Source organism: Micromonospora sp. NPDC049374 (genome assembly GCF_040677165.1).
Classification (GTDB): domain Bacteria; phylum Actinomycetota; class Actinomycetes; order Mycobacteriales; family Micromonosporaceae; genus Micromonospora.
The window spans coordinates 1-56,687 of the sequence record NZ_JBFAQH010000001.1; the positions used below are offsets into that span (position 1 = coordinate 1).

The following is a 56,687-nucleotide window of genomic DNA, read 5'->3' on the forward strand; positions in this document are numbered from 1 at the left end:
ATCATCTACTGGGCCGCGATCCTCCAGATGACCCGCCGCCACGCTCGTACCCGTACCACGAGCCCAGCCACATAGATCAGAAACAGGCTCTATAGCGTGGGATGCCTAGGCCGTCGGAGAAAGGCGGACCATGACATCCCCATCTGTTTCGTTGTCCCGACGCGGGCTGCTCGCCGGCACCGCGGTCGCCTCGGCCGCAGCCGTCACCGCAACCGTCGTCGCCTCACCCGCCGGGGCGGCCGCCCCGGTCCACCCGGCAGCATCGGTGGTCACCCGCGACGGGATCGCCACCGCACGACTGGCCGTACCGGCGGCCCTGCAACCAGACCTGCACGAGCGGCTGGGCGCCTGGTTGGCGTTCTGGTCGGCGAATTCACCGCGTCGTTGGAGTGTGCCGACCGAGGTGGTCGGCGCGGCCGACGCCGCCGGGGCGGCGTTCACCCTGCGCGCCATCCGGGTGGTGGTGGACGATCGGCCGCTCGACGCGTTCCTCGCCGGCCGAGCCGACCGCGCGCACCTGGGCACCCTGGCCAGCCTGCACCACCACTTCGGCCAGGTGAGCGTCGCCGCCGACGGTGGGCTGCGCGTGGTCGACGCTGCGGCCGGGTTCACCGGCTCAGCCGAGCAGGTCGCGTTCGCGGTCGCGGCGTGCCGCGAGCTGTGGGGCGTGCGTACCGCCGGTGCCACGACGTGGCGCCACCAGGTGGGCCGTCTCGACGCCGCCTCCCGTTCCGGCTGGGCGGCCTTCACCAGGGCGGCACTGCGTCGCGGGCTACGTACCGACACCTACTGAACGAACCGGAGGAAACACCATGGCACGCCACGAGTTCCGCTTCGTGGTCGACGGCGTCGACCTCACATCCGAGCAGCAGAGCCAGATCGCCGGTGAGATCCAGAAGGCCGGCCTGGCCGCGCTCTCGGTCGCCGGTACCAAGCTCAGCAACCCACTCGCCCTCGGCCACGCCAACCTGCGGCTGCGGCCCGAGTGGTACGGCCTGTGGGTGATCGACGGTCCGTTCGCCCAGGATCTCGGCGAGAAGATCAACGACATCGGCTTCTGGTTGCAGAAGTGACCCGACCGCCGCAGGGGCCGGCCCCGTCGGGGGCGGGGGAGCGGATGTGCCCGAGTACGCCCGCGGGCAACGCCACGGTCTTCCTCGGCATGATCACTCCGGCGGGCCGGGTCGCGTACGTCACCCCGGCCCTGCCCGCCGAGGTGGCCGTCGCGGCGGCGGCGGAGGCGGACGTCCCGGTGGAGGCCCGCTACCGGCTCGCCGGTCCCTGCGTCACCAGCCAGTGCGGCTTCTGGACCGGTGACCACTGCGGGCTCGGCGAACGCCTCGTCGCGTCGTACGCGCAGACCGCCGGCGAACCGGAGGTGGAACTACCCCGTTGCGCCATCCGGCGCACCTGCCGCTGGTTCGCCGAACAGGGGCCGGCCGCCTGCGCCGCCTGCGCCCACGTGGTCACCGACGCCCGCTGAGCCGCGACGCCACGAGGTGTCGGCCCGGTCGGCTACCGTCGGTTGCCATGGGCGTGCGGGCGGGCGGATTCATGATCGGGCGGGATCATCCGGCCGGTCTGTTGCGGGCCGAGGTCGACCGGGCCAGCGCCAGCCACGGGGGGCTGGTTCTGGTCGCCGGTGAGCCCGGCATCGGCAAGACGACCCTGGTGACCGCCGCCGCCGACGAGGCCCGTCGACAGGGTGCACTGGTGCTCGGTGGTGCCTGCTGGGATTCGGCGAGCGCCCCCGGCTACTGGCCCTGGACGCAGGTGCTGCGCCGGCTGCGTCGGTCGTCGGAGGACTGGGCGGTGGCCCGGGAGTCGGCCGAGCCGGCGCTCGCCCTGCTGCTCGGTGAGGCGAACTTTCCGGCGCCGGGCGGCGCCCGCGGTGACGCGAGTCCTCTGGTGCCGGGCACCGCCGGCGGTGACGCGAGCTCTCTGGTGCCGGGCACCGCCGGCGGTGACGCGAGCTCTCTGGTGCCGGGCACCGCTCACGGTGAGGCGGGCTTTCTGGTGTCGGGCACCGCCGACGGTGCGGCGGGTCCTCTGCTGCCAGGCGGCGTCCGTGGTCAGGGCAGCGTCCTGCCGCCGGTCCGCGGCGAGGGCGATGCGGCCGAGCAGGAGGCGTTCGCGCTCTACGACGCGGTCACCACCGCGCTGGTCGCGGTCTCGCAGCGCCGGCCGGTCATGGTGATCCTCGACGACCTGCACTGGGCCGACCCGGCGTCGATGCGACTGCTGCGGTTCGCCGCCCAGCACACCTGGTTCGAGCGGCTGCTGCTCGTCGGCACCTACCGCGACGCCGAGGTGGAGGCCGCCGACCATCCGCTACGGCCGCTGCTGATGTCGCTGATGGCCAAGGCCACCACGATCAGCCTCAGCGGCCTGACCCGGGACGAGGTCGGCGAGTTGATGACCCGTACCGCCGGTCGGACGCCCGACGCCAACTGCCTCGACGACGTGCACCGGCGTACCGGCGGCAACCCCTTCTTCGTGGAGCAGACCGCCCGGCTCTGGCACGCCGACGGTGGGCTGGCCACCATCCCTCCCGGCGTACGGGAGGTGGTGCGGCGGCGGCTGGACCACCTGCCCGCCATGGTGGCCGAAGCGCTCACCGTCGCCGCCGTGCTGGGGCGCGAGTTCCACGGCGAGGTTCTCGCGGTCAGTGTCGGCCTGCCCCCGCCCCGGGTCGGTGAGTTGCTGGAGGTCGCGGTCACCGGGCGACTGCTGCTCGGCCTGGGGGACGGCCGGTACGCCTTCGTGCACGACCTGGTCCGCGAGACGCTCTACGACGCGTTGACCGAGGACGACCGCAGAGCGCGGCACGCCGCCGTGGTGCGGGCCGTCGAGGAGTACGACACGCTGGGCCAGCTGCTGATCCCGGCCGATGTGGCCCGCCACGCGTGGCTCGCCGGTGCGCATCTGGACGCGTTCCGCGTCACCGAGCTGCTGCTCGATGCCGCCCGGGACGCCCGGTGCCGGCTGGCGCTGGAGGAGTCCACCGTTCACCTCCGACGGGCGCTGGAGGTGGTCCGGGACGACCTCCAGCGAGTCAAGATCATGACGGCGTTGACCGATCAGCTTTTTCACTGCGGTGCCCGGGATGAGGCGCGTCAGCTGCTGAGCGACGCCACGGCGCTGGCCCTGACGGTCGACGACCAGGCGACGCTGGCCCGGTTCGCGCTCAACGTGCGTCGCCACTGGCAACTCGAGCCGGTACCCGGCATCGACGGCGAGGCGCTGCTGCGGGAGGCGTACCGGCGGCTCATCGGCGAACCCGACGACAGCGCCGGGCCGGCCGTCCTCGAAGCGGACCTGATCACCGCCACCGAGACGCTCGCCCGGTCGACGCGGGACGACGAGGCGCTCACCTTCAGCCTGTGGGTGCGACACGACTCCACCTGGGGGTTGGGCACCGCCCCCGAACGGGCCGCGCTCACCGGCGAGATCCGCGACGTCGCACGCCGCAACGGGGACCGGGAGACAGAGTTGTGGTCCACCTCCCTGCGCTGGGTCGCGTTGCTGGAACTCGGTGACCCGCACTACCTCGACGAACTCACCGCCTTCGTCACCGGTGGACGGCAGACCGGCAAGCCCCGGCACCGGATGGCGGCGGCCATCGACGGCGGCATCATCGGCGCCTTCCGAGGCGACTTCGCCGGTGCGGAGGCGTGCTACGCCGAACTCGGTGAGCTGGACGAATGGGAACACGCCGACCACGCCTTCCTCGGGCACCACCTGCGCTGGGCGTTGCTGCTGCTGCGGGGCCGACTCGACGACGCCGACGCGTTGCTCGACGGGCTCACCGCGGCCGATCATCCGCACCTCGGCCTGCTGCGGGCGATCACCGCCGCCGAACGCGGTGACCACCGCACGGCGGCCGACCTCGCCGCGGAACTCGAAGCCGCGGGTACCCGGTTCGCCGGGTCGATCTCGCCGATGTGGTTGCGGGCGCGTGCCCAGGCAACGGTCGCCGACCCGAGCCGCTGCGCCGAGGTCCGGCAGGCCCTGCTGCCGTACCGGGGCCAGTGGCTCGTCTCGCTGTACGGCTGCGACCTCAGTGGCCCGGTGGATCACTGGCTCGCCGTGGTCGACGCCGCCGAGCAGCGCTGGGACGACGCCGTCGCCGGTTTCTCCGCCGCCCGCGCCGCCGCTGACCGGATGGGTGCCCGCCCCTGGTCGCTGATCGCCCGGGCCGCGCTCGCCGACGCGCTGACCGCTCGTGGCGGCCCGGGTGACGCCACGAGCGCCGCCGCCCTGCGCGCCGATGCCGAGCGTGAGGCCCGCGAACTCGACCTGCCGCAGATCCTGGCCCGACTCGCCGCCGTCGCGCCGGCCCTGCCGGCCACCGAGGCACCCGAGCGGTCCGCCGAGGCAGACCCGGCGGCCGGCTCGGCCACGGCCGACAGGTCGACGACGGGCACAGCGACGGCGGGCTCGGCGGCGGGCACAGCGAGGGTTGGCTCTGCGGCGACCGACGGGACGGCGGGGTTGGTGGCGGCCGGCTCGGCCACGGCCGGCGGAGCGGCGGCGGGCACTGCGGCGGCTGGCTCTGCGATGGCGGGTCGAGCGGCGGGGTTGGCGGCTGGCCCGGCGGGGACGGCCACAGCCGGGTGGGCGTCGGACGGGTCGGCCGTGGGGTCGGTGCCAGCCGGTACGGCCGGCAACGGTGGTGCGGTGGGCCCGGCGTACGAGTTCCGGCGCGAGGGTGCCGTCTGGCGACTCACCTTCGACGGCAGCACGGTTCATCTACCCGACGCCAAGGGGCTGCACGACCTGCGACTGCTGCTCGGCTACCCGGGCGTCGACGTACCCGCGGTCGAACTACTCGACCCGGCCGCCGGGCCGGAACTCGTCGCCGCCCGCCGGATGGGTGGCGATCAGGTGCTCGACGACGAAGCGAAGAACCGCTACCGCCGCCACCTGGAACGGCTCGACGACGAGATCGATCTGGCGGCCGGGCGCGGCGACGAGGGCAGGGTGGCGGCGCTGGAGGCTGAGCGGCAGGCGTTGATCGACCAGTTGCGGGCCGCCGCCGGGCTGGCCGGACGTACCCGTCGGCTCGGTGACGAGGCGGAACGGGCCCGCAAGACAGTCACCGCCCGCATCCGCGACACGTTGCGCCGTCTCGACCAGCGGCACCCACCCCTCGCCACCCACCTGCGCGCCACGGTCTCCACCGGCACCGCCTGCCGCTACCTCCCACCCACCCCCCTCCCCTGGCACCTCTAACCCCACCCCACCCCAACCCCCCCACCCACCAACCCCAACCCCCCACCCACCAACCCCCACCCACCCACCAACCCCCACCCACCCACCCACCCACTTCGATGAGTTGATCATGAGGTTAGCGGCGTATTCGATCTCTATGGGTGCCGCTAACCTCATGATCAACGAGGCCGGGCCGGGTGGGGTGGGGCGAGGTCGGGCGGGGTGGTGGGGCGGGGTGGGAGAGGAGGGGTTAGCGGCGGTTGTAGCGGTACATGGTCAGGGTGCCGAAGACCACGATGAAGGCGGCGCTCCAGAGCACGATCCACATCATCGCCGAGGCGTCCGTGGTGCCGGCCATCGCCGCGCGTACCGACGAGACCAGGTGCGTGATCGGATTTGCCTTGACGAACGCCTGGAGCCAGCCGGGCATGGTGGACGGGTCGACGAAGACGTTGCTCAGGAACGTCAGCGGGAACAGCACCATCATGCTGACCCCCATCACCGACTTCTCGCTGCGCAGGATCAGCCCGAAGAACGTCCACACCCAGGAGAACGCGAAGGAGAAGACCACCAGCAGGCCGATCCCGGCGAGGACGCCGAGCACGCCACCGTCGGGGCGGAAGCCGAGCACCAGCCCGACGGTGAGGATCACCAGCGCGGCGAGGATGTAGCGCAGCACGTCGCCGACGATCATGCCGACCAGCGCGGCGGGTCGCCAGACCGGCAGCGTCCGGAACCGGTCGAAGACGCCCTTCTCGATGTCGGTGTTCAACCCGACACCGGTGTACATGGTGATCATCACGACGCTTGTCACCATGATGCCCGGCAGGAAGAACTGCAGGTAGTCACGGGGACTGTCGGCGAGCGCGCCACCGAACAGGTACGTGAACATCAGCACCATGATGATCGGGAACGCGGTCACGTCGAAGAGTTGCTCCGGGACGTGCTTGATCTTCAGCAGAGCGCGCCAGCTGAAGGTGAGCGACGCCGACAGCGGGCTCGGCCGCGGCGGTCGCGCGCCCGGCGCGAGGACCGTCGCGAGCGCCTCCGACGAGGGTACGAAGACCGTCGGCGCCCGGCCGGTCGAGGTGGCGGTGTCGCTGCTCATCGGGCTGCCTCCAGCTCGTCGTCCCGCTCGTCGGTGGCCGGCACTGCGGGGTGGTCGGTCAGGGCCAGGAAGACCTCGTCGAGGCTCGGCTGGCCGAGGGAGAAGTCGTCGACCACGATCCCCGCCCGGGACAGCTCGCCCAGTGCCCGGGCGGCCTGCGCGCTGGCGTCCAGTTCGCTGCCGTCGCCGCCGACGCGAGCGGTGATCGCCACCGGGTCGGCCTCCAACTGGACCGGCACGCTCAGCGTCGCCTGCAACACCCGTTCGGCCTCGGGTCGCTGGTCGGCGTTGCGCAGCCGCAGGTGGACCGTGCCGGAGCCGACCGATGACTTCAACTCGCCCGGGGTGCCCTCCGCGATCACCCGGCCGTGGTCGACCACCGCGATCCGGCTGGCCAGCTTGTCGGCCTCGTCCAGGTACTGAGTGGTCAGCAGCACGGTCGTGCCGTGCGCGACCACCGCCCGGACGATCTCCCACACCTGGTTACGGCTGCGGGGATCGAGCCCCGTCGTCGGCTCGTCGAGGAAGAGCAGGTCGGGGGTGTTGAGGATGCTCGCCGCGATGTCGATGCGTCGCCGCATGCCGCCCGAGTACTTCTTCACCTGCCGCCCGGCCGCCTCGGTCAAGCCGAACGCGGCGAGCAGCTGCTCCGCCCGTTGCCGGGCGGCGGACTTGGGCAGCCCGAGCAGCCGGCCCAGCAGGATGAGGTTCTCCGTGCCGGTCAGGTCCTCGTCCACCGAGGCGTACTGGCCGGTCAGGCTGACCCGGGCGCGTACCGCGTCGGCCTCGGCGACCACGTCGTGACCGAACACCCGGGCCTGCCCGCCGTCCGGGCGTAGCAGGGTGGCCAGCACGCGTACCGCGGTGGTCTTGCCGGCCCCGTTCGGACCGAGCAGCCCGTACACGGCGCCGGCCGGAACCTGGAGGTCGATGCCGGCGAGCGCGCGGGTCTCGCCGAACGACCGGGTCAGACCCTCGGCCTCGATGGCGAGGCCGGTGGTGCGTCTACTCATGATTGCGAAGTGTCCTTCCATTCGTCACGCCGATGAGCCGGGCCGCCGTGACCCGGCGACCCACCACACCCCACGGGTACGACAGAATGCTCCGTTCCGTGGCCGCCCGCCAGCTACAACGACGCTGCCCGGCGGGAGTGGTCGGCTCACCCCACAGGCGCGAGACGGCGGACGGCCGCCGCTAGATCAGATCTAGCGGCGGCCGTCCCGACACCCGGCACCCGCCCCTACCGGCAGTGCTCCGGTTCCACTGCCGGCCCCCGTTACCAGGCGGTGTCGAGCCGGTGCCGTTGCTCGGGCGTCAGTTCCAGGTCCACGGCGGCGAGGCTCTCGTTCAGCTGGGCCACCGAGGAGGCTCCCACCAGCGGGATGGTGGGGATGTCGCCGTCGATCAGCCAGGCCAGCACCACCTGGTTGGCCGTCGCGCCCGTCTGCTCCGCGACCTCGCGCAGCGCGGCCAGCCGCACCGGCGCGCTCGGCAGGTCGTACTCCGGCCCCAGCGGCTTGTCGTCGCGGACGTAGGCACCCCACAGCAGTGACCCGTACGACACCAGGGTCAGGCCGGGCTCGGCGCGCAGGTAGCTGGTCAGTTCGCCGCCGGCGGCGCCCACGTTGCCGTCGATGTCGATGTCGGCCGGCCCGTCCAGTCGGGCGGGCAGGTAGCTTCGGTGGTACTGGAGCACCTCGTAACCGGGCAGACCGGCCGCGGCGGCCAACGCTCGGGCCCGTTCCACCCGCCAGGTGCGGTGGTTGCTCGCGCCGAGCAGCCCCACGGTGCCCTCGGCGACCAACTCGGCGAAGCCCTCCACGGTCTCCCGCAGCGGCACCCGGTGATCCTCGATGTGGGCGTAGAGCAGGTCCAGCCGCTCCACGCCGAGTTGTTCCCGGCTGCGTTCGGCGGACTCCCGGATCACCTTGGCCGACAGCCCCTCCGGGTTGTCCAGGTAGCTGGTGCCGGGGGCCAGCGGCCGGGCGCCGAGCTTCGTGGCGATGACGATCTCGTCGCCGATGCCCCGGCTGCGCCGCCACCGACCCAGCAACTCCTCGCTCTCGCCTCCCTGCCCGCCGGTCATCCAGAACGCGTAGTTGTCCGACGTGTCGATGAAGGTGCCGCCGGCCTCGACGAACCGGTCGAGGATCGCGTAGGAGGTGGCCCCGTCGGTCTTGGTGCCGAACAGCATCGCCCCGAGGCTGAGCACGCTTACCTCGCGGCGGGTACGCGGGTCGCTGCCGATCGTGCGGTACCGCATGGAAACTCCTCTCGTGCGCCCGAACAGATGGACGCGGCACCAGCCTGCGTCTTCGAGCGCACTCGAGGTCAACCCCTTGACCCTCCCCGCTTGGCCGAAGGTCCATCGACGGTGACACCTGAGCCGGGTGCGGACCGGCAGCCCCACCCATACGGTGTGTTCCTGTCCGATGTCACCGAGTAGAGGAGCCGCCCTGTGCCACAGCTGCCGGACCTGCCATTCGGTTTGGAGTACGCGGCACTCGGCCTCTTCCTGGTGGCCGTGCTCGTCGGGGTGGTCCAGCAGTTCTTCGCCGACTGGATCAGATCCCTGCTGGCCCGGCTGTGGGGGATCGTCGCCGGCCGACGACGCGGCATCCGGGCGGACGAGTGGCACCGCTACCGTGCCTGGGTCGCCCGCACCTACAACCGGATGGAACTCGGCTTCCTCCGGGACGTCTCGGTCACGCTTGACGAGGTGTACGTGCCGTTGGAGTACGAACAGGACGGCCGGCGGGTCGACGTCTACCGCGACGTCCAGGGCCGCCGACGGACGGTGATCCTGGGTGCGGCGGGGGCGGGTAAGTCGATGCTGCTGCGACACTCGATGGTGCGGTGGGCGGCGGAGCCCGAGCGGTTCGAGCGGGTACCGGTGCTGGTGGAGCTGTCCCGGTCCAATCGGGACGGACGCACGATCCGGCAACTGATCGCGGAGGCCCTCGGCCGGCTCGACGACGAACCGGGGAGCCGCCGCCGGCATCGTCGCGCCCGTCCGCTCGTCGCCGACGCGGAGCAGGTCGTCGAGGTGGCGTTGATCAGTGGCCGACTCTGTGTGTTCCTCGACGGGCTCGACGAGGTGGTCACCGAGCGGCGTGGCGCGGTCGCCGAGGACATCAAGGAGTTCGCCGAGCGTCATCCGACGACGCAGGTGGTGGTCACCTGCCGGGACGCGGTCTACGACGGTGACCTGCGGCCGGTCTTCGACCGGGAGGTCCGGGTGGCCGGCTTCGACGACGCCGGGATCCGGCATTTCCTGCGGCTCTGGTTCACCCGACGGCGCGGCGCGGAGCAGCACGCGGCCGGGCGGGAGCGCGACGAGGTGTCGGCCGATCCCCGGCACAGCGTGGAGCAACTCCTGGCGGAACTGCGGTCGAGCCCGACGGTGATGAGGCTGGCCCGCAGCCCGCTCATGCTCACCATGATCAGCACGTTGTACGAGGCGGACGCCGGTGCCGGCCCGATGTTGACCAACTCGCGGGCGGAGTTCTACCAGCAGGCCGTCGAGCACCTGCTCCGTCGGGACCGGGATCTCGGCCGGCACCGCAACCTGGCCCGCTACCAGGCCGGCCACAAGCTCATGGCGTTGCGGGCGATCGCGCTGGCCGCGCAGGGTGGGCGGTCCCAGGGCACCGACCGCCGGGTGATCGGCGAGGCGGAGGTGTACGCCGAACTCGCCCGTATCCTGCCCCGCTTCCGCCTGGCCGAGGAGCACCTGCCGCGCATGGTCGACGAGATCGTGGAGCGCAGCGGGCTGTTGATCCGCATCGACGACAACAACCTGCTCTACGAGTTCGCCCACCTGACGTTGCAGGAGTACCTGGCGGCGGTGGAACTCGCGGACGATCCCGAGCGGCTGCTCGGGCTCTACCGGCAGAACCCGGGCCGGTGGCGGGAGACGGTGAAGCTCTGGTGCGCCGGGGCCAACCGCGACGCCTCCGGCGTGGTCCGGCAGATCTTCGCCGGTGACGACCGGGACAAGCTGCTCGCCCTGGAGTGCGTCGCCGAGGCCCGGCAGATCGACGAGAGACTCGCCTCGACCATCGTGGACAGGCAGGTGCGGCTGCTCGGCAGGCCGGTGGCCGACAGGCATCTGGTGCTGGCGGCGCTCGGTGCGGTGGCCGGCAATCCGGGGCCGTTCGGTCAGCGGCTGTTCGACAGCCTTTCGCAACAGGCGCGGTCTGGCGGCCAGGTGGCCGAGGACGCCGTGGTGGCCCTCGCCGAGTCCCGCCGTCGCGAGGCTATCGAGCTGCTCAGTGAGATGGCGGTACGGGTACCGGCGGCTCGTACGGCGTTGCGGGCCACCGGTGAGCTGGCTATCCCGACGTTGGCCGCCCGGGCCGGTGCCGGCTCGGTGGCGGCCGTCGACGACCTGGCCGCCGTCGGCACTCCCGCCGCCGCGGTGGCCCTGGCGGAACAGTTGTGGGCGCGAGACCCGAAGGTCGCCGTACGCGCGGCGTGGCGGCTGGCCGTCCTGGTCGGCGCGCCGGACGTGGCGAACGAACTGCGCACCTTCGACCCCACGGCGGTGGAGGCCGCGTCCGTCGCCGCCGAGGCGGCGCGGCTGACCGACCGGCGATCGGGACGGGTGCCGGGCGCGGAGTGGTGCGACTGGCTGTGGGCGCCCTTCGAGCCGGGTACCACAATGGCCCGGACGATGGGCCGCCTCGGCTGGCTGATCCTTGAGTCGACGGACGACGCGCCGAGTGATCTCGGCAGGGTCGACGTACGTCTCGCGATCGGCCTCGTCGCGAAGCCCGGCACGTTCGACGGCCGTAAGGTGCCCAAGGAACTGACCGAGGAGCTGAGCCGTGCGGCGCACAGCTACGAACGGCTGCTCTCCGGTGCCTTCGGCACGTACGAGATTCGCGCCATGCTCGACCTGGTGGTCCGGCGGGAGCCCGAGGCGGCACGCGACATCGCGGTGCGGGCGCTGGCGCATCGGATGTCCGGCTGGCGGGCGGCGCTGCTGACCAGCCTCCCCACGCCGGTGCTGGCGGAGTTGGCCGGTCGACTGTGGAACAGCACCGACCTCGACGCCGACCTGCGGGACTGGCGGACGCTCAACGAGCGGCCGGAGGCGCCCACGGTCCTGACCTTCCTACGCAACGTCGCCGTGACACTCGGGGTGCTGGCCGGCGTGGCCCTGGTCGGCATCGCGATCACGCGCTCGGTCGGCACGTGGATCGGCTGGTGGGCGTGGGGGACGAAGGAAATGGCGGCCCTCGTGCTGGTGTGCACGGTAGCTTTCGTCATCTCCTTCCTGGTCGCACTGTTCATGCCGGCCGACCACGACCTGCTTTGGGTACCCTCCGTCGTCCTGATGCTCAGCGGGGTCGGGCTGGCCGGCGTGGGAGCGCCTGCCGCGGTCGCGACCGTGGCCGGTTGGCTGGGCGTCGTTTACACCGTCGTCTCGGGTGTGGCGCTGGTGGGCGCGATCGTCGTGCTGGTGCGCTGGACCAGCCGCCGGGAGCGGGCGTTGCGCAACCCGTACCGGGCCCTGCTCGACCGGGCGCCCACGGCCCGTACCGCCGCACAGACCGTGATCGGTCGTCAGACCGCCAGTGGTAGCGGCCGAGCGCGGCAGGCGGTCAAGACCGGCGGCTGACCGGTACCGTGCTCGGATCAGCGTCGGCGCAGCGCGGTGGAGGTGAGGCGGTAGCCGATGGTCTGCTCGACCAAGCGCTCGACCAGGTCCGCCTTGCGTAGCCCGCCGACGCCGCGCAACCCCAGCTCCGCGGCGAGGTCCCGCAGGTCACGGAGCGGCCAGGGGGAGAGGTACGCGGTGCCGTCGGCGCGGTTGGTCATCGTCGCCAGCCGGTCGACGGCACCGGTCAGGTCGTCCCGGCTACTCATGTCGACCCTCCGCTGCGCTGCGGGCCGCCATGAGGCACCACGCGCAGAGTTGATGATTCGCTCGCTCATGACGGCTGCCGGTCCGGTTGGAGATGGTCGAGGAACTCGGTGGCGAGGCGGCGCAGTTCGTCGCGTACGGCGGGTACCGTGACGCGGTCGCGCAGCACCACGGGCACGCCGCGCGGGGTGTTCGTCGCGTAGAGCGTGACGTTCTCCCGCAGCGCGGTGGGGAAGACCGGCAGGCCCAGGTTGCGGACCTGGTCCATGTAGCTCTGGTGGGTGGCGATGGGTTGCTGCGACAGCAACTGGATCATCGTGAAGACCACGCCGGCCACGCCGGGGGCGACCTTCTGGTGCCGGCGTACGGTGGCGAACCGGCGGGCGTCGGCGTTGTACTGCTCGACCAGCTCCCGCACGTTGCCGTGCAGGTAGTCGATGCCCAGAGTGGACAGGTAGTCGGCTCGGGCCGGGATGACCAGGTGGTCGCTGGCGATGATGGCCGACTGGGTGACCACGTTGAAGTTCGGCGGGCAGTCGATCAGCACCATGTCGTACGGGTCGAGCCCGTCGGCGAGCAACCCTTCGGCGAGCGAGCCACGGACCCGGAACAGTTCGGCGTCGTACTCCTCGCCACCGGCGACGCTGCGAGCCAGGGCCAGGTCGATGTCCACCAGTTGCAGGTGCGACGCGATCAGGTCGAGCCGGCCGGCACCGGTGAGCCGGGCGTTCGCCGGGCCAGGCGACACCACGAGTTCACCGAGGGTGACCGACGGGCTGCCGTCGCGCAGGCCGTCGTACCACCGTTTCACGGTCCGGCTGTCGCGCAGCCGGTCCCGCCAGTCGTCCGGGTCGTAGAAGCCGAAGGTCAGACTTGCCTGCGGGTCGAGGTCGATGAGCAGCACCTTCATGCCTCGGTTGGCCAGTTCGGCACCGAGGTTGGCGGTCACCGTGGTCTTGCCGACCCCACCCTTGTAGTTGATCACGGACACGACGTACATCGACGTACCTCCCCAAGACGACTGACGGTAGCGGGCCGTCCGCCGGAAAGTCGATCATCCTCGGTTTGCACGTAACTACGTAAGTTCGTATTGTCGAACTATGGCGAGCGTGCAGGAGCGGTTGGCGGCACTTGAGGCGCAGGTCGCCGGGCTGGTCGAGCGGCTCGGCGGCACGGGCGGACCGACGCCGCCGCCGGAGGGGGTCTTCTGGGCGCTCGACGGGCTCAAACAGCGAGTGCCCGCCGAGAGCGCCGGTGCCGTGCTCTACACCGGCACGGTCCGCCTCGGCGGGCAGCACTACGACTGGCAGTACGGCCGGGGCGTCGAGGACCTGTTGGCCGACGACTGGGCCGACCTGCCGGCCGTCCTGTCCGCCCTGGCCCATCCGGTACGCCTGCGGCTGTTGCGCGAGATCCTCGGCGGCCGGCAGGGCACCGCCGAGCTGGCCGGGATCGAGGATCTCGGCACCACCGGCCAGCTGCACCACCACCTGCGCCAGCTCACCGCCGCCGGCTGGCTGCGCAGTGCCGGCCGGGGCCGGTACGCCATCCCCGCCGAGCGGGTGGTGCCGTTGCTGGCCATCCTCACCGCCGCCGGTCGTTGACCCCGGTCGCGCCGGGACCACCCCGGGGCCAGCATGTCGGCTGCGCGTCGGGCCGGCAGGAACGGAAGGAGCATCCATGCGTAAGACAATCGTCATCGTCCTCGTCGCCGGGGTGGTCGCCGGCCTGGCCGGGCTCGGCCTGATGCCCCGGCAACCCCGGCTGACCGCACAGACCACCGGCGACGCCGACCTCGCCGCCGCCGCCCGGGCCGTCGTGGACGACCCCGCCGGCTACCGTGGGCTCGCCGTCGCCCTGATCGACGGAGGTCAGGTCCGCACCGCCGGCCTCGGCGACCGCGACCGCGACGGCAACCCGGTCGAGTCGGACACCCCGTTCGAGATCGGATCGGTGCCCAAGGTGCTGACCGGCATGTTGCTGGCCCACCAGGCGGACGCCGGGGCGGTACGCCCCGACGACACCCTCGGCGCGACCTGGCCGGCGGTCACCGGTGCCGCCCGGGAGGTGACCCTGGCCGAACTGGCCAGCCACCGCTCCGGGCTGCCCCGGGTCGTGCTCAGCTCGGTCACCGACTGGGCGCGCCTGCTCTGGGCCAACTACGCGGCCGGCAACCCGTACGCCGGGCAGGACGTCGACCGGGTCCGCGCCGCCGCAAACGACCAGACACCCGGCGACGGCCGGGGCAAGGTCAGTTACTCGAACTTCGGCATGGCGCTGCTCGGCCAGGCCCTCGCGGCCGACGCCGGCACCGGCTATCCCGAGCTGCTCGACCGGGAACTGCTGACCCCGCTGGGCATGACCGCGACCATCCAGGTCACCGGCTCGGACGCGCTGCCGGCCGAGCGGGCCGAGGGTGCGACCGGCAGCGGTCGCACCCCGGACCCGTGGACCGGCACCGGATACGCCCCCGCTGGCATCGGTTACTGGTCCACCGTGGAGGATCTCGCCCGGCTCGTCGCGGCCACCGCCGCCGGCACCGCACCCGGTGCCGACGCCCGCGACCCGCGCTTCGACGACACCGAGCGCACCCGCATCGGGTACGGCTGGTTCACCACCCGCTACGGCGACCGCGAGATCACCTGGCACAACGGTGCCACCAGCGGCTTCCACTCGTACGTCGGCTTCGACCGGGCCACCGGCCGGGGCGTGGCGGTGCTTGGCAACACCGACCGGGGCGTCGAGCCGATCGGGTTGCGGCTGCTCGGCGTGCCCCGCGATCAGGCCGGCACCGCCTCGCCGGGGCGGCCCACCTGGATCGGCGTCGGGATCGCGCTGCTGTTCACCTTCATCGGTGGCCTGTCGCTGCTCGGCACCGCGCTGCGCGCCACGTCGGACCGGCTGACCGTGCTGTCCGGCGCCGTCTGGGCGGTGGTCTATCCGGCCCTGGGTCACCAGCTCGGTGACTGGTCGGCGGTGCCCGGATGGCTCTGGCCACTCGGGGTCGCGGCCTCCGGGGCCGGGCTGGCCCTCGCCGCGTTCCGGTGGCGAACCCTGCCGGTAAACGGTGCACCCCGGCCCTGGCTGCGGGTGGCGGCGACCGCCGGCTCGCTGGCCGCCGCCACGGCACTGACCGTCGCGCTGCTGTCTTGAACGGCGGCACGGGCCGGATGCCGGCGTCCTCGCTTGTCGACATGGGGCATGACGACCGAACGTCGCCCCGTATCGGCTGATCAGGCGCTGTGCGGTGACATCGAGATGTATCAGGATGGCGGGACGTCCGGCGCGCGGGGGTAGGGGAGCCGGACATCCACAGCGGAAGGACGTGGCACATCGTGGTGCCTTTCACCGGCAGGAAAGTGCTCGCTGCCATCGCAGCCGGCACGCTCCTGGGCACGACAGCGCTGGTAAGCCCGGCGTTGGCCAGCCCGAACAACAACTCGGCCAAGAAGCTGACCAAGGCGGTGACGGTCAAGGGGGTGCTCAAGCACCTCGACACCTTCCAGGCCATCGCCGACGCCAACGCCGGCACCCGCGCCTCCGGCACCCCGGGTTACGACGCCAGCGCCGACTACGTGGCCCGGCAGTTGAAGAAGGCCGGCTACCAGGTGACCCGGCAGCAGTTCGACTTCGCGTTCTACGAGGAGTTCGGCTCGTCGTTCGCCCAGGTGTCGCCGAGCCCGACCACGTACACCGAGGGCGTCGACTACGAGCTGATGAGCTACTCCGGCGACGGCACCGCCCAGGGAGCGGTCGTCCCGGTCGACCTCGCCCTCGACCCGCCGCGCGCCTCGTCCTCCGGCTGCGAGGCGAGCGACTTCGCCGGCGTCGACGTGGCCGGCAAGGTCGCGCTGATGCAGCGGGGCACCTGTGCGTTCGGCGACAAGGTGGTCAACGCCGAGGCGGCCGGCGCCGTCGGCGCGATCATCATGAATCAGGGCAACGGTACGCCGGAGGCCAACGCGGATCGCTACGACCTGTACGCCGGCACCCTCGGCGCCCCGGTCGGCATCCCGGCGGTCTCCGTGTCGTACTACAGCGGTGAGCAGTTCGCGGCCACCGACGGCCTGGTGCTGCGGATCGAGGCCGACACCACCTCGGAGATCCGCAGCACCGAGAACGTCTTCGCGCAGACCCGGCACGGCCGCACCGACAACGTGGTCATGGCCGGCGCACACCTCGACTCGGACCCGGCCGGGCCGGGCTACAACGACAACGGCACCGGCAGCGCGGCGCTGCTTGAGGTGGCGTTGCAGATGGCGAAGGTGAAGCCGAAGAACGCCGTCCGGTTCGCCTGGTGGGGCGCGGAGGAGGCGGGCCTGGTCGGCTCGCAGTACTACGTGGACAGCCTGACCGAGCAACAGATCGCGGACATCGCCCTCTACCTCAACTTCGACATGGTCGGCTCGCCGAACTACGTGTTCGGGGTGTACGACGGCGACGACTCCGCCGAGCAGGGCTCCGGCCCGGGTCCGGAGGGTTCGGCGGAGATCGAGAAGGTGTTCGAGAAGTTCTTCGCCTCCCGCAAGCTGCCCACCGTGCCGTCTGACTTCACCGGGCGCTCGGACTACGGCGCGTTCATCGCCGCCGGTGTCGACATTCCGGCCGGTGGCCTGTTCACCGGGGCCGAGGGCGTCAAGACGGAGGACGAGGTCGCGCTCTTCGGTGGGCTGGCCGGGGTCTCCTACGACCCTTGCTACCACCAGGCCTGCGACAGCCGTACGCCGGTCGCCGACGGCGGCGACGCCGACATCTACCAGGCGCTGGGCAAGAAGTACAAGCTGCAGGGCAACGTGAACGTCTTCGCGCTCGACGTCAACGCCGACGCCATCGCCACCGCTGTGATCACGTTCGCGTACGACACCTCGAAGGTGAACGGCGTGACGACGCCCGGCAAGGGCAAGGGTAAGCACGGCCACAAGCACGGTCATGGCCACAAGCACGGCCACCACTGGAGGTAACCGCTCGTCCGCCCGGTGGGCCGGACCCCTGTCGCCGGGGTTCGGCCCGCCGGGTCAGTCGGGCAGTGCGGCGCGGCGGGTCAGCCGGAAGTGCTGTCGTTTGCCGTCGTCGCGGATCACCACGCCGTAGCGGGACAGTTCGGCGCGCAGCTCCTTGGCCTCGCCGCCCCGGTCGTGCTCCAACGCCTCCCGCCGGGCCCGCAGCAGCGCATCGGCGCCGGCCGGCAGGCCGGGCAGGTCGGGCACCCAGAGCCGGTACGCCGCGCGGTGCGGATCCGCCTCCGCCCACGGCCAACCGTGCTCCCGGAAAGCTTCGGCCAGTTGGTTGGCCGGCAGGTCGCTGGACTGCCGGGCCAGCTCGGCGTCGTCCGCGTCGAGCAGCACCAGGTTCTTGCCGTCCAGGTAGACCGCCCGGGTGTCCCGTCGTTCGATCTCCCGTTCGGAGCTGCCCTGACGCAGCCGCACCCCGGTGCCGGAGACGGTCACGCGTACCCGCTCGGCGGTGCCGATGGCGGCGATGACCAGCCCGACCAGGATGCCGACCGCCACCCCACCGGGCAGGGCGTACCGGTCGGGCAGGCCGTCGACGGCGCGGAACAGGCCCTGCGCCGGAGCCCAGGGCAGGTCGGCCACCCAACCCGCCCCGGCCACCAGCAACCCACCCAGCGCGCCGCCGACCAGCGGGATCCCACCCCAGAGCACGACCAGTTCGGCGACGCCACCGCTTACCACTGTCGGCGTCCCGTACGCCCTCACGCCACCTCCCGCCGCATGGTGCGGACCGTACCGGCGACCACCGGCACGACCAACCACAGCAGCAGTGACACCGCCAGTCGCTGCCACTGCCCAACGGTCACCTCGGCCGTGAACAGCGGCTCCATGGTCCGCCCGGTGTCCAGCCACTCGGCCGCGCGGTTCAGCGGCCGGACCAGTTCTCCCACGATCGACCAGATGATCGGCAGTACCAGGTAGGTCACGATGGCCAGCGGGGTGTTCAACAGCAGCAGCCCGAACCCCGCGCCCATCAGCACGCTCGCCACCTGGAACACCACGGCGTGCGCCACCAGGGCCGCCTCGATCCGCCAGGTGCCCGCGCCACCCGTGGCACCGGCGATCGCCGTGCCGACGGCGGCGAACGCCAGGCTGCTCAGCACCGCCCCGAGCGCCGCCAGCACCACCGCGACGAGCTTGGCGGTGATCACCCGTTCCCGGCGGGGCACCAGGGCGAACGTGGTGAGTGCGGTGCGCTGGGACCACTCACTGGTGATCGACAGGATGCCGAGCACCGGAAGGAGCACCCCGACCGGCAGCAGCGCGGTGGTGAAGAAGATTGTGAAGTTCTGTTCCGGTGCTTCGGCGTACACCAGGAGGAGCGCGACGATCACGGCGCTGATCAGGCCGATGGTGATCAGCAACCAGCGACCGGCCCGGGTGTCGACGAGCTTGCGCAGCTCCACGGCGGTCAGCCGGGCCAGCGACGGTCGGTGCTCGCCCGGGCGGTGACCCGGGGTGACCTCTGGTGCGGTGCTGACGGTGGTCATCGGACGACCTCCCCGGTCGGTTCGGTGCTGGTGGTGGAGTGCATGACGGGGCCCGCCGCGGTGGCGGTCAGGGTGAGGAACAGCTGTTCCAGGCCACCGCCGCCGGCCGGACGCAGCTCGGTGAGGACCAGCCCGGCGCTCAGCGCGACCTCACCGACCGCGTCGGTGTCGGCGCCGACCAGCAGGCCCTCGGAGCCCTCGCTGACCGTCAGGCCGGCCCGCTGCAGCGCGGCCCGCAACGCCGCACCGTCGCGGGCCCGCACCACGGTGCCGGCACCGGCCAGCAACTCGTCCTTGCCGCCCTGGGCCACGATCCGGCCACCCCCGATGACCACCAGCCGGTCCGCGACCGCCTCCACCTCGCGTAGCAGGTGGGAGGAGAGCAGCACGGTGCCGCCCCGGTCGGCGAAGTCCCGGAGCAGGCCACGCATCCAGAAGATCCCTTCCGGGTCCAGGCCGTTGGCCGGCTCGTCAAGGATCAGCACCCGGGGGTCACCCAGCAACGCGTGTGCCAGGCCGAGCCGCTGACGCATGCCCAGCGAGTACGCCCGCACCCGCCGCCGGGCCGCCGTCGGGCCCAGCCCCACCCGGTCGAGCACCGCACCGACCCGGTGCCGGTCGACGCCCATCGTCGACGCGGCCACGGTCAGCGCCTCCCGGCCGGTCCGCCCGGCGTGCTGGGCGGAGGCGTCCAGCAGCACCCCGACCGTACGGCCCGGGTTGGGCAGCTGCCGGTACGGCTGACCGTCGACGGTGGCGGTGCCGGCGGTCGGTGGGGTGAGCCCGCAGATCATGCGCATGGTGGTGGACTTGCCGGCCCCGTTGGGGCCCAGGAAACCGGTGACCGTGCCCGGTTCGCAGTGGAACGACACGTCCTCGACGGCGGTGTGCCGCCCGTACCGTTTGGTGAGCTGATGTATGGCGATCATGTCGGTGAGCCTGTCTGAGCCGGCCGGCCACCCGCAGCGGCCATCGGTCTGCCCCGCGCGGACCAAGGTCGATACTCAGGTCTCGACTTTGGTAGCTGGTCCGGTGCCCGACCGGCTGCCTACCATTGCGCCTGTGACCAGCGCCGTCGTACTCGATCACCCGGGTCTGCTGCCCGGGGCGCTGGACCCTGGGGTGGGCCGCCGGTCGCGGCGCACCCCCCGCGACTGGCTGGTCGACAGCCTCGCGTTCCTGGCCTGTCTGGCCTGGGTGGTGCTGGCCACCTTCGACGCCGCCTCACCGAGCCCGGCGCTGGCCGACCGGCTGCCCCACGACTGGATGATCGCGGGCGACGCGCTCCTGGGTCAGCTCTGCACGGCGGCGCTCTGGTTACGGCGTCGCTGGCCGGTGGGAGTGGCGCTGGTGACGCTGCCGCTGGGGCTGTTCTCCATCGCGTCCGCCGCCGCGCTGTTGATCATCTTTTTCACTGTGGTGGTGCACCGTCGGACTGCGGTCGCTCTGGCCGTCACCGGGGCCGGGCTCTTCACCAACTTCTTCTTCGCCCTGCTGCGTCCCGAGCCCGGCAGCCCGTACTGGATATCCACCCTCTGGGGCGTGGTGATCACCCTGCTGGTGCTGGCCTGGGGGATGTTCGTGCGGGCGCGCCGGCAGCTGGTGCTGTCGCTGCGCGAGCGCGCCGAGCGGGCCGAGGCCGAGCAGCAACTACGCGTCGCCCAGGCCCGGCAGTTGGAGCGCACCCGCATCGCCCGGGAGATGCACGACGTGCTCGCCCACCGGATCTCGCTGCTCAGCCTGCACGCCGGGGCGCTGGAGTTCCGACCCGACGCGCCCGCCCAGGAGGTGGCCCGGGCCGCCGGGGTGATCCGGGGCAGCGCGCACGCCGCCCTTCAGGACCTGCGCGAGGTGATCGGCGTGCTGCGGGCCGAGACCTCGCTCCCCGACGACCCGGAACGCCCCCAGCCGACCCTCGACGACCTGCCCGCCCTGATCGCCGAGTCCCGGGCTGCCGGGGTCCGCGTCGACCTGCGGGAGCAGGTGTCGACGCCGGACCGCCTGCCGGTGGCCGTGGGACGCAGCGTCTACCGCATCGTGCAGGAGGGGCTCACAAACGCCCGCAAGCACGCCCACGGCGCCGCCGTCACCGTCGGCCTCAGCGGTGCACCCGGTGACGGGCTGCGCGTGGAGATCCGCAACCGCAGGCCGGTGGGCGAGCTGTTCGGGACGACCATCCCCGGCACCGGCACCGGCCTGGTCGGCATCGCCGAGCGGGTCAGTCTCGCCGGCGGCCGGCTGGAGCACGGCAGTGACGAGCAGGGCGACTTCCGGTTGGCCGCGTGGCTGCCGTGGCCGGCGACGTGACCGGCCCGGTGCCGGCCGCCGCCGAGGGCAGTGGCGCGGTGCCGGCGGCGGCTGGCTCCGACGCTCCCGCTGCCGGCGGCAACCACCAAGTGCGGATCCTGATCGTGGATGACGACGCGCTGGTACGCGCCGGGTTGTCGATGATCCTGGGCGGTACGCCCGACCTGAAGGTGGTCGGCGAGGCGGCCGACGGTAGCGAGGTCGTCCGGGCCGTCGCCGCGTGCCGGCCGGACGTGGTGCTGATGGACATTCGGATGCCCCGGCTGGACGGGCTGGCCGCCACCGAGGCGCTGCGCGCGCTGCCCCGGCCGCCGGAGGTGCTCGTGCTGACCACGTTCGACGCGGACGAGCACGTGCTGCGGGCGCTGCGGGCCGGTGCCGGCGGGTTCCTGCTGAAGGACACCCCGCCGGTGGAGATCGTGCGGGCGGTGCGCCGGGTGGCGGCCGGCGAGGCGACCCTGTCGCCGACGGTCACCCGGACCCTGATCGAGCACGTCACGGCCGGACCGGCGGCCGACCCGCGACGGGACCGGGCCGCCCGGCTGATCGAGGGCCTGACCGAGCGGGAACGTGCCGTCGCCGTGGCGCTGGGCATGGGGCGCACCAACGCCGAGATCGCCGCCGAGCTGTACATGAGCGTGGCCACCGTCAAGGCGTACGTGTCGCGGCTGCTGACCCGTCTCGGGCTCAACAACCGGGTGCAGGTGGCCCTGCTCGTACACGACGCCGGGCTGGTCTGAAACCGGTTTGAACCATCCCGCTCCGGTGGCCGTACCACTGCCCGAGGTGCGGTGCTCAAGCGCACCGCTACCGGAGCTGCGGGAGGTCTGCCGTGCGAGTTGATGAGCAGTCGACGGATCCCATCGATCAGATTCTGGGTGAGTTGCCGGTCCCGACGCCGTTGACCCCTGAGGATGTCCGGCTGGCCGTCCGGGCGGTGGTCGTGCACGCGGCCGAGGAGTGGCCGTCCGGGGCGCTGTGCCGCAACGACGGTGCCCGGTTCCCCTGCCGGCTGCATCGTTGGGGTCGGAAGGTACTGCTGAACCACGGGCTCAACGAGCGTCAGCTCGACGCCCTCATCCGGCACGGGAATCCGTTCGTGCACGTGCCGTTCCCGTTCCTGATCAACGGGCCGTCGGCGGGACGTACCCCCGCCGCACGTCCGGCTGGCACCGACCGGGCCGCCGGTTACCCGCCGCGGGCCGCTGGACATCCGGGGCGGCCCGACCGCGCCGCCGGATACCCGGCGCGTGGCCCGGCACCCCGGGTGGCCGCCCCGGTCGGGCGTACCGGTGTGCGAACGCCCGGCTCCGGCCGGCCGGTGGCACCCCCCGCCACCGCGCCGCGCTGGCCGCGGGCGAGCTGAGCGGGCTCGCCCGTCGGCGGTACGACGCCGGCCCGGAGCGCGGGGTCATTCCCCGCCCGCGCCCGGGCCGGCGTCGCGATGCACCGTGCGATCAGCGGTTCCCGGCGGGGATTCCGCAGTTGGGCGCCGCCCAGTAGGTGTTGTTCGGGTGGCGGTCCTGGTTGTTCTCCCGCCGCGAGTCCACGTGGACGTGGGTGTTGTGGCCGGACACGCCGGGCCCGATGATGCCGCTGAAGCCGTGGTTGCGGGCCTGGCGGGCGATCTGGCACAGCGACTTGTCGTTCGAGATGAGGTCGGCGGCGTTGCCGTAGAGGTGCTGGCTGTCCGACGCCCCGCCCACCCGGTTGTTGCAGGTGCGGCTGCGGAACCCGCTGGTCACGATCAGCGGATCGTCGCCGAGGCTCTTGCGCAGCGCCTCCAGCTTCCACATCGTGCGCAGCGCGTTCTGCCGGGTCTGCGTGGTGCTCAGCGGGCCGCCGTCCCACCCGCTGCCGCCGCAGCCGTCGTCCATCTCGCGGTAGGCGAAGTGCCGGGGCGTGCAGTTGTTGTCCTGGAGCTGGTACAGCTTCCGGAAGGTCTGCGGCCCGGCGATCCCGTCGACCCGGAGGCCGTACGCGGACTGGAAGCGGCGTACCGCGGCGGCGGTCTTCGGGCCGAACCGTCCGTCGAGTTCCACGACGTTGTTGTTGCCGGCCCAGCCGGCTATCCGTAGTTGCAGCTCCCGCACGTCGCTGCCGGAGCGACCCTGGTAGAGGTTGCGGTCCCAGGTGTAGCAGCCGTCCGCATGGGCCGCTGGCGCGGCGACCACCGAGGCGATCGCGGCGCCCGGCAGGGCCAGGGCGAGGGCGACGACTGCCCGTTTCAAGGTGTGTACGCGCACAGAAGTCCTCCCGATAGGAGAGTGAATGGGATGGCATCCGGGACTTCGACCGGGCTGTCCCGTGGATCCACCCTCGCACCGGAGCGAACGATTGGAGGGGATTAACGAGAATTGTCCTCACAATTCGCGATGCCTGAGGATCGGCTGGGAATTAGTCCTGTTTGAGAAACCGGCAATCGGTGGTGAGGGGCCGTAGAGATGCCATTTCGGCGCGGAAGGTCGCAACCGGTGACACGGAGGGTGATGTTCTCCGAGCCTGCCGGCCCGGTAACGTCAGCGCGGGCGACGACGGGGAGGCGGGCGTGGCGCGTGGTGGCATCTTCTGCGTCGAGGGCCAGTGGCACCGGGATCTCAACGAGCGCGGATCCGTGCTGCCCACCCTGGAACTGCTCGAACGGCTGGGCAAGGTCCGCTTCATCCACAAGGACGCGGCCACCCGCGACGAGCTGTTCTACTTCATCGACCGCTGGCTGCTGAAGCAGTACGCCGACCACCGGCTCGGCTTCTTCGCCATGCACGGCGAACCGAACCGGCTGTGCCTCACCGACTGGCATTCGGTCGAACTCACCGAGGTGGCCGAGTTGATGGCCGGGCGCTGCGAGGGACGCCGCCTCTACTTCGGCAGCTGTTCGGTGCTGCGCGCACCCGAGCCGGTGCTGCGGGACTTCCTCGCCGTCACCGGCGCGGCGTTGATCTGCGGCTTCACCCGCGAGGTCGACTGGGTCGAGTCGGCGGCCTTCGAGACCGTCCTGCTCGACGTGCTCGCCAACGGCCGCCGGCACAACGCCGCCGAGCTGCGGATGGGCTCGGCGCACTGGGCACCCCTCGCCTCGTACCTGGGCTTCCGGATCATCTACGCCAACGGTCGGGCCTGGCGACCGTCGCTGCGCCCCCGCGTACCCAGCCAGCCGTCCGCCGGTCAGCACGCCTGAGTGCTGGTAGAAACGAGCGATGGCACGCATGATCGCTCGTAACACCCCGGTCGACCGGGACGAACTTGTCGAGTTTCTCCGACCCCGGCACCGGGTGGTGCTGATGACCACCCGCGCCGACGGCCGACCGCAGTCCTCTCCCGTCGCCGCCGGGGTGGACGCCGCAGGCCGGCTGGTGATCTCCAGCTATCCGGAGCGGGCGAAGGTCGCCAACATCCGCCGCGACCCTCGCGTGTCGGCCTGTGTGCTCTCCGACGACTGGAACGGCCCGTGGGTGCAGATCGACGGGCAGGCCGAGGTGCTCGACCTGCCCGAGGCCCTCGAACCGCTGGTGGAGTACTTCCGCAGCATCTCCGGCGAGCACCCGGACTGGGACGAGTACCGCGAGGCGATGCGGCGGCAGGGCAAGTCGTTGATCAGGATCACCATCACCGGGTGGGGTCCGGTGGCGACCGGAGGATTTCCCGCTCGACTGGCCGACTGACCCGGGCGGGGCACGGCGGATGCCGCGCCCCGCCGGGGGTTCAGCGCCGAGCCGTCGCGTACGTGGCGCAGCCGATCAGTTCCATCGACACCTGGAGCCGTTCCAGGCTGATGTTCTTGGCGATGGTGTCCTCCGGGCTGTGGTACGGCGGCTCCAGCAACGCCGGTGACTCCTCGCCGCGCCAGGAGAAGTTCGCGCTGGCGATGCCGACCTCCTGGAATGACTGGTGGTCGCTGGCGCCGCGCTGGGTGACCGGCGAGATCCGCGGCTCGTAGCCGAGTCGCCGGGCGGCGGCGGAGACCTCGTCGGTGGCCCGGTTGCTCTCGCCGGTGAACGACAACAGCCAGTACCGGGTCGCCGGGTCCCAGCTGGTCGCGACCATGTCGTTCTGATAGACGGCGAGGATCCGGTCCCGTTCGGGCTGCGGCAGCTGGGCCACGTAGTAGCGCGAACCGATCAGCCCCTGTTCCTCCGAGCCCCACAGGGCGAACCGCACCGTGGCATTGATCGGTACCGCCTTCAACACCCGGGCCAGTTCCAGGCAGAGCACGGTGCCCGAGCCGTCGTCGTTGGCGCCCGGAGCGCCGATGACCGAGTCGTAGTGGGCGCTGACCATGACGACCGGCCCGTCGCAACCCGCCCGACCGCGTCGCTCGGCCAACACGTTGTGCGAGGTCAGCCCCCGGTGGGCGGTGGTGGCAATGGTCAGGGTGAGCGGCCCGGCCGCCAGCAGGGCGCGCAGCCGGTGCTTCTGCGCCTGAGCCACCCCGACGACCGGGATCGGCAGCGGCGCGGCGGCGGAGCCGGGCAGCGTGGGGGAGAACGCCGACGCGCGACGGGGCGCCACCAGGTCGGCCGGCAGGAAGACCACGGCTGCCGCACCGGCCGCCACGGCGGTGGCGGCGAGCTGTTCGCGCTGGGCCGCGACATAGTCCACAAGCACGATCCGGCCGCTGACGTCGGCCGGGTAGTCGCCGGGCGTACCCGCGCCGACATCGACCACGGAGGCGGTGACCCTGGTGTCCAACGCGGCCTGCCCGCTCGCCCCGACCTGCCAGTTCAGGTCCCGGGGCAGCCCGGACGGCGAGCTGAGCTGGGCGAGGAACTTGTCGGCGACCGGGAAGGGTTGCAGCGTGGTGTCGTAGCGCAGCCGGTCGAGCTGGCCGGCGATGTAGTGCGCCGCCCGGCGCTCCGAGTCGGTGCCGCCGATCCGCGGGCCGATGTCCTCGGAGAGCACCTTCAGGTGTTGCAGGGCGCGCTGCGCCGACAGTTGGGCCACGACGACCCGGTCCTGCGGGGTGAGGGCCGGGGGCCGGTGCGCGCCCGGGCGCTGGCCGGTGGCCGCCCAGGCGGGGGCGGGCAGCGCCACGGTGGCGGCGCCACCGAGTGCGACGGTCAACATCCGTCGCCGGTCGAGCAAGCCTGATCCGGTGGAGCGGGACGATTCGTGCGGGGTTGTCACGGTGTCGTCGAGCGAGGCCAAGACGGCGCCCTCCTGATTCGAGGTCCGACCCGCGCGTCAGGGGTGTGACGTCCGGGTCACAGAGACTCGAATCTATCCGGCGGGCTGCCGGCGCTCAAGATCAGAGATCAGTACGCGGCGGTGAAGCGCATGTTCGGGAAGCGCTCGTTCTCGATCTCGTCGACCACCGCGACCGCCAGGTCCTCGTAACTGAGCACGCTGCGGCCCCGCGCGTCGGTCACCGGCTGGTCGGTGCCGGTGCGGTACCGGCCGGTGCGCTCGCCCGGGTGGAACTCCAGCGGTGGCGGGCAGACGTACGTCCAGGTCACCCCGTCGGCCGAGGAGCGGTATACATCCAGGGCCTCCGCCTGCCCCAACGCGGCGTCGCGGTACTCGTCGGGAAAGTCCGGGTCGTCGAGCAGCGGGGTACCCGCCGGGCTCAGCAGGGTGGCACCGCCGCCGACGTGGATCACCCGAGGCGCCGCCGGCATCCCGCGCAACGCGTCGAGCACGGCCCGCGCCGCGTCGGGCCACAGCGTGCGGTTGCCGCCGCCGATCGCCACCACCAGCGCATCCGCCTCCGGCGCGAGTTCCCGCACGCTCCGCTCACTTGTCGCGTCCCCGGTGACGACCCGAACCCCGGCCGGCAGGTACGGCGCGTCCGCCTCCGGGCGGCGTACCGCGGCCACCACCCGGTGCCCTCGGTTGAACGCCTCCCTGACGATCCGGGAACCCGCGGTGCCGGCCGCACCGAACACGACGACGTCACTCACGCCGCCGCCCGCTTCGCGGATCGGCGGCGCGAGGCGCCCGCTGCTGTGCCTGATGGTTCGCTCGCAAGCTCGCTCACGCCTTCAGGCTAAGGAGCACGCCCGCCGGTCGTCGGTGGAACGGCGATCCCGGCGCTCAGTCGACCAGCGCCGAGTAGACCAGCTGGCGTAGCTGCGGGCGGAGCGGCCAGGTACTCGACGGCATCAGCTGGGTGAAGAACATGGCGGTGATCTCCTCGACCGGGTCGACCCAGAACGCGGTGCTGGCCACGCCGCCCCAGTAGTACTCGCCGACACTGCTCGGTACCCGGCTCGGCACGGGGTCGTCGACGACCGCGAAGCCGAGACCGAACCCGATGCCGTCGAGGTTGGTCTCGGCGAACCCGCCCGTGGACAGGGTGCCCAGGTCCTGCCCATCAGGCAGGTGGTTGCGAGTCATGAAGCGCACCGTCCGGGGACCGAGCAGACGGGCGCCGTCCAGCTCACCGCCGCGCAGCAGCAGCTGGGTGAAGCGGTGGTAGTCGGCGGCCGACGAGATCAGCCCACCGCCGCCGGAGAGCAGCACCGGCTTCTCGTACGCCAGCGCGCCCAGCGCGTCGTGACGTACCGCGCGACCGGACGCCGGGTCCGGCACGTACAGGGCGGCCAGCCGTTCGGCGTCGGCGCCCTCGACGTGCCAGCGGGTGTCGCCCATGCCCAGCGGACGCAGGATCCGTTCGGTCAGGAAGGTGTCCAGGCTCTGCCCGGAGACCACCTCGATCAGCCGGCCGAGCACGTCGGTGGCGACCGAGTAGCCCCATGCGGTGCCGGGCTGGAACAGCAGCGGCAACTCACCGAAGGCCCGGCAGGCCCCGGCCAGGTCGACCTCGGCCGGCGGGTAGAGGTCGTAGCCGGCGGCCCGGTACAGCCCGTCGACCACCGACGTCTGCATGAAGCCGTAGGTCAGCCCGGCGGTGTGGGTGAGCAGGTGCCAGATCCGGATCGGCTCGATCGCCGGCACGGTGTACGGCTTGAGTGTCGAACCCTTCGAGTAGACCCGCATGTCGGCGAACTCGGGCAGCCAGCGCCCGATCTCGTCGGTCAGCTCGAAGCGGCCCTCCTCCCAGAGCATCATCGCCGCGACCGAGGTGACCGGCTTGGTCATCGAGTAGATCCGCCAGAGGGTGTCCGGCTGCACCGGCGTGCCCGCCTCGCGGTCCCGCAACCCGTACGTCGAACTGTGCGCGATCTCGCCACGCCGGGTGACCACCGCCTGCCAGCCGGCGAGCCGGCCGGAGTCGACGTAGCTGGCGAAGTGTTCGTCGATCCGGGCCAGCCGCGTCGGGTCGAATCCGACCTGCTCCGGCTCGATGCTGGGTGCCATGCTCACCCCAGGGAACCTACCGGCCGGTACGCGGGGCGGGGAAGGCATGTTGTCGGGGTCACTGGTTAGCCTGCGGGACATGCCGGAGCCGACCGAGGACGTCACCTTCCACGACGAGGACTGGTACGCCGAGGATCTCGCGGACCGGCACTTCGTCAACTGCACCTTCCACCGGGTGGATCTCACCGAGGCGACCAGCCGGGGCGCCACCTTCGAAGGCTGCACCTTCGGTGACGTGACGTTGAACGTCTCCCGGCACGCCGACTCGGCCTTCACCCGGTGCGTCTTCACCCGGTGCAACCTGTTCGAGGCGGAGTTCACCGGCTGCAAGCTGCTGGGCAGCACCTTCGACCGTTGTGACCTGCGGCCGTTGACCGTGACCGGAGGCGACTGGTCGTTCCTCACCCTCGCCGGTGGCGACCTGCGAGGCGCGCGGTTCACCGGCGTACGCATGCGGGAGACCGACCTGTCCGGGGCCGACCTGACGGGTGCGTCGCTGACCGGGTGCGACCTGTCCGAGGTGCAGTGGCGCGACGCCCGGCTGTCCGGTGCGGACCTGCGCGGCAGTGATCTGGCCGGGCTGGATCCGGCCACGGTGCACCGGGCCGGGACGGTCATCGACCTGATGCAGGCGGCGACCCTGGCCCGGGCCCTCGGCTTCGACATCCGCGACTGACCGCCCGTTCGGCGGCCCGCTTCGGCAGTAGCCTGGTCGGCGACCGTCCCACACGACGGAGACGACCCGGGGAGGACGAGCAATGCCCGCTTTCGCGTTGGCGCACCTGCGGAACCCGCAGGTCAATGAGGATATTCTGACCTACCTGGAGCGGATCCAGGCCACGCTGGAGCCTTTCGGTGGCCGGTTCGTGGTGCACGGCCCGGAGGTGGACGTACGCGAGGGAGAGTGGCCGGGCAGCGTGGTCATCCTCGAGTTCCCCGACCGGCAGCAGGCACACGCCTGGTACGACTCGCCGGCCTACCAGGAGATCCTGCCGCTGCGTACGCGGCACATCGACGCCTCGGCGATCATCTTCGACGGGGTGGGCCCGGGCTACGACCCCGGCCAGACGGCAACGGCACTGCGGGCGCAGGCGGCGGCCGGCTGAGCCCACGGGACAGTTTGTCCGTCACTCCGGGTCCACCGGGTCGTAACGTCCTGCTGTCCGTGTTCGACCGTCCTGTGTGGAGGCCAGGCCGATGAACAGCAGCAGCAGTACCGTCCGTCCCGCCCCGCCCGACGGCGAGCGGCCCGGGGTGGGGCTGCGGGAGATTCCGCTGCCGCCGTACGTGACCGCCGAGGATGCCCAGTTCGCCGTGCGGGCTGTCGTGGTGCACGCGCCACGGAACTGGTCGGGCGGCACGGTCTGCCGCAACGACGCCAGCCCGCACCCGTGCCGTCTGCATCGGTGGGGCACCCGGGTGCTCGCGCTACGCGGTCTGCACGACGCCGACATCGCCGCGCTGATCGAGCGCGGTGATCCCGCTGCCCCGCTGCCACCCCGGTCCCCGGCCTGACCGACGCCGAGCCGGCCCAGGACGGGGAGAAGCCGCCGAGCCGACGGGATCCGCACGGCCGCGCTGATGGGGCGCGACCGGTTCGGATACCCGCGCAGCGCGCCTTCATGCCTCCTGTCGCGCTGACATCGCTCTATTTGACGGACGCCCCGACAGCGGGCACCGTGGGGGCTGGGAGGGGCCTTGAGCTGCCCCGATGTGGCGGTGGTGGCACCGCCCGGGAGCCCAGAAACCCACGAGGAGTCCCACCATGCTCACGATGACCGACAACGCCGTCCTGGTGATCCGTGATCTCGCCGCGCAGCAGGACGTCTCCGAGGGCGGCGGCGTACGCATCGCCGCGGACACCACCGCTGGCTCGCTCACCGTCGAGTTGGTGCCCGCGCCGATCGAGGGCGACCATGTGGTCGACAACCAGGGTGCCCGGATCTTCCTCGATTCCGACGCGGCCGACCTGCTCGGTGACGCCTCGGTCGACGCGACCGTCGACGACGAGGGTGTCGTGCAGTTCGGGTTCACCGAGCAGGAGTAGCCCGGGCCAACGCGTTCAGTACGTGGGCCAGATGGTGCGAGGTGCTCCACGCCATCCAGTTGGTTGCCGAGCCGACCCCGGCGCCGCGCCGCGCCCGGCGCGAGATCTCCTGATCACCCCAGGAGAAGCTCGCACCCGTGGTCGGCCAGTGCGGGCCCGACACCAGCGTGCGACACAGGTCGGCGACCCGCTGGTCGCCCTGTCCCCGGCGGCGCGACCAGCGGTGGATCAACCAGGCGTCGTCGCCGGTGTAGGGGACCGTCAGGTGCCGGTCGACGGTCGGCTGGCCAGCGGCCGGGGTCACGCCGTAGTCGCCGAAGGTGACACCCAGGTCGGCCAGCCGTTGCCAGAGCAGCCAGTCCCAACGATCCACCCGCACCGGCTCGTCGATGGGCAGTCGGGACAGGGCCGGTGGCATGCCACCGGCCACCACGCTCACCGAACGCCAGGCGTGCCGCCGGGTCCAGTCCAGCATCCGCCGGACCCGGGGCTCGACCAGGCGGACGTCCGCCGGGCAGCACACGTCACCGCAGTCGAGCACCAGATCACACTGCTCAGGGGCCAGCCGCGCGTGCCTTCCGATCCGCTCCACGGCCGTGGTGGTTGCGTCGGGGCCGGCCCGGTCCTGGCGTAGCCGCAGGCGCACCACGCCCCGTTGGGGCTGCGCGCGAGCCGTGGCACCGAGCGCCGCCAACCGCCGCTCACCGTCCGTCAGGCCGATCACCGGCACCAGCGGTACGCCCTGACGGGCCAACGCGGACGCCGTGGTGTCGGGTAGGGCGCCGATGTCGACGGCGGGGAGCAGTCCGGGCGGCAGTCGGGTCAGCTGGTCGATGACGTTCTTGTCGACTTCGGACAGTTGCAGGATCGGGCTGAGCATCGGGGCGAGGGCGTCGTCGAGGTGGCCGAGCGCCTCCAGTTCCCCGCGCCGTGCGGCGAGGATGGGACGGTAGACCGGCTCCTCCGCCCGTCCTCCGAGGGCGGGCATCATAATTCAATGTAGCCAGACGATTACCCACCTCCCAGAGCGGAGCAGCGGGAATTCGCCGGACAGGTGTCAGCTCCCCGACTATCCTCGCGCGGTGGCTGCTACACCGACCCGGTACCGGTCCGCCGACGAGGACAGCGCCCGCTGGCAGGGCTTTCCCTTCCGTCCCGGGGACATCGTGATCAGCACCCGCTCCAAGAGCGGGACGACCTGGATGCAGATGATCTGCGCCCTGCTGGTGTTGCGTACGCCGGAACTGCCGGCGCCGCTGACCGAGCTGTCGCCCTGGCTCGACTGGTTGGTCGAGCCGCAGGAGCGGGTGTACGCGCGGCTGGCCGCCCAGCGGCACCGTCGCTTCATCAAGACCCACACCCCGCTGGACGGGGTGCCGAACGATCCCCGGGTGCACTACGTGGTGGTGGCCCGCCATCCGCTCGACGCGGCCGTCTCGCTGCACCACCAGGGTGCCAACCTGGATCGCGCCCGACTCGCCGAGTTGACCGGTCAGCCGGCCACACCCGGGCCGGACAGCCCTCGTCCGCCGGTCGAGCAGGCGCTCGTACGCTGGATCGACGCGGATCCGGATCCGCGCGCCGAACTGGACTCGCTGCCGGGTGTCATGCAGCACCTGCGCGACGCCTGGGCCCGCCGGCACCAGCCGAACGTGCACCTCGTCCACTACGATGACCTCCGGGTCGACCTGGCCGGGCAGATGCGGCGCCTGGCCGAGCGCCTGGACCTCGAACCTCCCGGACCTGATCTGGTGGAGGCGGCAACCTTCGACCGGATGCGGGCCCGCGCCGACCGGCTCGCGCCCGACCCCGCCGGAGTCCTGAAGGACCGCAACGCCTTCTTCCGCAGCGGCCGGTCCGGTCAGGGCAACGCGCTGCTCGCCGCGGCGGCGCGGGCCCGCTACCGGTCCCGGGTCGCCGCCCTGGCGCCGCCGGACCTGCTGGCCTGGCTGCACCGGGCCGAGGCGTGAACGTCGGCGCCCCGGGCGGCGGATGCCGTCCCGGGGCGCCGGTGAGCCGAATCGGGCTCGGTGATGGCCAGGTCAGTCGTCGTTCCGGTCGTCGTCGTCCCGGTCGTCGTCATCGTCATCGTCGTCCCGGTCGTCATCGTCGTCGTCCACCGGCTCCTGCTCGGCCTTGACGACCTCACCGGACTGCCGGTCGACGTCGATCTCGTGTTCGGTGCCGCCGTTGACGATCTCGACCTCCCAGACGGCCCGGCCGTTCTCCTCATCCCGGTCGGTCTCGGTGATCCGCCCACCACCGGCCTGCGCCAGCGCGATCTCACCGGCTCGCTCCCGACTCACCGCGTCGCCCTCCGTGGCCTGCTGGTTCTGCCCGGGAGTACTCGGTGCAGCACCGGTCGGCTCGGCCGTGGTGGTGGCGCTCGGGCCGGTCGTGGTGGTGCCCGTCGGGTCGATCGTGGTGGTGCTGGCCGGGCCGCCGGTCGGGGCGCCGGTCGCGGCGGTCAGGGTCGTCTGCCGTGCCCGACTGTCGTCCGCCGCCGCGACGCCGAGGAACACCCCGGCCACCGTGAGCACCGCCGCCGCGCCGCCGACCGACGCCATAATCAGGGGGTTGCGCTTCATCGTCTGCACCTCTCCTCGGTTGTTGCATCGAGGATCGGCCGCGCGGCGATAGCAGCGCGCTGTCCGAACCCTAAGCCCCGGTTAAGACCGGCCTGCTCACGGAAAGCGACCGTGCTGGGAGCACAAGGAACCTCGCCCGGTGGCCGTCTCCGGCCGAGCCGGAGTGCCTCGCCGGGCGAAGCGGAACGCCAGCCGGGCCGGGACGGGGACGGGACGGAGGGTTACGCCCGGCCGAGCCAGAGCGTCACCTCGGCACCGCCGCCGGGCCGCTCGCCGAGTGACAGCCGGCCGCCGCTGGCCTGGGCCGCCCGGCGGGCGATGTCCAGCCCGAGTCCGGTCGAGCCGGCCTGGCTCGCTCCCCGACGTACCGAGGCGGCGGTGATGCCGGGGCCCTCGTCGGCAACCGTCAGGATCACCTGGTCGCCGACGGCACGGAGCCGGACGGCGAAGGCAGTGCCGTCCGGGGTGTGCGCGAAGACGTTGCCGAGCAGGGCGTCCAGCGCGGCAGCCAACTCGTCGGCCGCGACGGCGACCGGAACCGGGCCGGGTGCCAGGTCGAGGTCGACCGCGCGGCCGGTCTCCTCCGCCAGCACCGACCAGAAGGCGACCCGGTCCGCCACGGTGGTCGCGGCGTCGGCGACCACCGCGCCATCGGCGGGGGTACGCCAGCGGGCCTGCCGGATCAGGCCGGTGACGGCCCGCTCAAGTCCGTCCACCGCGTCGATCACCCGGGCGGCGTCCTGCGGGTCGCGCAGTGACTCGGCCTCCAGACGCAGGGCGGTCAGCGGCGTACGTAGCCGGTGCGACAGGTCGGCCACCTGTTCCCGCTCCTGCACCAGCAGCTCCTGGATCCGGCCGGCGAGATGGTTGAGGGCGCCACCCACCTCGCGCAACTCGACCGGTCCCGCCGGGCTCACCCGCGCGCCCAGTTCGGCGTTGGCCAGCCGGTGCGAGACCTCCGACAACTCACTGATCGGGCGGACCAGCGTGCGGGCCAGCCGGTCGGCGACGGCCAGGGCGATCAGCACCAGCAACGCTCCGAGCAGGGCCAGCACCAGCCAGGCACGACCCACCCCGGCGGTCATCTCCGCCCGCGGCACCACGGTGCGGATCACGGTGGTGCCGTCCGCGCGGCCCTGCACCGCGATGACCACCTCCCGGCCGTCGGCCGTCTCGGCGGTGAGGCTCTGCCCGCGCCCGGCCAACTCCACCGCCGGGGTACGCGCGGCGTTCGAGCCGAGCACCGTGCCGTCCGGCAGGAACACGCTGACCGGCCGGGCCGATTCGGCGGCGAGCTGTTCGACGGTCAGCCGTACGGTCTCCGCGTCGGCGGTGCCGACCACCGGAGCGAGGCTCTGCGCGTCGGCGGTGGCCCGCACCGTCGCCCGGTCCTCCGCGGCGGTGTGCAGCAACAACGCCAGCGGCACCAGGAAGGCGATCACGATGAGGACGCTGACCGCGGCCACCAGCAGCGCCAGGCGCGCCCTCACCCGCCGACCTCCGGAGTGACCAGCCGGACCCCGACCCCGCGTACCGTGTGCAGGTAGCGCGGATGCTGGGCGCTCTCGCCGAGCTTGCGGCGCAACCAGGACAGGTGCACGTCGACGGTCTTGTCCGCTCCGCCGTACGGGATCTGCCACACCTCGGTCAGCAACTCCCGCTTGGTCACCACCTCGCCGACCCGGGTGGCCAGATGCCGCAACAGGTCGAACTCGCGTGGGGTCAGCTCGACCGGCTCGCCGTCGAGGCTGACCTGCCGGGAGCGGGGGTCGATGCGCAGCCCACCGACCACCACCGTCGGATCCTCCGTCGGTCCGCCGGGTCCGCGGCGGAGCACCGCGCGGACCCGCGCGTCGAGCTGGGCGGCGGTGAACGGTTTGACGACGTAGTCGTCGGCCCCCGCGTCGAGTACCCGGACGATCTCCCGCTCGTCGTCGCGGGCGGTGGCCACGATGACCGGGACGGCGCTGACGGCCCGCAGCATCCGCAGCAGCTCGCGGCCGTCCAGGTCGGGCAGCCCGAGGTCGAGTACGACCAGATCGGGGCGGTCGTCGAGGGCGTCGCGCAGCCCGGTCATCGCGGTGGAGGCGGCGGCCACGGCGTGCCCCCGCTCGCGTAGCGCCCGCACCAGCGGGGCACGGATGGTCAGGTCGTCCTCGATCAGCAGCAGGCGGGCCACAGCAGGCAGAGTATCCCCGGCGATCGGTGCCGGCCGGTTTCGTTAACCGTCCCTTAGCGTTGCCCGAAGGTCGCCCCAACCGGTGATCGGGGATAGTCGGGTGATGGGCCGTCGAACCTTCCTCGCCGTGGCCGGATGGCTGGCCACCGCGGTCGTCGCCACCCTGATCGGGCTCGCCGCGATCCGGTTGGTGGGTGAGAGTCTCACCGGGACGCCCGGTGGGGTCCGCAGCCAGGAGGAGATCGCCCGCGCGCTTGCCGAGACGGCACCGGTCGGCACCGGATCGCCCGGCAGCGCCCCGACCGGCACCCCGGCACCCGGCAGCGGGCCGACCGGTACCGGCCTGAGCGGGTCACCGTCGAGCCCGTTGTCGCCGGCCGGCCCGAGCGCGGAGCCGGGCAACCGCCGCGGCTTCTCCACGGCCGGCGGCAGCGCGGTGGCCGAGTGCGTGCCGGGCGGGGTCTACCTGGTTTCCTGGAGCGCGCGACCGGGTTACCGGGTCGACGACGTCGATCGCGGCCCGGACGACGACGCGGACGTGACGTTCGTCGGCCCGAGCGGCGAGTACGAGCTGTCGGTGCGGTGCGTGGGCGGGGTACCCACCGTCGACCTCGACGACGACTGAGCCGCGTACAGCTTCCAGACGTCACCGCAGGTCAATGGCATGATCAATTAAGTGAATGTCCCTTATCGGACAGCCGATCGTCTGGCTGTCGACAGGCAACGCAACATACGTTCGAGGCACAAAGCGGGCCGATCGGCGCTGATCCCCCTTTGGTCGCCGCAACAACTCAACACGCCAGGGCCGCTCGGCCGGGTCGGGGAAGGAGTCCGATGTCCAGCGCGAGAGCCAGGAGCGGAGGGGCACCGCAGCCGGTGCCGGGGGATGAGGCCACGGCCCACGCCGAGGCCGAACACACCACCTGCGCCGGCGCCGGCATGCCACTGACCGCGAGAGTTCTGTTCGCGGTGGTCAGCGCCGACGGCCTCCTGGTCCGCGGACTGGGCGCGGCGGCGGCCAACCGGTTACAGACCGGGATGTACCAGGTGGTCTTCGACCAGGACGTGACCGGTGCCGGCGTGGTCGGCACCGTCGGCCTCACGGGAAGCTCCGGACTGGCACCCGCCGGTCAGCTCACGGTGGCCGGTCGTACCGGCATTCCGAACGCCGTCTTCGTGACCACGTTCGACGGTGCCGGGTCGGCCGCCGACCGTCCCTTCCACCTGGCCGTGCTCTCCTGAGCACCCGTGGAGGGTGTCGTCGCACACGAGCGCGCGGCGCCGTTGACCCGAGGGTCGAAACCGCGCCGCGCTCGGCCGTCTCCCACCGCCGCAGCCGTACGGCGGTACGTCAGCGGGGACCTGGCATGACCGGTCGTACCGGTCGCTGGTGTCGATCCCCGATCGGCGTGGGTCCAAACCCCGGGCGGTGGCCGATTTCCACCATGTGCGAAGCGCGGCGTGGACCGGCCCGCGACGGGGTATGTGTCGGGGCATGGAGCACTTCACTATTGCGACTGTCGCCGAGAAGAGCCCGGACTTCCGGCGGGTGCTGTGGACCGGGGAGCACACCCAGTTGGTGATCATGACGATCCCGCCGGGCGGCGAGATCGGTGAGGAGGTCCATGAGGACATCGACCAGATCCTGACCTTCGTCAGCGGCACCGGTGAGGCACGGGTGGCCGGCGAGAAGCGCGAGGTGGTGCAGGGCGACCTGGTGGTCGTACCGGCCGGCACCCGGCACAACTTCGTCAACACCGGGCCGAACCCGCTGGTGCTCTACACCGTCTACGGGCCGCCGGAGCACGCCGACCAGGCCGTCCACCGCACCAAGGAGGAGGCCGACGCCGCCGAGGCCGCCGGCGAGGACGAACCACCCACCTCCTGAGACCTCCGCCCTGGCCGGTGTCCGCCCAGACCGGCGGAGACCGGCGGGGCGGCGTGATGAGGCCCGAAATCCTGGGTACGCCGACCGCATGGAGCAGCCGGCGATCTCCGACTACGGGTACCTCTCCGACTGCCGTTCGGGCGCGTTGGTCAGCCGGGCCGGCTCGATCGACTGGTGGTGCCCGCACCGGTTCGACTCGCCCGCCGTCTTCGGTCGGCTGCTCGACCCGAACGGCGGTCACTGGCAACTGGCACCGGTGGCCGTGGGACAGCCCGGGCACCGGGTGCAGCGCTCGTACCAGCCGGACACCCTGGTGCTGCGTACCGTGCACCACACCGCGGAGGGCAGCGTCGCGGTCACCGACGCCCTCGCCGCCGAGGTGGGCGCCCGCGCCCACAAGTTCGGCATGCGCTCCCCGGCCGTGCTGCTACGCGTCGTCGAGGGACTGTCCGGCCGGGTGCCGATGGCCCTGGACTACCGTCCGCGACCCGAGTACGGCCTGCTCACTCCGTACCTGCGGGAGCTCCCCGACGGTGCGGTGGCGGCCATGGCCGGCCCGGTGGCGTTGGTGCTGCGCTGCGCCGGACTGCCGCTGCGCGCCGAACAGGACCGGGTGCGGCAGACCTTCACCGTGGACGCGGGGCAGGTGCTCGGCTTCGACCTGGCCTACGCGCCGGCGTACCGCGAACCACCGGCCCGGCTGGACCCGATCGACACGCTGGCGGACACGGTGCTGGCCTGGGAGGCGTTCCGCGAGAGCCACCGGTACGAGGGGCGTTATCCCGAGGTGGTGCGGCACAGCGCCACGGTCCTCACCGGCCTCACCTACGCCCGCAGCGGCGCGGTCGCCGCCGCGCCGACCACCTCGCTGCCGGAGAAGATCGGCGGCGACCGCAACTACGACTACCGCTTCTGCTGGCTGCGGGACTTCGCCATGACCGTGCGGGCGCTGTGGGTGGCGGCCTGCCCGACCGAGTCGTCCCGCCTGTTCGAATGGGCGGCCCGCTCGATCGGCCGGGTCGGCTCCGATCCGGTGCCCGTGCTGTTCGGCCTGGAAGGGGAACGGGACGTCTCCGAGCACGTCTGTCCCCACCTCCTCGGGTACGCCGGAACCGGACCGGTACGCGTCGGGAACGACGCCTGGCTGCAGCGGCAGCTCGACGTGCCGGGCGAGGTCATCTCGGCGGTGTGGCGGTTGCACGAGTACCTCGGCGACCAGCTTCCCGCAGAACTGCGCGACATGGTGCTGGGCCTCACCGAGCAGGTGGCGGCCACCTGGCGACTGCCCGACCGGGGGATCTGGGAACCGCGCGACCGTGAGCGGCACTACCTGTCGTCCAAGGTGCTCTGCTGGGTGGCGATGGACCGGGCGGTGCGGCTGGCCCCGCAGCTGGGAGAGCAGGCGGACGTGCGGCGCTGGGCCGGCATCCGGGACGAGATCCGGGCGACCGTCCTACGGGACGGCTTCGACGCGCGCCGGGGCGTCTTCACCGGCGCCTTCGGGGCACCGGAACTGGACGCGGCGGCCCTGTACCTGCCGGTGGTGGGTTTCCTGCCGGCCACCGACCCACGGATGCGGGCGACGATCGAGGCGGTCGAGCGGGAACTCGGCAGTGACGACGGACTGATCCACCGCTGGGACGACGACGCGGCGGGCTTCGTGCTCTGCTCGTTCTGGCTGGTGGAGTGTTTGGTGCTGGCCGGTGAACGGGAGCGGGCCGCCCGGCTGTTCGAGCGGGTCACCGGGCACGCCAACGACGTCGGGTTGTTCAGCGAACAGATCGACCCGGTCACCGGGGCACACCTGGGCAACATGCCGCAGGCGCTGTCCCACATCGGCCAGGTCAACGCCGCCTGGCGGCTGACCGACCCCACCGGCGAGTGATGCCTGCGCCGCATCGACGGCGGGTGCACCACTCGTCAGCGTGGTAGCACCGGTACGCCGGAGACGTCGATCGTCTCCGGATACTTCACCCCGGCACCGGTGTTGAGCACGACGACCCGTTCGCCCGCCCGGATCCACCCACCGGCACGCAGCCGGCGCGCGGCGGTCAGGCAGGCGGCCCCCTCGGGGCAGAGCAGCAGGCCCTCCCGGGCGGCGAAGTCCCGCAGGTCGGCCAGGATCTCGGCGTCGTCCACCGCGATCGCGGTGCCGGCGGTGGCCCGCAGCGCGGCGAGGATCAACTCGTCGCCCAGCGGTGCCGGAACGGTGATGCCGAACGCCACCGTGTGCGCGTCCTCCCACGGCCGTGCCCGGTCGTCCCCGGCGGCGAACGCCCGCACGATCGGCGCGCAGCCGGTGGCCTGCACCGCCACCAGTCGGGGCAGCTTGTCCTCGACCCAGCCCAGCTCCCGCAGCTCGCCGAGAGCCTTGTGGATGCCGATCAACCCCACCCCACCGCCGGTCGGGTAGATGATGACGTCGGGCACCTGCCAGCCCAACTGCTCGACGATCTCGTACCCCATCGTCTTCTTGCCTTCGAGGCGGTACGGCTCGCGCAGCGTACCGGCGTCGAAGACGGTGCCCTCGGAGGCCGCGACCAGCGCGGCCACCTGTCGCCCGGCGTCGCCGATCAGCCCGTCGACCAGGCGCAGGTCGGCACCGGCGGCCACGCATTCCCGACGGCAGATCGCCGGTGCGGACAGCGGCATCACGATGGTGGCGCCCAGCGCCGCCCGGGTCGCGTAGGTGGCCCACGCCGCGCCCGCGTTGCCGTTGGTGGGCATGGCGATCCGTCGTACGCCCAGCTCCCGGGCGCGGCTCACGCCCACGGCCGCCCCACGCGCCTTGAACGAGCCGGTCGGGGTCAGCCCCTCGTCCTTGACCAGCAGCTCGTCGATGCCGATGTCCGCACCGTACGCCGGCGCGCGCAGCATCGGCGTCCATCCCTCGCCGAGCGTGGTGACATTCCGCGGGTCGGCCACCGGTAGCAGCTCCCGGTAACGCCACAGATCGGCCGGGCGTAACCCGAACCGCTCCGGCTCGATCACCCGGGACGCCGCCGCGAGGTCGTAGCGCGCCAGCAGCGGCGAGCCACATTCGCAGAGGTTCTGCGGTACGTGGGCGTCGTGTTCCCGGCCGCAGCGCGGGCACTCGAGGTGGGTCAGATACACGCCGCTCCTCGCCGTCTCAGCTCGCGTCCACACTGCGCCACGCGCGGCTGCGGCTACCCGGCTCGTAACCGGAGTCCAACCGCTTCGCCACCACCCCGGGCAGGCCCTGTTCGCGCGCCGCACGCATGGTCTCGGCACCGGCGCCGGGAAACCACGGCGGAGTCTGCCAGTGCGGCCCGGTCAACGCCAGCGAGTCGAGCAACTCGCGGCGCTGCGGGTACGGCAACTCCAGGCTGCTCACCCCCTCCAACCACAGCAGGTCGATCAGCAGGTACTGGGCATCGACGGTGCTGCGCCCGCCCCGCGCCGGCCGGACCTTCCCGGCGCGGTCGATGCGGACCAGGACGCCGTCCAGCACGACCTCCGTCGGCGCCAGGGCCTCGGCCATCGGCCGCAGCCACGGGTACCCGCCGGTGATCTCCTCACCAGCGTCGGAGAGCAGCCGCAGCCGCCCGCCGGAGACGTACGCCACCGCGCGTGTCCCGTCCCAGCGCAGCTCGTACCCCCAGGCGGCCTGATCGGTGGGGAGCCGACCGGCCGGCGTGGGACGCATCGGCTCGACCAGATCGGGCATAGCGGTCCAGCCCGGCGGTGGCGGGTCGGTGCGTCGCACCATCCAGTCCCGGCCGTCGCGTCCACCGGTGGCGAAGAGCACGTACCGTCCGGTGGTCCGCTTTCCCCGCAGCTCGACCACCACCTCGCGGTCCTGCCACTTCTCGCAGCGGTAGGTGCCCCGGTCGTGGATGAGCATCCGGCCGCCGCCGTACTCGCCGGCCGGGATCTCGCCGGAGAAGTCGAGATACTCCATGGGGTGGTCCTCGGTGTGCACGGCGAGGTGGTTGCGCCCCGGATCGCGGGGCAGCCCGCGCGGCACCGCCCAGGAGACGAGCACTCCGTCGCGCTCCAGCCGCAGATCCCAGTGCAGGCTGCGGGCGTGGTGCTGTTGGATGACGAACCGGGCGCGGTCGCCGGCCCGGGACCGGCGGGGACGCTCGGCCGGCACCGGTTCGGGGGTACGCGCGGCGTCCCGCTTGCGCCGGTACTCCTCAAGCCGGTCAGCCACGTCCCGCATTCTCCGGCAAATCGCGCCGACGCGCCCGGCGGCGGGATCCGACGCGCCCGATCTCGGGCATGCCGAGGGTCATCGGGGGTAGAACGGTCGACATGAACCACAGTGACCACCCCACCGCAGTTCTCCCCGGTGACGTCCGGATCCCACTGCTCGGCTTCGGCACCTGGCAGGCGACCGGTGAAGAGGGCTACAAGGCCGTCCTCGCCGCGCTCGACGCCGGCTACCGGCACATCGACACCGCCACCATGTACGGCAACGAGGAGGAGGTCGGCCGGGCGATCCGGGAGAGCGGGCTGCGCCGGGAGGACGTCTTCATCACCACCAAGCTCCCACCCGAGCGGGTCGGCCGGGAACGGGAGACGATCGAGGAGAGCCTGCGTGCCCTCGGCGTCGACTACGTCGACCTGTGGCTGGTGCACTGGCCACCGAACAATCCCGCTGACCTGATCCCGGTCTGGCGGGAGATGCTCGCTGCCCGCGACGCGAACCTGGCCCGGGCGGTCGGGGTCAGCAACTTCAGCACCGCCCAGATCGACGAGCTGATCCAGGCGACCGAGGAGAACCCGGCGGTCAACCAGATCAAGTGGGGACCCCGGCTCTACGACCGGCAGCGGCACGCCGAGCACCGGGACCGTGGGGTGGTGCTGGAGGGCTACAGCCCGTTCAAGACCACCGACCTGTCCGACCCGGTGCTGACCCGGATCGCCGGCGCGCACAACGTCTCGCCCGCCCAGGTGGTGCTGCGTTGGCACCTCGACCACGAGATCGTGGCGATCCCCAAGTCGGTGACGCCGGAGCGGATCCGCGCCAACGCGGACGTCTTCGGCTTCTCGCTGACCGCCGAGGAGATGCGCGACATCGACGCCCTCGGCTCCTGACCCGGGGCCGGGCGACGCCCGCCGCGACGCCACCGCGAGGCGGCGCCCGCCGTGGGGCAGTGCCCGCCGTGGGGCAGTGCCCGCCGTGGGGCAGTGCCCGCCGCGAGGCGGAGCCGTCGCGACATGCGGCAACTCGGGCTCTCCCGGAGCGCTGAGAGCCCGAGTTGCCGCAATCCGCCTACGGCGCCGGTTGCCGGTCGCCGGCGTCGCCGGTCGCCGTCGTCAGGTGACGGCCGGCGGTGCCGGTTCGGTGTGCGACCAGCGATGCAATGCGTAGCGGCGGCCCTTGTCCTCGACGAAAACCGGTTCGTCGCCGGTCGGCCGGTAACCGCCGGACCGGGCCACGGCCATGCTGCCGGCGTTGTCCGGCTCGATCTCCAGGTAAACAGTCGGCAGGCCGATCACCCGGTGGGCGTACTCGGTCATCAGCCGAAGGGCGCGGCTGGCCAGGCGTTGACCGCGGTAGGCCGGGCCGATCGCGTAGCCGATGGTGCCGGTGGCCAGGTTGAGCATCACCTCGCCACGGGGCAGGTCATCGCCGTCGGTGACGGCGAGGTAGATCCGGGCACCGGCCTGTTCGGCGCGCCGAGCGGCGTTCAGGTACGCCTCGGCGGCGGCCAGGTCGAACGGGGTCGCCACCGGCAGACGGTACGCCATCTCGGCATCGTCGAAGAGGGTGACCAGTTGGTCGAGATCCTGCTCGGACCACTGGCGCAGGACCACCCCGTCATCTTCCAGGCGTACGTCCACGTCAGCTCGGCCCCCCGTCGTAGTGGCTGCCAAGTCTGCGATCTCCCGACACCACTGGGCAACCCCCGGGTGAGGCCACCGGTCGGTGGACGTCAGTCGGCCTGATCGGTGCCGGGGCGCGGCGGACACCGGACCCCGGCACCCGCTCGTCAGGAGCGCGAACAGGCGGTGCCGTTGAGGGTGAAGCTGGACGGGTTGGAGTAGGACCCGTTGAGCGTGCCCTGGTAGCCGAAGCTGGCCGTGCCGCCGGGTGAGATGGTGCCGTTGTGGCCGACGTTGCGGGCGGTCACCGACGAGCCGCTCTGGCTCACCGTGGCGTTCCACGAGTTGGTCACCTGCTGCCCGGACGGCAGCGAGTAGGCAAGCGTCCAGCCGTTGATCGTGCTGGAACCGGTGTTGGTGATCTGCACGTCGGCGGTGAAGCCGTTGTTCCACGAGTTGGCCGTGTACTTCACCGCACACGAGCCGCTCCCCGAGGGCGGGGGCGTGGTGGGCGGCGGGTTGCTCGGCGGCGGGTTGTTGCCGCCACCGTTGACCGCGGCCGAGAAGTTCGTCACGGCCAGCCCGACGCCGCCCTGCCAGGGCTCGAAACCGGCCTGGATGCTGGTCAGGTACCAGGAGTTGGTGATCGCGCCCCGGTTACGGGTGTCGTTGATGAACGCCAACAGGTTCAGGTTCGCGCTGCTGATGGCCGACGGGGCGAGGTACGAGATGACGTTGTTGGAGCCGTTGCTGCCCCGCCAGACCTCCCAGTTGCGCCCGTCGATGTTGGCGTTGCCGACCGGGGAACCGATGGGCTGGATCGAGCCCTGCCGGTTGAACCAGATCATGATCTCCATCTGGTTCACGCCGTCACGCTTGGGAGACGGGTCGAGCCAGATGTCGTACGAGGCGTTGTAGATGCCGTTGCTCACGTACCGGTAGTTGATGCTGCTTGTCGCACTGCTGATCTGACTGACCTGGATGGGCAGGTTGGTGCCGGGGGAGCAGTTGGTGTAGTGGCAGCCGAGGAAGACCGACGGGTACGCGGTCGGCGCGCCGTTGGTGGGGCTGCTGCCGTTCTGGGTGGTGATCTCGAAGCCGTTGTTGGTGACGTTGATGCACTGCTGGGCGGTGGTGCCCCAGCGGTTGTTCTGCACCACGTACCGGTTCTGAATGACGGTCGAGCCGTACTGCTCACAGATCTGGGTGTCGGCGGAGGCGGTGCCGCCGAGGGCCACGGCGACGATCGAGCCGGCGGCAACCAGCCCGACGGCCATGATGGCCCGCAAGGTACGTCTCATGATGCTCCTAGCGCTGCGGCGTCGCTTGGACGCCGGGACGGATGCGGACGGAGCGGTCGGAACGCGCCGTCGATAGTTTCGGGAGCGCTCCCATGCTCATCGTCACATTTACATCCTTGAAACAATGGGCGCAACTGGTGCGGGTGATTGGTGTCAATTGCGACGTGTGTCACGGACACCACGATCGGGCATCCGCCGACTCCGGGCGGCTGGTGACCGGCGCCGACGGGCGGATCCGGCGGTGCCGAGGGGTGTCGGAGGTGGGCCGGTTGCCTCTGGTGTGTGCCGATTGCGCCGAGTAGTCTCTTGCCTTCAACGCGTGCCGAACCCCTCCGGAGGCGTACACCCCCATGCGTGGCTCCCCCCTGCGCATCCTCGTCGTCGGCGCGGGCATCGCCGGGCTGGCCGTAGCCCGGGCGCTGCGCCTGGCGGGCTTTCGGCCGGACCTCACCGACAAGGCGCCGCCGCACGACCTTACCGACGCCGGCCTCTACCTCCCCGGCAACGCGGCCCGCGCGCTGCGCCGACTGGACCTCGACGACCCCGTCCGCCCGTACGGGAAGGTCATCCACCGGCAGCGGTTCCTCGAATCGACCGGTGCGCCGCTGTGCGAGGTCGACCTCGACGCACTCTGGGCCGGGGTCGGCGAGTGCCGTGCGCTGGCCCGCTCCGACCTGCACCGGGTGCTGCTCAGCGGTGCCGGCGGCGCGGTCCGGCACGGCGCGGAGGTACGCACCATCGACCTGCTGCCGTCCGCCGTCGGCGTCACCTTCGTCGACGGCACCCAGTCCGAGTACGACCTGGTGATCGGTGCGGACGGGCCGCGTTCCTCGATCCGGGCGCTGGCCGCGCTCGGCGGTCCACCCCGCCCCGCCGGGCAGGTGGTCTACCGCGGCGTCGTACGCGACGGCCCGCCGGTCGACGAGTGGACCGCCCTGCTCGGGCAGCGCTGCGGCTTCCTCGTGGTGCCGATCGGCGCCGGCCGGTTGCACTGCTACGCCGACGAGGCCGGCACCGACCTGCCAGCCGACCCGCTGACCCGGCTACGCGAACTGTTCGGCGAGTACGGCGGACCGGTGCCGGAGGTGCTCGACGCGCTCGACGGGGTCCACGCCACGACCACCGACGAGGTCGAACTCGGGCGCTGGTACCGGGGTCGGGTGGTGCTGGTCGGCGATGCCGCCCACGCCACCGCGCCGACCCTGTCCCAGGGGGCCGCGATGGCCCTGGAGGACGCGGTGGTGCTCGCCGAGTCGCTGCACGCCGCGGGCAGCGTCGAGGCGGCGCTCACCGCGTACGAGAGCCGCCGCCGGCCGCGTACCCGATGGGTGCAGGACCGGACCCGGGACCGCAACCGCACCCGCGACGTGCCGCCGGCGCTACGCGACCCGCTGCTGCGCGGACGCGGCGACCGCATCTTCGGGGAGCACTACCGGCTACTTCTCGGCCCGCTGTGATCCACCCCCGGCGACCCCACGCGGTGCTGTCACCTGCCGGGGACTATCCTCCTTGCGGATGACGGCCCGCCGAGTCAGCGCGTGCCGAGCGGGACAACCCAGAACCGGAGGCCACTCGTGACCACCGTCGCACCCAAGCCGGTCGTGACCCGGCCCTGGCCGGTCCGGGAGCCGGTCAAGGGGTCGGCCATCGCGCGGCTGCTGCGGACCACGGACGCGAAGCAGATCGGGATCATGTACATGGTCACCGCGTTCGTGTTCTTCATGATCGGTGGCCTGATGGCCCTGATCATGCGGGCCGAGCTGGCCCGGCCCGGGCTGCAGTTCCTGTCGCCTGAGCAGTACAACCAGCTGTTCACGATGCACGGCACGATCATGCTGCTGTTCTTCGCGACGCCCATCGTGTTCGCGTTCGGCAACTACGTCGTGCCCATCCAGATCGGTGCTCCCGACGTCTCCTTCCCGCGGCTGAACAGCTTCGCCTACTGGCTGTACCTGTTCGGCGGCACCATGGCCACCGCCGGCTTCCTCACCCCGGGTGGAGCGGCGGACTTCGGCTGGACCGCCTACACCCCGTTGAGCACCAGCGAGCACGCTCCGGGTGTCGGCGCCAACATGTGGGTGGTCGGTCTGGCCATCTCCGGTCTGGGCACCATCCTCGGTGCGGTCAACCTGATCACCACGATCCTGACCCTGCGCGCGCCGGGCATGACCATGTTCCGGATGCCGATCTTCACCTGGAACATGCTGGTCACCAGCCTCCTGGTGATCCTGGTCTTCCCGCTGCTGGCCGCCGCGCTGTTCGCGCTGGCCGCCGACCGGTTGCTCGGTGCGCACGTCTACAGCCCGGAGACCGGCGGGCCGATGCTGTGGCAGCACCTGTTCTGGTTCTTCGGTCACCCCGAGGTCTACATCATCGCGCTGCCGTTCTTCGGCATCATCAGCGAGATCATCCCGGTCTTCTCCCGCAAGCCGATCTTCGGCTACAAGGGCCTGGTCGCCGCCACCATCGCCATCGCCGGTCTGTCGATGAGCGTCTGGGCGCACCACATGTTCGCCACCGGTCAGGTGCTGCTGCCGTTCTTCAGCTTCCTGAGCTACCTGATCGCCGTGCCCACCGGCATGAAGTTCTTCAACTGGATCGGCACCATGTGGCGGGGGCAGATCAGCTTCGAGTCACCGATGCTGTTCTCCATCGGCTTCCTGGTCACCTTCCTCTTCGGTGGCCTGACCGGGGTGCTGCTGGCCGCCCCGCCGCTGGACTTCCACCTGCACGACTCGTACTTCGTGGTGGCGCACTTCCACTACGTGCTCTTCGGCACGATCGTCTTCGCGGTCTTCGCCGGCATCTACTTCTGGTTCCCGAAGATGTTCGGTCGGATGCTCGACGAGCGGCTCGGCAAGATTCACTTCTGGCTCACCATGATCGGTTTCCACACCACGTTCCTCATCCAGCACTGGTTGGGCAACGAGGGCATGCCGCGGCGGTACGCCGACTACCTGCCCGGTGACGGATTCACCACGCTGAACATGATCTCGACGATCGGCGCGTTCATCACCGGTATCTCGACGCTGCCGTTCCTCTACAACTGCTGGAAGTCGTACAAGGCCGGCCCGGTGGTCGAGGTCGACGACCCGTGGGGTCACGGCAACTCGCTCGAATGGGCGACCAGTTCGCCGCCGCCGCTGCGTAACTTCGACCGGATGCCGCGGATCCGCTCCGAGCGGCCGGCCTTCGACCACAAGTTCCCCGAGCTGGCTGCCGGACAGACCCTGGCCGGTCCGCCCGAGGGTGGTTCCAAGCCGCTGACCAGTGAATCCGACGGTGGTGCCAGCTACACCGAGGATGTCGCCAGCGACACCGACCGCCGCTGACCCACCGCGTCGCACGACGGGCGCCGATCCCCATGCCGGGGGTCGGCGCCCGCCCGGCTGTCGCGGCCGGTGTCAGGCCCGTGACCCCATCCGCACCGACACTGCACCAGTTGTCGCTCTCTGTGATGATCGACCCTCGGCGCAGGGTTCCACTCTGCGTGATGGTCTTGGCTGAGACCCCACCTGTCACCTTTCATCCTTTGCTCTGCTTCAACCCACGCAATAGCAGTTGAGCTGCTGGGATTCGGCGGCCCGACGAAGGCGTGTCGGCCGGTGCGACACGGTGCGTAATCCGTTGCGTGGGTTGAAGCAGAGCAAAGGGAGTGGATGGGGAAGGGCGGGGTGGCGTGGGTGGCTACGTAACGTAAGGGTCGAGGTTGGCGACGTGGCCCCAGCCGCAGTCGAGGTTGGCGACGTGGTCCCGGCCCCGGTGATCCGACTCGGGTGGGGGCGGGGTGGGAAGCGTAGGGGAATGGGAGCGCCTGGCGTCGGAGGGTGGGTCAGGAGGCGGCCGGGGTGAGGGCGGTCGCGGTGGGCTCGTCGCTTGCCTGGGTGGTGGCCGCGACGTCCGCGCGGCGGTGGCGAAGCTCGATCGGCAGCACCGCGAGGGCCACCAGGGCACCTATCGCGCCCGTGACCGCGAACCCCCACAGCGGGGCCGAGGCGTCGATGACCGCGCCGGCCAGCGGGGCACCGACGGCGATGCCGACGGTGACCGCCGAGCCGTGCAGGCCCATCGCCTCACCGCGGACGCCGGCCGGGGCGAGCCGGCTGACGGTGTCGGAGGTGGCCGCGATTGTCGGCGCGCAGAGCGCACCCGCCGGGATCAACGCCAGGCAGAGCAGCCACCAGTGGGAACCGCCCAGCCCGACGGGGATGGTGCAGAGGCTCAGCAGGCCCATCAGCGCCACCGGCGAGAACGAGCGGCGAACCGCGCCGTAGGCGAATCCTCCCAGCAGCGACGCCACCGCCCAGACGGAGAGCACCACGCCGGTGAAACCGACGTCGCCGTTCTCCCGCAGCACCGCGATGACCGCCACGTCGGTGCCACCGAGCACCAGGGTCGCCGCCGCGCTGACCGCGAACACGGCCACCAGCCGCGAGGTGAGCCACTGCCGTCGGGCGACGCGCGGCTGCGGCCCGGTCGACACCTCGGCGGCGCTGCGCACCGGCGGGTTGAGCAGCCACAGCACCACCCCGGAGACGACGATGCCGGCGCCGACGAGGTAGAGCGTGAGGCGGGCCGAGATGGTGGTGACACCCACCGTGGCCAGGGCAGGACCGATCATGAACGACAGCTCGACCGACATGGAGTCCAGCGCGTACGCCGGCCGACGCTTCTCCGCCGGTACCAGCGCGGCGATGGACTGCCGGATCACCGAGAAGATCGGCAGCGCCAGCAGGCCGGCCAGGAACGCGGCCGGCAGCAACAGGAAGTACGACAACATCGGTGCGGTCGACCAGAAGACGGCCTCGGCCACCGCGGTGAGAACCAGCACGGGCCGCAGACCGCGACGGTCCACCAGGCGGCCCAGCAGCGGACCGCCGACCGCCGCGCCGACGGTGATCGCGGCGCCGACCAGACCGGCCGCACCGTAGCCGCGGCCGAGGTCCTGCACGACGTAGAACGTCAGCGTGACGCCGGTGGCGGTCAGCGGGACCCGCGCCAGCACCGCGACGAGCAGCAGTGACCGCAGACCGGGCAGGGCGAGCGCCTCCCGGTAAGGCTTCATGTTCACGTCGGTCCGTACCTCCGCCGGACATCCTCGACCGGCGGAGCTACGCCTGCCAACGAATTAACGACTCATGCGGCTTTGATCACAGGGGCGCCGAATGTGGTGATCCCGGCCCCCTCGAAGGCGCGCAGCGCGACGTCGGTGGTGTCCGGCGCGACGGCCGCCGTCAGGTCCAGCAGCACGGTGGTGGCGAAACCCTCCCGGGCGGCATCCAGCGCGGTGGCCCGCACGCAGTGGTCGGTGGCGATCCCGACCACGTCCACCCGCTCCACGCCACGCTGCCGCAGCCAGTCGGCCAGACCCTCGCCGTCGTCGGCGTGCCCCTCGAACCCGGAGTACGCGGCGGCGTACTCGCCCTTGTGAAAGATCGCCTCGATCCGGTCGGTGGCCAGTTCCGGGTGGAACTCGGAGCCGGGGGTGCCAACCACGCAGTGCCGGGGCCAGGTGCTCACGTAGTCCGGCGACTCGGCGAAGTGCGTGCCCGGGTCGACGTGGTAGTCCTTCGTCGCCACGATGTGATCCCAGCGGTCCGGCTCGGCGGCCAGCAGCCGGGAGATCCCGGCCGCTACCCCCGCCCCGCCGGCAACGGCCAGCGAGCCGCCCTCGCAGAAGTCCTTCTGCACGTCCACGATGATCAGCGCGTTGCTCACCGACTCCACTCCTCTCACTCGGCGGGTACCACGGTGACCGGGATGGCCGGATCGCCCGCGGAGAGCTTGAGACCCTCCCACGGGATCGAGATCAGGCACTGCCGCAGGTGCTCCCGCGACTCGTCGAGCGTCGGCAGGGCCACCGGCTCGCCGTCCACGACGTACGAGCGTTGCAGCAGCCGGTCGTTGGGGCGGTGATCCGGCACTCCCTGCGGTACGACGATCTCCTCGATGGCCGTGCCGGTCGGCTTGTGCCGGCGGACGGCGACCTTGCGTCCGCCGATGGTGGCCTTCTGCTCGGACCGCTTGACCACCGGGCGGCCCTCGACCTCGACCAACTTGTAGACCAGCCCGGCCGTGGGTGCGCCGGAGCCGGTCACCACGGCGGTGCCGGCGCCGTACATGTCCACCGGCTCGGCGGCCAGCGCCGCGATGGCGTACTCGTCGAGGTCGCCCGAGACGATGATCTTTGTCTCGGTGGCGCCGAGCGAATCCAGCAGCTGCCGGGACTGCTGGGCGATCACGGCCAGGTCGCCGGAGTCGATGCGGACCGCCCGCAGCTCCGGCCCGGCCACCTCGATCGCGTTACGGATGCCCTGGCTGATGTCGTACGTGTCGACAAGCAGCGTGGTGTCCTTGCCCAGCGTGGCGACCTGTGAGGCGAACGCGGCCCGCTCGTCGTCGTGCAGCAGGGTGAAGGCGTGCGCGGCGGTGCCGGCGGTGGGTATGCCGTACCGCTGGCCAGCGGCCAGGTTGGAGGTGAACCGGAAGCCGGCCAGGTAGGCCGCCCGCGCCGCGGCGACCGCCGCCTCCTCGTGCGCCCGCCGCGACCCCATCTCGATAAGCGCCCGGCCACGGGCGGCGGTGACCATCCGCGCCGCGGCGGCAGCTACCGCGCAGTCGTGGTTGAGCACCGACAGCACCAGCGTCTCCAGCACCACGCACTCGGCGAAGCTGCCGGAGACGGTCAGGATCGGCGAGCCGGGGAAGAAGAGCTCCCCCTCGGCGTACCCGTCGATCTCGCCGGTGAACCGGTACCGGGACAGCCATTCGGCGCCCGGCTCGTCCACCACCCCGGTTCGACGCAGGAACTCGATGTCGGCCGGGTCGAAGCGGAACTCGCGGATCAGCTCGATCAGGCGTGCGGTGCCGGCGACCACGCCGTACCGACGGCCGGCGGGGAGCCGACGGCTGAACACCTCGAACACGCAGCGCCGGTCAGCCGTGCCGTCCCGCAGGGCGGCGCTGACCATGGTCAGCTCGTAGTGGTCGGTCAGCAGCGCGGGACGAAGGGTGTGCACCCCCTCAGACTAGGGTTCACAGTGCCGTCGTGCCGTCGTGCCCCGGGATCGTGCCGAGGGCCACCCTCAGCTCCGCCCGGCTGGTCACGCCGAGCTTGGTGTACACGCGCTGCAGGTGGTTCTCCACCGTGCGGGCGGAGAGAAAGAGCTGCTCGGCGATGGCGCGGCTGGTGCCGCCGACTGCCGCGAGCCGGGCCACCTGCCACTCCCGGTCGGTAAGCGTCGGGGTGGCCGCCTGTAGCGCCGGAGTGTGCACCATGTCACACCCGGCGAGCAGCGCGCCGAGCCGTTGCCGGGCGTGCCCGACCTCGGGCGCGCGGCGCTGCCGCAGCAGGTGCACGGCCTCCGCCGCGGCCTCGGCGGCCAGCAGGTCGAGCCCGCGCTCCGCGAAGTCGTCGGCCGCGCCGAGCAATCCCTCCGGCAGACCGTCGGCCGACGCCCGGGCATGCCGGGCCAGCAACGGCGGCAACTCCCCGTCGACCTGCTCGGACAGCTCGGTCAATCGCTGGGCGACGGTACGGCGGCCGCCGTCGGAACACCTCGGCCCGGTCTGCGCCCCGGCCTGACCCAGCCGCACCAGATCATGCAGCACCAGGGCCTCGTGACCGGCGAAGCCGTCAGCACGCAGCCGGTCCACCAGGCCGTGCAGCCGGCTCACCGCTGCGGACAGGTCACCACCGGCCGCCAGCGTCGCCACCCGGGCCTGTTCAAGCCACGGGTACAGCACACCCATGCTCGGCGAGTGGAGCCGATCGGCCTCGGCCATCGCCTCGGCGGCCTGTCGGGCGTCGCCACGCAGCGCGGCGGCCTGGGCCCGCTCCGACTGAGCCAGCCCCGCGTAGACCCGGCTGGTCGCCAGGACCGCACAGGCACTGAGCGCGGCCTGCAACGCGGTGTCGCTGCGTCCGCGCAGCCGCGCCGCGTACGCCCGCAGGATCGCCAGGTAGCCGGTGCCGAGCCGGAAGTCACCCGCGTCGGCGAGGTCGGCGAACTCGTCGGCGACCAGCGCGTCGATGCCGGCGAGATCGCCGGAGAGGGCCAGCCGGGTACCCCGGGCCAACTCCACCGCCAGTTGCAGGTACGGCATGTCGGCCCGCCAACTGGCCACCTTCGCCTGCACCAGGTCCACCGCGGTGGCGCTGCGGCACAGTTGCCCCTGCACGGCCTGAAGGTGTGCGATCGTGCAGCGGGCCAGCTCGCGGGCGGCGACACTGGCCGCCGGCCGGTCCAGCACGCTCTGTGCGAGCCGCAGCGCGGCCGGCGCGTCCAGCCGGTGCAACCGCATGATCGCCTCGAAGGCTCGGACCCGGGCCTGAGCGGCGGCGTCGGTCAGCTTCGTGCCCTCGGCGGCGATCTCCTCCACGGTGGACGACTGGCTCAGCCCCCAGTAGCTGACCATGCCGCGTACCGTCAGCCACCGGCTCAGCCGCTCCTCCTGACCGGCGTCGGTGGCGACGGCGTCGAGCACGCCGAGCGCCTCGGCGGGCCGGTCGGCGAACATCAGAATGGTCGCCAGCAGTTCGGCCGCGTCGAACCCACCACCGGCGTCGAGCGCTGCGCGGGCCAGCCGGGTCGCCAGGGGTACGTCGTACCGTGCGAACGCCTCACCGGCCGCGGCGATGAGCATCGCCGGGTCCTGTGCGGTGCCGGAGGCCAGGCGCCATCTCGCCACCCGCAGCAGATCCTCCCGCCGCCGCTTGCCGACCTTCTCCAGCAGGTCCGCCAGGTGCGCCTGCAAGCGGCGGGTGCGGCTGACCGGGCACTGCCGGCGTACCACCTCGCCGTAGAGCGGGTGGGCCAGGCGGACGTCGAGCCGCCGGTCAGACTCCACCATGGTGATGAGCCCGCGTTCCTCGGCGTACTCCACGTCGTGCTGTTCCACGGCCTGGTGCAGCAGCCGCAGGCCGAGCGGCTCGCCGAACGCGACCAACTCGACCACCGCCCGCACCCCGGGGGTGAGCTGGCCGATCCGGATGTCGATCAGCTCGGTCAGGCTGGGTGCCAGTTCCAGCCGGCCCGTCCAGGTCCAGACGCCGTACCTTTCGACGAGTTCACCGCTGTTGGTGGCCGCGTGCACCAGCTCGCGCAGCAGGAGCGGGTTGCCGGCACTGAGTCGACCCAGGCGGTCGGTGGAGCCGCTGTCGACCTGACCGCCGACGATGGCGGTGAGCATGGCGGCCGTCTCGTCCGACGTCATCGGGCCCAGCTCGGCCCGCTCCACCAGCCCGTCCGTCCACAGTGCCCGGATCGGCAGGGGGATCTGCTCCCCGTCGCGCAGGGTGCCGACCACCGAGGCGTTGTCGGCGCGGGCCACCAGGTGCACCAGCGCGGCCGACGGTGGATCGAGCAGGTGCGCGTCATCGACCGCGAGGACGATCCGTCGGCCGGCGGCCTGCTGCTGCAACACGTCGACGGCCCAGCGCAGGATGCCGGCCGGGGACAGGCCCTGCGGCTGCTCCGGAAGCACCTGGACCAGTCCGCCGAAGGCCATCGCGGAGGTGGTGGCGCTGGCCGCGATCCGCCAGACCGCGTACTTCTCACCGGGCAGCGTGTCGACACCCTCGTGCAACAGCCGGCTCTTGCCGATGCCGGCGCTGCCGGTGAAGAGGATTCCCCGACCACGTACGCCGGCCACCGCCATCCGGAGACGGTCGAGTTGCTCAGCCCGGCCCACGAAGCTCCACCGACTCATTCGCGCAGCATATCGACGGAACTGTGGCCCGCACGGCAGCGCGCGAGGGCGAACTTGAGTAGTTGTAGAGTTACCGCTGAGTATCGCAATTGTCCCGATCCCGACGCTCGCGCCTTTACTCTTCCGGAATCCGAGTGTCGACACCGGATGCTCACTGCGGCCGGGTCACCGGTCGCCCTGCCTCGGAGGCCGCCGCCTGATGAAGCCGGGCCCGCTCCACCATCTCGGCACGCCCGACGACGCGGCCGGGCCGCATGGTCGCCGGCCCTTTCCGGAGCGGCTCGGCGTGTCCAGCACCGATGCCCGTGAACCGGTCGCGGTGGTCGCGGCCGGTCCCGCCGCCGCCGGCCGCACCGGTGTGCTCGCCACGCTGCTGGAACTCGACTCCGGACTCCTCGCCGTCCCGGGCGGTAGCTGGCTGGTGGTACGGCACAGCGCCGAACCCACCCGGGCCGCCTATGTGCCCGGCTACCGTACGCCGCACTCGTACCGGCCCGACCTGCCGGCTGCCGGACCGGCGCTGGCCAGGCCGCCACGCCGGGTCGAGCTGAGCCTGCCCCAGCCGTTGATGAGACGCTTCGTGCTTGTCGACACGCCGGACATCGCCACGCTGGGTCCGGCCGGGTGTGGTGTCCTGCTCGACGCGGTGGGCCGGGCCGGCGCACTCCTGTTCGTGATCGCGGCGGACCAGTCGTTCGGCGCCGCCGAGCTGAATCTGCTGTCCGACCTCGCCGGGACACCGGTCCGGGTCTTCTTCGCGGTCACGCCGGGCGCCGACGGCTGGGCGGCCGGCGAGGGCACGGCGGCGGTGCGGTGGTCGGGGGAGTCCGGCGGCTCGGCGGTCGATCCGGTCACGGTCACCGTCGAGGCACACCGGGCAGCGCTGCTCGCCGCCGTGCCCGGGCTGGCCGATGCCCGCTGGTTCCCCATGGTCACCGGTGGCGAGGCCGACCTGCGACGGGCCCTGGTGGACTGGGCCTCCGACGAGGAACTGCGGCGGGGCAGCCTGGAGCCGCCCGAGTTGCCGGGTGAGCGCGGCCGGGTGCCGGTGCTTACCGAACCGGGCGAATGGTCGGAACAGCTCGACCGGCAGGCCCGCACCGCCGCCCGGCGGATCCGCCAGCATCTCGCCCTGGAGCTGGCAAACATGCACATGCGCCTGGTGCAGGAGATCGTCTTCGGCGTCGGCTGCGCCGGCCTGCCCCAACTGCTCGACCGGGAGATGGCGGCGCTGTCGCTGCTGGCCACCGCCCAGTGCGACCACCATGCCGGCGAACTCGTCGAGGACGCCGCCGGTCGGCTCTTCGGTGCGCCGTTGCCCCAGGGGATCCGCCGGCGCATCGACACAGCGCTCCGCTGGAGCCTGGTCGACGATCCCACCGGGCAGGAGTTGGAGCGGGCGTTCCTCGTCACCAGTACGGCGGGCGTGGCGTCGCTGACCGGTGCGGCGGCGATCGACATGCTGTCCGCCTACCCCGCACCGCCCCGTACGGCGGTGCTCCCGCCGGTGGCCGTGGCGTTGTCGGGAGGCTGCTGGCAGCACTGGCGTTCGCCCGGCAACAACGACCCGAGCGCGGCACGGGCCTGGGCGCAGCGGGCGTTGCGGGAGATCGAGTTGGAGTTGTCGCGAGAGGTCGCCCGCCGGTTCGAGGCGGTCCGTCTCTCGCTCGGCACGGTGCTGTCCGATGCTGCCGAACACGGCATCCTGCTCGCCTGACCGGGCTGCCGCTCACCCTGCTGGCGGTGCCGGTGGGGGATCTGCGCACGTCCGGGACGGGACCGGCCGAGGCGCGGGAGCGGCCGTGGCTGGTGATCCGGGCTGGTCCGGCGTTCCGGTTCCTCGATTCCCCGGATCCGGTGGCACGATGGGGGGCATGGCGGCTCCGCAGGTTGCACCGGTCGAGACCCCGGACACCGATGAGGTGCCGGCAGCTGACCGGCCGTGGGTGACGATCGTGTGGGACGACCCGGTCAACCTGATGACCTACGTGACCTGGGTGTTCCAGAAGCTTTTCGGGTACAGCCGGGAGAAGGCCGAGCAGCTGATGCTGGACGTGCACCACAAGGGCAAGGCGGTGGTCTCCAGCGGGGCCCGCGAACGCATGGAGCACGACGCCTCGCAGCTGCACGCGTACGGTCTCTGGGCGACGGTGGACCGGTCGTGAGCATGTTCCGCCGCCGCGCCGACCGTTACGTCGCCACCTTCGCGGTGGACGAGGTGCGAGTGCTCCGTAAGGTCGCCTCCGAGGTGGTCGGCCTGCTCACCGACGGTTTCGACCATTCCGACCCGGTTGTCTGCCGGCTCTTCCCGGAGGCCTACCCGGAGGACGCGGCGGGCACTGCGGAGTTCCGCCGGTACACCGAAGGTGACCTGAAGACCGCCAAGATCGACCAGGCCGGCGCGATCCTGGCCGCCCTGCCCGGCGACAGCGGCGGGGAGGTGCGCCTGGACGCCGAGGCGGCCGAGGCGTGGTTGCGCGCGCTCAACGACGCCCGGTTGGCGATGGGCGTACGGCTGGAGATCAAGGACGGGACGGACCTGGGCGCGGAACTCGACGACGCGGTCGCCGACGATCCGAGTTCCAGCCGGGTGTTCCAGCTTTCGGTCTACGCATATCTCGGCTATCTCCAGGAGTCCCTGCTCAACGCCTTGATCGACTGACTGTGACCGGCACCGCCTCGCGGTTGACCGCAGTCGGGGCTACCCTTGGCGACGTGCTGAGCATCGACCGGTCGATCGTCGACGCGATCGTCGCCCACGCCCGTCGGGATCACCCCGACGAGGCCTGCGGCGTGGTCGCCGGTCCCGTCGGCAGTGACACGCCGACCCGGCACATCCCGATGGAGAACGCCGCCCGTTCGATGACCTTCTACGAGTTCGACTCGATGGAGCACCTGCGGGTGTGGCGCGAGATGG

52 protein-coding genes and 1 pseudogene (1 of these 53 running past the window's edge) are annotated in these 56,687 nt (G+C 71.8%); 29 read left to right on the forward strand and 24 right to left on the reverse strand.

What is annotated here, in order from left to right:
• Nucleotides 1-130 precede the first annotated feature (130 nt).
• The 4 genes from AB0J93_RS00005 to AB0J93_RS00020 are packed head-to-tail and all read left to right on the forward strand — an operon-like array spanning nt 131 to nt 5,235.
• Entirely contained in the window at nt 131-793 is a 663-nt protein-coding gene (locus AB0J93_RS00005; protein ID WP_363916515.1) for a hypothetical protein, read from the forward strand.
• Nucleotides 794-812: 19 nt separating this feature from the next.
• Complete coding sequence (locus AB0J93_RS00010) at nt 813-1,073, forward strand: hypothetical protein (RefSeq protein ID WP_093401959.1); 261 nt, start codon at nt 813-815, stop codon at nt 1,071-1,073.
• The gene (locus tag AB0J93_RS00015) at nt 1,070-1,483 is read left to right on the forward strand and encodes a hypothetical protein (RefSeq protein WP_363916517.1); all 414 of its coding nucleotides are present in this window, start codon (nt 1,070-1,072) and stop codon (nt 1,481-1,483) included. The genes AB0J93_RS00010 and AB0J93_RS00015 overlap by 4 nt, the downstream gene beginning before the upstream one ends.
• A 47-nt stretch (nt 1,484-1,530) precedes the next feature.
• Nucleotides 1,531-5,235, forward strand: coding sequence for an AAA family ATPase (locus tag AB0J93_RS00020; protein ID WP_363916519.1), 3,705 nt, complete (start codon nt 1,531-1,533; stop codon nt 5,233-5,235).
• Between the two features lie 229 nt (nt 5,236-5,464).
• Here AB0J93_RS00020 and AB0J93_RS00025 read toward each other — a convergent pair whose 3' ends face one another.
• The 3 genes from AB0J93_RS00025 to AB0J93_RS00035 form a co-directional block, all read right to left on the reverse strand.
• On the reverse strand, nt 5,465-6,322 hold the full coding sequence (locus AB0J93_RS00025) for an ABC transporter permease (protein WP_203997644.1): 858 nt from the start codon (nt 6,320-6,322) through the stop codon (nt 5,465-5,467).
• Nucleotides 6,319-7,335 (reverse strand): ATP-binding cassette domain-containing protein, encoded by a 1,017-nt coding sequence (locus AB0J93_RS00030; protein WP_164449989.1) that lies wholly within the window; start codon nt 7,333-7,335, stop codon nt 6,319-6,321. Before AB0J93_RS00030 ends, AB0J93_RS00025 begins: the two co-directional genes overlap by 4 nt.
• Nucleotides 7,336-7,598: 263 nt before the next feature.
• On the reverse strand, nt 7,599-8,585 hold the full coding sequence (locus AB0J93_RS00035; RefSeq protein WP_363916522.1) for an aldo/keto reductase: 987 nt from the start codon (nt 8,583-8,585) through the stop codon (nt 7,599-7,601).
• Nucleotides 8,586-8,780: 195 nt separating this feature from the next.
• Between AB0J93_RS00035 and AB0J93_RS00040 the strand changes: the two genes are divergently transcribed.
• On the forward strand, nt 8,781-11,948 hold the full coding sequence (locus AB0J93_RS00040) for an NACHT domain-containing protein (RefSeq protein WP_363916524.1): 3,168 nt from the start codon (nt 8,781-8,783) through the stop codon (nt 11,946-11,948).
• 17 nt (nt 11,949-11,965) lie between these two features.
• Here the strand turns inward: AB0J93_RS00040 and AB0J93_RS00045 are convergent, their stop codons facing one another.
• Together AB0J93_RS00045 and AB0J93_RS00050 are read right to left on the reverse strand one after the other, a co-directional pair.
• Nucleotides 11,966-12,196 (reverse strand): Rho termination factor N-terminal domain-containing protein, encoded by a 231-nt coding sequence (locus AB0J93_RS00045; protein ID WP_363916526.1) that lies wholly within the window; start codon nt 12,194-12,196, stop codon nt 11,966-11,968.
• Between the two features lie 65 nt (nt 12,197-12,261).
• Complete coding sequence (locus tag AB0J93_RS00050; RefSeq protein ID WP_363916528.1) at nt 12,262-13,194, reverse strand: AAA family ATPase; 933 nt, start codon at nt 13,192-13,194, stop codon at nt 12,262-12,264.
• Nucleotides 13,195-13,294: 100 nt separating this feature from the next.
• Here AB0J93_RS00050 and AB0J93_RS00055 point away from each other — a divergent pair, with 100 nt between their 5' ends.
• From AB0J93_RS00055 to AB0J93_RS00065, 3 genes and pseudogenes are all read left to right on the forward strand, one after another.
• Nucleotides 13,295-13,798: a helix-turn-helix domain-containing protein gene (locus AB0J93_RS00055; protein WP_363916530.1), complete on the forward strand. Its 504-nt coding sequence runs from the start codon at nt 13,295-13,297 to the stop codon at nt 13,796-13,798.
• Nucleotides 13,799-13,874: 76 nt separating this feature from the next.
• A complete protein-coding gene (locus AB0J93_RS00060; protein ID WP_363916533.1) occupies nt 13,875-15,347 on the forward strand; it encodes a serine hydrolase domain-containing protein in 1,473 nt (490 codons plus the stop codon).
• A 356-nt stretch (nt 15,348-15,703) separates the two neighbouring features.
• A pseudogene (locus tag AB0J93_RS00065) lies at nt 15,704-17,029 on the forward strand (M28 family peptidase); the annotation flags it as partial.
• Nucleotides 17,030-17,209: 180 nt separating this feature from the next.
• Here AB0J93_RS00065 and AB0J93_RS00070 read toward each other — a convergent pair.
• From AB0J93_RS00070 to AB0J93_RS00080, 3 genes are read right to left on the reverse strand one after another with little or no spacing between them, the layout of a single operon-like run.
• The gene (locus tag AB0J93_RS00070; protein WP_363916535.1) at nt 17,210-17,911 is read right to left on the reverse strand and encodes a hypothetical protein; all 702 of its coding nucleotides are present in this window, start codon (nt 17,909-17,911) and stop codon (nt 17,210-17,212) included.
• Nucleotides 17,908-18,696: an ABC transporter permease gene (locus AB0J93_RS00075; RefSeq protein ID WP_363916537.1), complete on the reverse strand. Its 789-nt coding sequence runs from the start codon at nt 18,694-18,696 to the stop codon at nt 17,908-17,910. The genes AB0J93_RS00070 and AB0J93_RS00075 overlap by 4 nt, the downstream gene beginning before the upstream one ends.
• Nucleotides 18,693-19,625, reverse strand: coding sequence for an ATP-binding cassette domain-containing protein (locus AB0J93_RS00080; protein WP_363916539.1), 933 nt, complete (start codon nt 19,623-19,625; stop codon nt 18,693-18,695). Before AB0J93_RS00080 ends, AB0J93_RS00075 begins: the two co-directional genes overlap by 4 nt.
• 133 nt (nt 19,626-19,758) lie before the next feature.
• Between AB0J93_RS00080 and AB0J93_RS00085 the strand changes: the two genes are divergently transcribed.
• From AB0J93_RS00085 to AB0J93_RS00095, 3 genes are all read left to right on the forward strand, one after another.
• Complete coding sequence (locus tag AB0J93_RS00085; RefSeq protein ID WP_363916541.1) at nt 19,759-21,003, forward strand: histidine kinase; 1,245 nt, start codon at nt 19,759-19,761, stop codon at nt 21,001-21,003.
• A gap of 38 nt (nt 21,004-21,041) precedes the next feature.
• The gene (locus AB0J93_RS00090) at nt 21,042-21,743 is read left to right on the forward strand and encodes a response regulator transcription factor (protein ID WP_363917630.1); all 702 of its coding nucleotides are present in this window, start codon (nt 21,042-21,044) and stop codon (nt 21,741-21,743) included.
• Between the two features lie 92 nt (nt 21,744-21,835).
• The gene (locus AB0J93_RS00095; protein WP_363916543.1) at nt 21,836-22,369 is read left to right on the forward strand and encodes a hypothetical protein; all 534 of its coding nucleotides are present in this window, start codon (nt 21,836-21,838) and stop codon (nt 22,367-22,369) included.
• 91 nt (nt 22,370-22,460) lie between these two features.
• Here the strand turns inward: AB0J93_RS00095 and AB0J93_RS00100 are convergent, their stop codons facing one another.
• Nucleotides 22,461-23,249, reverse strand: coding sequence for a D-Ala-D-Ala carboxypeptidase family metallohydrolase (locus AB0J93_RS00100; RefSeq protein ID WP_363916545.1), 789 nt, complete (start codon nt 23,247-23,249; stop codon nt 22,461-22,463).
• Between the two features lie 302 nt (nt 23,250-23,551).
• Here AB0J93_RS00100 and AB0J93_RS00105 point away from each other — a divergent pair, with 302 nt between their 5' ends.
• Nucleotides 23,552-24,181 carry a hypothetical protein gene (locus tag AB0J93_RS00105; RefSeq protein WP_269739628.1) on the forward strand — a complete coding sequence of 210 codons (630 nt, stop codon included), beginning with the start codon at nt 23,552-23,554 and terminating at the stop codon, nt 24,179-24,181.
• Between the two features lie 19 nt (nt 24,182-24,200).
• A complete protein-coding gene (locus AB0J93_RS00110) occupies nt 24,201-24,665 on the forward strand; it encodes a PPOX class F420-dependent oxidoreductase (RefSeq protein ID WP_363916547.1) in 465 nt (154 codons plus the stop codon).
• Between the two features lie 40 nt (nt 24,666-24,705).
• Here AB0J93_RS00110 and AB0J93_RS00115 read toward each other — a convergent pair whose 3' ends face one another.
• The 3 genes from AB0J93_RS00115 to AB0J93_RS00125 form a co-directional block, all read right to left on the reverse strand.
• Nucleotides 24,706-26,067 carry a M20/M25/M40 family metallo-hydrolase gene (locus AB0J93_RS00115; protein WP_363916549.1) on the reverse strand — a complete coding sequence of 454 codons (1,362 nt, stop codon included), beginning with the start codon at nt 26,065-26,067 and terminating at the stop codon, nt 24,706-24,708.
• Nucleotides 26,068-26,255: 188 nt separating this feature from the next.
• The gene (locus tag AB0J93_RS00120; protein ID WP_363916551.1) at nt 26,256-26,900 is read right to left on the reverse strand and encodes an NAD(P)H-binding protein; all 645 of its coding nucleotides are present in this window, start codon (nt 26,898-26,900) and stop codon (nt 26,256-26,258) included.
• Between the two features lie 133 nt (nt 26,901-27,033).
• Nucleotides 27,034-28,266 carry a serine hydrolase domain-containing protein gene (locus tag AB0J93_RS00125; RefSeq protein WP_363916553.1) on the reverse strand — a complete coding sequence of 411 codons (1,233 nt, stop codon included), beginning with the start codon at nt 28,264-28,266 and terminating at the stop codon, nt 27,034-27,036.
• A 73-nt stretch (nt 28,267-28,339) separates the two neighbouring features.
• Between AB0J93_RS00125 and AB0J93_RS00130 the strand changes: the two genes are divergently transcribed.
• From AB0J93_RS00130 to AB0J93_RS00145, 4 genes are all read left to right on the forward strand, one after another.
• Nucleotides 28,340-28,936, forward strand: a complete 597-nt coding sequence (locus AB0J93_RS00130; RefSeq protein ID WP_363916555.1) for a pentapeptide repeat-containing protein — start codon at nt 28,340-28,342, stop codon at nt 28,934-28,936.
• An 82-nt stretch (nt 28,937-29,018) separates the two neighbouring features.
• Entirely contained in the window at nt 29,019-29,366 is a 348-nt protein-coding gene (locus AB0J93_RS00135; protein WP_363916557.1) for a DUF1330 domain-containing protein, read from the forward strand.
• Nucleotides 29,367-29,457: 91 nt separating this feature from the next.
• Nucleotides 29,458-29,775, forward strand: coding sequence for a hypothetical protein (locus AB0J93_RS00140; RefSeq protein ID WP_363916560.1), 318 nt, complete (start codon nt 29,458-29,460; stop codon nt 29,773-29,775).
• Between the two features lie 250 nt (nt 29,776-30,025).
• Complete coding sequence (locus AB0J93_RS00145) at nt 30,026-30,307, forward strand: adhesin (protein ID WP_363916562.1); 282 nt, start codon at nt 30,026-30,028, stop codon at nt 30,305-30,307.
• On the opposite strand, the gene AB0J93_RS00150 is transcribed toward AB0J93_RS00145, so the two are convergent.
• A complete protein-coding gene (locus tag AB0J93_RS00150) occupies nt 30,291-31,295 on the reverse strand; it encodes a beta family protein (protein WP_363916565.1) in 1,005 nt (334 codons plus the stop codon). The genes AB0J93_RS00145 and AB0J93_RS00150 overlap by 17 nt on opposite strands.
• A 94-nt stretch (nt 31,296-31,389) precedes the next feature.
• Here AB0J93_RS00150 and AB0J93_RS00155 point away from each other — a divergent pair, with 94 nt between their 5' ends.
• The gene (locus AB0J93_RS00155; protein WP_363916567.1) at nt 31,390-32,277 is read left to right on the forward strand and encodes a sulfotransferase domain-containing protein; all 888 of its coding nucleotides are present in this window, start codon (nt 31,390-31,392) and stop codon (nt 32,275-32,277) included.
• A gap of 72 nt (nt 32,278-32,349) precedes the next feature.
• Here AB0J93_RS00155 and AB0J93_RS00160 read toward each other — a convergent pair whose 3' ends face one another.
• The 3 genes from AB0J93_RS00160 to AB0J93_RS00170 form a co-directional block, all read right to left on the reverse strand.
• Complete coding sequence (locus tag AB0J93_RS00160; RefSeq protein ID WP_363916569.1) at nt 32,350-32,895, reverse strand: PepSY domain-containing protein; 546 nt, start codon at nt 32,893-32,895, stop codon at nt 32,350-32,352.
• A 221-nt stretch (nt 32,896-33,116) separates the two neighbouring features.
• Nucleotides 33,117-34,385: a HAMP domain-containing sensor histidine kinase gene (locus tag AB0J93_RS00165; RefSeq protein ID WP_363916571.1), complete on the reverse strand. Its 1,269-nt coding sequence runs from the start codon at nt 34,383-34,385 to the stop codon at nt 33,117-33,119.
• On the reverse strand, nt 34,382-35,074 hold the full coding sequence (locus AB0J93_RS00170; protein WP_363916573.1) for a response regulator transcription factor: 693 nt from the start codon (nt 35,072-35,074) through the stop codon (nt 34,382-34,384). The genes AB0J93_RS00165 and AB0J93_RS00170 overlap by 4 nt, the downstream gene beginning before the upstream one ends.
• A 103-nt stretch (nt 35,075-35,177) precedes the next feature.
• Here AB0J93_RS00170 and AB0J93_RS00175 point away from each other — a divergent pair, with 103 nt between their 5' ends.
• The 4 genes from AB0J93_RS00175 to AB0J93_RS00190 all read left to right on the forward strand — a co-directional run bounded on the left by AB0J93_RS00175 (nt 35,178) and on the right by AB0J93_RS00190 (nt 38,847).
• Entirely contained in the window at nt 35,178-35,699 is a 522-nt protein-coding gene (locus AB0J93_RS00175) for a septum formation initiator (protein WP_363916575.1), read from the forward strand.
• Between the two features lie 209 nt (nt 35,700-35,908).
• The gene (locus AB0J93_RS00180) at nt 35,909-36,316 is read left to right on the forward strand and encodes a hypothetical protein (RefSeq protein WP_363916577.1); all 408 of its coding nucleotides are present in this window, start codon (nt 35,909-35,911) and stop codon (nt 36,314-36,316) included.
• Nucleotides 36,317-36,557: 241 nt separating this feature from the next.
• Nucleotides 36,558-36,962, forward strand: a complete 405-nt coding sequence (locus AB0J93_RS00185; protein WP_363916579.1) for a cupin domain-containing protein — start codon at nt 36,558-36,560, stop codon at nt 36,960-36,962.
• An 88-nt stretch (nt 36,963-37,050) separates the two neighbouring features.
• A complete protein-coding gene (locus tag AB0J93_RS00190; RefSeq protein WP_363916581.1) occupies nt 37,051-38,847 on the forward strand; it encodes a glycoside hydrolase family 15 protein in 1,797 nt (598 codons plus the stop codon).
• A 35-nt stretch (nt 38,848-38,882) separates the two neighbouring features.
• Here AB0J93_RS00190 and AB0J93_RS00195 read toward each other — a convergent pair whose 3' ends face one another.
• Both AB0J93_RS00195 and AB0J93_RS00200 read right to left on the reverse strand, forming a co-directional pair.
• Nucleotides 38,883-40,076 (reverse strand): threonine synthase, encoded by a 1,194-nt coding sequence (locus tag AB0J93_RS00195; protein ID WP_363916583.1) that lies wholly within the window; start codon nt 40,074-40,076, stop codon nt 38,883-38,885.
• Nucleotides 40,077-40,092: 16 nt separating this feature from the next.
• Entirely contained in the window at nt 40,093-41,139 is a 1,047-nt protein-coding gene (locus AB0J93_RS00200) for a DNA polymerase ligase N-terminal domain-containing protein (protein ID WP_363916585.1), read from the reverse strand.
• Between the two features lie 101 nt (nt 41,140-41,240).
• Between AB0J93_RS00200 and AB0J93_RS00205 the strand changes: the two genes are divergently transcribed.
• A complete protein-coding gene (locus AB0J93_RS00205) occupies nt 41,241-42,026 on the forward strand; it encodes an aldo/keto reductase (RefSeq protein ID WP_363916587.1) in 786 nt (261 codons plus the stop codon).
• 222 nt (nt 42,027-42,248) lie between these two features.
• Here AB0J93_RS00205 and AB0J93_RS00210 read toward each other — a convergent pair whose 3' ends face one another.
• Together AB0J93_RS00210 and AB0J93_RS00215 are read right to left on the reverse strand one after the other, a co-directional pair.
• Nucleotides 42,249-42,776 carry a GNAT family protein gene (locus AB0J93_RS00210; RefSeq protein WP_363916589.1) on the reverse strand — a complete coding sequence of 176 codons (528 nt, stop codon included), beginning with the start codon at nt 42,774-42,776 and terminating at the stop codon, nt 42,249-42,251.
• Nucleotides 42,777-42,925: 149 nt separating this feature from the next.
• A complete protein-coding gene (locus AB0J93_RS00215; RefSeq protein ID WP_363916591.1) occupies nt 42,926-44,059 on the reverse strand; it encodes a cellulose binding domain-containing protein in 1,134 nt (377 codons plus the stop codon).
• 350 nt (nt 44,060-44,409) lie between these two features.
• Here AB0J93_RS00215 and AB0J93_RS00220 point away from each other — a divergent pair, with 350 nt between their 5' ends.
• Both AB0J93_RS00220 and ctaD read left to right on the forward strand, forming a co-directional pair.
• Nucleotides 44,410-45,516: an FAD-dependent monooxygenase gene (locus tag AB0J93_RS00220; protein ID WP_363916593.1), complete on the forward strand. Its 1,107-nt coding sequence runs from the start codon at nt 44,410-44,412 to the stop codon at nt 45,514-45,516.
• 117 nt (nt 45,517-45,633) lie between these two features.
• Nucleotides 45,634-47,391 carry a cytochrome c oxidase subunit I gene (gene ctaD / locus AB0J93_RS00225; RefSeq protein ID WP_363916595.1) on the forward strand — a complete coding sequence of 586 codons (1,758 nt, stop codon included), beginning with the start codon at nt 45,634-45,636 and terminating at the stop codon, nt 47,389-47,391.
• 500 nt (nt 47,392-47,891) lie between these two features.
• Here the strand turns inward: ctaD and AB0J93_RS00230 are convergent, their stop codons facing one another.
• From AB0J93_RS00230 to AB0J93_RS00245, 4 genes are all read right to left on the reverse strand, one after another.
• Entirely contained in the window at nt 47,892-49,124 is a 1,233-nt protein-coding gene (locus AB0J93_RS00230) for an MFS transporter (protein ID WP_363917633.1), read from the reverse strand.
• A gap of 71 nt (nt 49,125-49,195) precedes the next feature.
• Entirely contained in the window at nt 49,196-49,777 is a 582-nt protein-coding gene (locus AB0J93_RS00235) for an isochorismatase family protein (protein WP_363916597.1), read from the reverse strand.
• A 14-nt stretch (nt 49,778-49,791) separates the two neighbouring features.
• Nucleotides 49,792-51,078: a nicotinate phosphoribosyltransferase gene (locus AB0J93_RS00240; RefSeq protein WP_363916600.1), complete on the reverse strand. Its 1,287-nt coding sequence runs from the start codon at nt 51,076-51,078 to the stop codon at nt 49,792-49,794.
• A gap of 16 nt (nt 51,079-51,094) precedes the next feature.
• Complete coding sequence (locus AB0J93_RS00245) at nt 51,095-53,770, reverse strand: LuxR C-terminal-related transcriptional regulator (RefSeq protein WP_363916602.1); 2,676 nt, start codon at nt 53,768-53,770, stop codon at nt 51,095-51,097.
• A 286-nt stretch (nt 53,771-54,056) separates the two neighbouring features.
• Here AB0J93_RS00245 and AB0J93_RS00250 point away from each other — a divergent pair, with 286 nt between their 5' ends.
• The 4 genes from AB0J93_RS00250 to AB0J93_RS00265 form a co-directional block, all read left to right on the forward strand.
• Nucleotides 54,057-55,487, forward strand: coding sequence for a hypothetical protein (locus AB0J93_RS00250; protein WP_363916604.1), 1,431 nt, complete (start codon nt 54,057-54,059; stop codon nt 55,485-55,487).
• A gap of 157 nt (nt 55,488-55,644) precedes the next feature.
• Nucleotides 55,645-55,935 (forward strand): ATP-dependent Clp protease adapter ClpS, encoded by a 291-nt coding sequence (gene clpS / locus AB0J93_RS00255; protein ID WP_093401920.1) that lies wholly within the window; start codon nt 55,645-55,647, stop codon nt 55,933-55,935.
• A gap of 2 nt (nt 55,936-55,937) precedes the next feature.
• Nucleotides 55,938-56,432 (forward strand): DUF2017 domain-containing protein, encoded by a 495-nt coding sequence (locus AB0J93_RS00260; protein WP_363917635.1) that lies wholly within the window; start codon nt 55,938-55,940, stop codon nt 56,430-56,432.
• A 53-nt stretch (nt 56,433-56,485) separates the two neighbouring features.
• On the forward strand, nt 56,486-56,687 hold the beginning of the coding sequence (locus AB0J93_RS00265) for a M67 family metallopeptidase (RefSeq protein ID WP_093401918.1). The gene runs 287 nt beyond the window's last position; the window shows 202 of its 489 coding nt (coding positions 1-202); the start codon lies at nt 56,486-56,488; its stop codon lies beyond the right edge, outside the window.

Coding starts and splice junctions, on each gene's coding strand:
- AB0J93_RS00005 (WP_363916515.1), top strand. CDS start 131: ATGACATCCCCATCTGTTTCGTTGTCCCGACGCGGGCTGCTCGCCGGC.
- AB0J93_RS00010 (WP_093401959.1), top strand. CDS start 813: ATGGCACGCCACGAGTTCCGCTTCGTGGTCGACGGCGTCGACCTCACA.
- AB0J93_RS00020 (WP_363916519.1), top strand. CDS start 1,531: ATGGGCGTGCGGGCGGGCGGATTCATGATCGGGCGGGATCATCCGGCC.
- AB0J93_RS00025 (WP_203997644.1), bottom strand. CDS start 6,322: ATGAGCAGCGACACCGCCACCTCGACCGGCCGGGCGCCGACGGTCTTC.
- AB0J93_RS00030 (WP_164449989.1), bottom strand. CDS start 7,335: ATGAGTAGACGCACCACCGGCCTCGCCATCGAGGCCGAGGGTCTGACC.
- AB0J93_RS00035 (WP_363916522.1), bottom strand. CDS start 8,585: ATGCGGTACCGCACGATCGGCAGCGACCCGCGTACCCGCCGCGAGGTA.
- AB0J93_RS00045 (WP_363916526.1), bottom strand. CDS start 12,196: ATGAGTAGCCGGGACGACCTGACCGGTGCCGTCGACCGGCTGGCGACG.
- AB0J93_RS00050 (WP_363916528.1), bottom strand. CDS start 13,194: ATGTACGTCGTGTCCGTGATCAACTACAAGGGTGGGGTCGGCAAGACC.
- AB0J93_RS00055 (WP_363916530.1), top strand. CDS start 13,295: ATGGCGAGCGTGCAGGAGCGGTTGGCGGCACTTGAGGCGCAGGTCGCC.
- AB0J93_RS00060 (WP_363916533.1), top strand. CDS start 13,875: ATGCGTAAGACAATCGTCATCGTCCTCGTCGCCGGGGTGGTCGCCGGC.
- AB0J93_RS00075 (WP_363916537.1), bottom strand. CDS start 18,696: ATGACCACCGTCAGCACCGCACCAGAGGTCACCCCGGGTCACCGCCCG.
- AB0J93_RS00080 (WP_363916539.1), bottom strand. CDS start 19,625: ATGATCGCCATACATCAGCTCACCAAACGGTACGGGCGGCACACCGCC.
- AB0J93_RS00110 (WP_363916547.1), top strand. CDS start 24,201: ATGGCACGCATGATCGCTCGTAACACCCCGGTCGACCGGGACGAACTT.
- AB0J93_RS00115 (WP_363916549.1), bottom strand. CDS start 26,067: ATGTTGACCGTCGCACTCGGTGGCGCCGCCACCGTGGCGCTGCCCGCC.
- AB0J93_RS00130 (WP_363916555.1), top strand. CDS start 28,340: ATGCCGGAGCCGACCGAGGACGTCACCTTCCACGACGAGGACTGGTAC.
- AB0J93_RS00135 (WP_363916557.1), top strand. CDS start 29,019: ATGCCCGCTTTCGCGTTGGCGCACCTGCGGAACCCGCAGGTCAATGAG.
- AB0J93_RS00140 (WP_363916560.1), top strand. CDS start 29,458: ATGAACAGCAGCAGCAGTACCGTCCGTCCCGCCCCGCCCGACGGCGAG.
- AB0J93_RS00145 (WP_363916562.1), top strand. CDS start 30,026: ATGCTCACGATGACCGACAACGCCGTCCTGGTGATCCGTGATCTCGCC.
- AB0J93_RS00150 (WP_363916565.1), bottom strand. CDS start 31,295: ATGCCCGCCCTCGGAGGACGGGCGGAGGAGCCGGTCTACCGTCCCATC.
- AB0J93_RS00160 (WP_363916569.1), bottom strand. CDS start 32,895: ATGAAGCGCAACCCCCTGATTATGGCGTCGGTCGGCGGCGCGGCGGCG.
- AB0J93_RS00175 (WP_363916575.1), top strand. CDS start 35,178: ATGGGCCGTCGAACCTTCCTCGCCGTGGCCGGATGGCTGGCCACCGCG.
- AB0J93_RS00180 (WP_363916577.1), top strand. CDS start 35,909: ATGTCCAGCGCGAGAGCCAGGAGCGGAGGGGCACCGCAGCCGGTGCCG.
- AB0J93_RS00185 (WP_363916579.1), top strand. CDS start 36,558: ATGTGTCGGGGCATGGAGCACTTCACTATTGCGACTGTCGCCGAGAAG.
- AB0J93_RS00190 (WP_363916581.1), top strand. CDS start 37,051: ATGGAGCAGCCGGCGATCTCCGACTACGGGTACCTCTCCGACTGCCGT.
- AB0J93_RS00205 (WP_363916587.1), top strand. CDS start 41,241: ATGAACCACAGTGACCACCCCACCGCAGTTCTCCCCGGTGACGTCCGG.
- AB0J93_RS00215 (WP_363916591.1), bottom strand. CDS start 44,059: ATGAGACGTACCTTGCGGGCCATCATGGCCGTCGGGCTGGTTGCCGCC.
- AB0J93_RS00220 (WP_363916593.1), top strand. CDS start 44,410: ATGCGTGGCTCCCCCCTGCGCATCCTCGTCGTCGGCGCGGGCATCGCC.
- AB0J93_RS00230 (WP_363917633.1), bottom strand. CDS start 49,124: ATGAAGCCTTACCGGGAGGCGCTCGCCCTGCCCGGTCTGCGGTCACTG.
- AB0J93_RS00245 (WP_363916602.1), bottom strand. CDS start 53,770: ATGAGTCGGTGGAGCTTCGTGGGCCGGGCTGAGCAACTCGACCGTCTC.
- clpS (WP_093401920.1), top strand. CDS start 55,645: ATGGCGGCTCCGCAGGTTGCACCGGTCGAGACCCCGGACACCGATGAG.
- AB0J93_RS00260 (WP_363917635.1), top strand. CDS start 55,938: ATGTTCCGCCGCCGCGCCGACCGTTACGTCGCCACCTTCGCGGTGGAC.